This is a genomic window from Pantoea vagans (genome assembly GCF_004792415.1).
Classification (GTDB): domain Bacteria; phylum Pseudomonadota; class Gammaproteobacteria; order Enterobacterales; family Enterobacteriaceae; genus Pantoea; species Pantoea vagans.
In genome coordinates, this window is sequence record NZ_CP038853.1 from 3203279 (window position 1) to 3260615 (window position 57337).

General features: G+C 54.8%; 52 protein-coding genes, 3 tRNA genes and 3 rRNA genes (2 of these 58 cut by a window edge). 21 read left to right on the forward strand and 37 right to left on the reverse strand.

All coding sequences use genetic code 11. From position 1 onward, the window contains the following. The 4 genes in view from EGO56_RS15200 to hpxZ are tightly spaced (at most 12 nt apart) and all read left to right on the forward strand, a layout consistent with a single transcriptional unit that may run on beyond the window. A protein-coding gene (locus EGO56_RS15200; RefSeq protein ID WP_135909997.1) for a gamma-glutamyltransferase family protein crosses the window boundary here: on the forward strand, positions 1-159 show its end. The gene continues 1428 nt to the left of window position 1, outside the view; 159 of the gene's 1587 nt are visible here — the last part of the coding sequence; the start codon falls outside the window, past its left edge; its stop codon occupies positions 157-159. 12 nt (positions 160-171) lie between these two features. Next, positions 172-354, forward strand: coding sequence for an oxalurate catabolism protein HpxX (hpxX, locus tag EGO56_RS15205; protein ID WP_003852562.1), 183 nt, complete (start codon positions 172-174; stop codon positions 352-354). Next, a complete protein-coding gene (locus tag EGO56_RS15210) occupies positions 351-1748 on the forward strand; it encodes an AtzE family amidohydrolase (RefSeq protein WP_135909999.1) in 1398 nt (465 codons plus the stop codon). Before hpxX ends, EGO56_RS15210 begins: the two co-directional genes overlap by 4 nt. Continuing rightward, positions 1748-2128: an oxalurate catabolism protein HpxZ gene (gene hpxZ, locus EGO56_RS15215; protein WP_110331408.1), complete on the forward strand. Its 381-nt coding sequence runs from the start codon at positions 1748-1750 to the stop codon at positions 2126-2128. Before EGO56_RS15210 ends, hpxZ begins: the two co-directional genes overlap by 1 nt. A 50-nt stretch (positions 2129-2178) precedes the next feature. On the opposite strand, the gene puuE is transcribed toward hpxZ, so the two are convergent. From puuE to EGO56_RS15230, 3 genes are read right to left on the reverse strand one after another with little or no spacing between them, the layout of a single operon-like run. Continuing rightward, a complete protein-coding gene (gene puuE / locus EGO56_RS15220) occupies positions 2179-3132 on the reverse strand; it encodes an allantoinase PuuE (protein ID WP_013356874.1) in 954 nt (317 codons plus the stop codon). A 34-nt stretch (positions 3133-3166) separates the two neighbouring features. Further along, complete coding sequence (gene hpxA, locus EGO56_RS15225; RefSeq protein ID WP_110331407.1) at positions 3167-3898, reverse strand: allantoin racemase; 732 nt, start codon at positions 3896-3898, stop codon at positions 3167-3169. After that, positions 3895-4617 carry a GntR family transcriptional regulator gene (locus tag EGO56_RS15230; protein WP_135910000.1) on the reverse strand — a complete coding sequence of 241 codons (723 nt, stop codon included), beginning with the start codon at positions 4615-4617 and terminating at the stop codon, positions 3895-3897. Before EGO56_RS15230 ends, hpxA begins: the two co-directional genes overlap by 4 nt. Before the next feature lie 143 nt (positions 4618-4760). Between EGO56_RS15230 and EGO56_RS15235 the strand changes: the two genes are divergently transcribed. Then, positions 4761-6269, forward strand: a complete 1509-nt coding sequence (locus EGO56_RS15235; RefSeq protein WP_135910002.1) for an NCS1 family nucleobase:cation symporter-1 — start codon at positions 4761-4763, stop codon at positions 6267-6269. 49 nt (positions 6270-6318) lie between these two features. Here EGO56_RS15235 and EGO56_RS15240 read toward each other — a convergent pair. Continuing rightward, positions 6319-6395, reverse strand: a tRNA-Asp gene (locus EGO56_RS15240). A gap of 134 nt (positions 6396-6529) precedes the next feature. Then, the gene (gene dnaQ / locus EGO56_RS15245) at positions 6530-7261 is read right to left on the reverse strand and encodes a DNA polymerase III subunit epsilon (protein WP_013356870.1); all 732 of its coding nucleotides are present in this window, start codon (positions 7259-7261) and stop codon (positions 6530-6532) included. Between the two features lie 51 nt (positions 7262-7312). On the opposite strand from dnaQ, the gene rnhA reads away from it, so the two are divergent. After that, positions 7313-7780 carry a ribonuclease HI gene (gene rnhA / locus EGO56_RS15250; protein ID WP_013356869.1) on the forward strand — a complete coding sequence of 156 codons (468 nt, stop codon included), beginning with the start codon at positions 7313-7315 and terminating at the stop codon, positions 7778-7780. Here rnhA and EGO56_RS15255 read toward each other — a convergent pair. Beyond that, positions 7762-8499, reverse strand: a complete 738-nt coding sequence (locus EGO56_RS15255) for a class I SAM-dependent methyltransferase (RefSeq protein WP_013356868.1) — start codon at positions 8497-8499, stop codon at positions 7762-7764. The genes rnhA and EGO56_RS15255 overlap by 19 nt on opposite strands. 42 nt (positions 8500-8541) lie before the next feature. Here EGO56_RS15255 and gloB point away from each other — a divergent pair, with 42 nt between their 5' ends. Further along, entirely contained in the window at positions 8542-9297 is a 756-nt protein-coding gene (gene gloB / locus EGO56_RS15260) for a hydroxyacylglutathione hydrolase (protein ID WP_135910590.1), read from the forward strand. A 71-nt stretch (positions 9298-9368) separates the two neighbouring features. Further along, the gene (gene mltD, locus EGO56_RS15265; RefSeq protein ID WP_013356866.1) at positions 9369-10745 is read left to right on the forward strand and encodes a murein transglycosylase D; all 1377 of its coding nucleotides are present in this window, start codon (positions 9369-9371) and stop codon (positions 10743-10745) included. 108 nt (positions 10746-10853) lie between these two features. Here the strand turns inward: mltD and EGO56_RS15270 are convergent, their stop codons facing one another. Beyond that, positions 10854-11645, reverse strand: coding sequence for an endonuclease/exonuclease/phosphatase family protein (locus EGO56_RS15270; RefSeq protein WP_033732016.1), 792 nt, complete (start codon positions 11643-11645; stop codon positions 10854-10856). A 262-nt stretch (positions 11646-11907) separates the two neighbouring features. On the opposite strand from EGO56_RS15270, the gene yafC reads away from it, so the two are divergent. Next, positions 11908-12810, forward strand: a complete 903-nt coding sequence (gene yafC, locus EGO56_RS15275; protein WP_135910004.1) for a DNA-binding transcriptional regulator YafC — start codon at positions 11908-11910, stop codon at positions 12808-12810. A gap of 71 nt (positions 12811-12881) precedes the next feature. Here the strand turns inward: yafC and EGO56_RS15280 are convergent. The 6 genes from EGO56_RS15280 to gmhB all read right to left on the reverse strand — a co-directional run bounded on the left by EGO56_RS15280 (position 12882) and on the right by gmhB (position 19168). Further along, a tRNA-Asp gene (locus tag EGO56_RS15280) sits at positions 12882-12958 on the reverse strand. Positions 12959-13045: 87 nt separating this feature from the next. Then, positions 13046-13161: ribosomal RNA gene (gene rrf, locus EGO56_RS15285) — 5S ribosomal RNA — on the reverse strand. Positions 13162-13358: 197 nt separating this feature from the next. After that, positions 13359-16265, reverse strand: a 23S ribosomal RNA gene (locus EGO56_RS15290). Between the two features lie 230 nt (positions 16266-16495). Beyond that, positions 16496-16570: transfer RNA gene (locus EGO56_RS15295), tRNA-Glu, on the reverse strand. Between the two features lie 88 nt (positions 16571-16658). After that, positions 16659-18201: ribosomal RNA gene (locus EGO56_RS15300) — 16S ribosomal RNA — on the reverse strand. Together the 16S, 23S and 5S rRNA genes with 2 tRNA genes alongside form the textbook arrangement of a ribosomal RNA operon. Before the next feature lie 406 nt (positions 18202-18607). Further along, positions 18608-19168, reverse strand: a complete 561-nt coding sequence (gene gmhB, locus EGO56_RS15305) for a D-glycero-beta-D-manno-heptose 1,7-bisphosphate 7-phosphatase (RefSeq protein ID WP_135910006.1) — start codon at positions 19166-19168, stop codon at positions 18608-18610. Positions 19169-19357: 189 nt separating this feature from the next. On the opposite strand from gmhB, the gene metN reads away from it, so the two are divergent. The 6 genes from metN (at position 19358) to proS (ending at position 24921) form a co-directional block, all read left to right on the forward strand. Next, complete coding sequence (gene metN / locus EGO56_RS15310; protein ID WP_135910008.1) at positions 19358-20389, forward strand: methionine ABC transporter ATP-binding protein MetN; 1032 nt, start codon at positions 19358-19360, stop codon at positions 20387-20389. Further along, complete coding sequence (locus EGO56_RS15315) at positions 20382-21035, forward strand: methionine ABC transporter permease MetI (protein WP_009091958.1); 654 nt, start codon at positions 20382-20384, stop codon at positions 21033-21035. The genes metN and EGO56_RS15315 overlap by 8 nt, the downstream gene beginning before the upstream one ends. Positions 21036-21069: 34 nt before the next feature. Further along, positions 21070-21885 carry a MetQ/NlpA family lipoprotein gene (locus tag EGO56_RS15320; RefSeq protein ID WP_013356861.1) on the forward strand — a complete coding sequence of 272 codons (816 nt, stop codon included), beginning with the start codon at positions 21070-21072 and terminating at the stop codon, positions 21883-21885. 128 nt (positions 21886-22013) lie between these two features. Further along, positions 22014-22412 carry an Rcs stress response system protein RcsF gene (gene rcsF / locus EGO56_RS15325; protein ID WP_013356860.1) on the forward strand — a complete coding sequence of 133 codons (399 nt, stop codon included), beginning with the start codon at positions 22014-22016 and terminating at the stop codon, positions 22410-22412. After that, entirely contained in the window at positions 22409-23113 is a 705-nt protein-coding gene (gene tsaA / locus EGO56_RS15330; RefSeq protein WP_033781942.1) for a tRNA (N6-threonylcarbamoyladenosine(37)-N6)-methyltransferase TrmO, read from the forward strand. Before rcsF ends, tsaA begins: the two co-directional genes overlap by 4 nt. 89 nt (positions 23114-23202) lie before the next feature. After that, positions 23203-24921 (forward strand): proline--tRNA ligase, encoded by a 1719-nt coding sequence (gene proS, locus EGO56_RS15335; RefSeq protein ID WP_135910010.1) that lies wholly within the window; start codon positions 23203-23205, stop codon positions 24919-24921. Between the two features lie 354 nt (positions 24922-25275). On the opposite strand, the gene arfB is transcribed toward proS, so the two are convergent. Next, entirely contained in the window at positions 25276-25686 is a 411-nt protein-coding gene (gene arfB, locus EGO56_RS15340) for an alternative ribosome rescue aminoacyl-tRNA hydrolase ArfB (RefSeq protein WP_095707659.1), read from the reverse strand. A gap of 217 nt (positions 25687-25903) precedes the next feature. Between arfB and EGO56_RS15345 the strand changes: the two genes are divergently transcribed. Both EGO56_RS15345 and rof read left to right on the forward strand, forming a co-directional pair. Beyond that, positions 25904-26104 carry a YaeP family protein gene (locus EGO56_RS15345; protein WP_003852623.1) on the forward strand — a complete coding sequence of 67 codons (201 nt, stop codon included), beginning with the start codon at positions 25904-25906 and terminating at the stop codon, positions 26102-26104. Continuing rightward, a complete protein-coding gene (gene rof / locus EGO56_RS15350) occupies positions 26091-26351 on the forward strand; it encodes a Rho-binding antiterminator (RefSeq protein WP_013356856.1) in 261 nt (86 codons plus the stop codon). Before EGO56_RS15345 ends, rof begins: the two co-directional genes overlap by 14 nt. A 40-nt stretch (positions 26352-26391) precedes the next feature. On the opposite strand, the gene EGO56_RS15355 is transcribed toward rof, so the two are convergent. From EGO56_RS15355 to rpsB, 21 genes are all read right to left on the reverse strand, one after another. Then, positions 26392-26700: a c-type cytochrome gene (locus EGO56_RS15355; protein WP_135910012.1), complete on the reverse strand. Its 309-nt coding sequence runs from the start codon at positions 26698-26700 to the stop codon at positions 26392-26394. Positions 26701-26711: 11 nt separating this feature from the next. Then, positions 26712-28019: a tRNA lysidine(34) synthetase TilS gene (tilS, locus tag EGO56_RS15360; protein ID WP_135910014.1), complete on the reverse strand. Its 1308-nt coding sequence runs from the start codon at positions 28017-28019 to the stop codon at positions 26712-26714. 52 nt (positions 28020-28071) lie between these two features. Beyond that, positions 28072-28461 carry a VOC family protein gene (locus tag EGO56_RS15365; protein ID WP_033731641.1) on the reverse strand — a complete coding sequence of 130 codons (390 nt, stop codon included), beginning with the start codon at positions 28459-28461 and terminating at the stop codon, positions 28072-28074. A 64-nt stretch (positions 28462-28525) separates the two neighbouring features. Beyond that, on the reverse strand, positions 28526-30676 hold the full coding sequence (locus EGO56_RS15370; RefSeq protein WP_033731640.1) for a lysine decarboxylase LdcC: 2151 nt from the start codon (positions 30674-30676) through the stop codon (positions 28526-28528). A gap of 169 nt (positions 30677-30845) precedes the next feature. Further along, positions 30846-31802, reverse strand: coding sequence for an acetyl-CoA carboxylase carboxyl transferase subunit alpha (accA, locus tag EGO56_RS15375; RefSeq protein WP_013356851.1), 957 nt, complete (start codon positions 31800-31802; stop codon positions 30846-30848). A 12-nt stretch (positions 31803-31814) separates the two neighbouring features. Further along, the gene (gene dnaE, locus EGO56_RS15380; protein ID WP_135910016.1) at positions 31815-35297 is read right to left on the reverse strand and encodes a DNA polymerase III subunit alpha; all 3483 of its coding nucleotides are present in this window, start codon (positions 35295-35297) and stop codon (positions 31815-31817) included. Positions 35298-35328: 31 nt separating this feature from the next. Further along, the gene (rnhB, locus tag EGO56_RS15385) at positions 35329-35955 is read right to left on the reverse strand and encodes a ribonuclease HII (protein WP_033731638.1); all 627 of its coding nucleotides are present in this window, start codon (positions 35953-35955) and stop codon (positions 35329-35331) included. Continuing rightward, entirely contained in the window at positions 35948-37096 is a 1149-nt protein-coding gene (gene lpxB / locus EGO56_RS15390; protein WP_135910017.1) for a lipid-A-disaccharide synthase, read from the reverse strand. Before lpxB ends, rnhB begins: the two co-directional genes overlap by 8 nt. Before the next feature lie 3 nt (positions 37097-37099). Then, on the reverse strand, positions 37100-37888 hold the full coding sequence (lpxA, locus tag EGO56_RS15395; RefSeq protein ID WP_013356847.1) for an acyl-ACP--UDP-N-acetylglucosamine O-acyltransferase: 789 nt from the start codon (positions 37886-37888) through the stop codon (positions 37100-37102). Between the two features lie 3 nt (positions 37889-37891). Further along, the gene (gene fabZ / locus EGO56_RS15400) at positions 37892-38347 is read right to left on the reverse strand and encodes a 3-hydroxyacyl-ACP dehydratase FabZ (RefSeq protein WP_003852639.1); all 456 of its coding nucleotides are present in this window, start codon (positions 38345-38347) and stop codon (positions 37892-37894) included. A 152-nt stretch (positions 38348-38499) separates the two neighbouring features. Further along, entirely contained in the window at positions 38500-39525 is a 1026-nt protein-coding gene (gene lpxD / locus EGO56_RS15405; protein WP_013356846.1) for a UDP-3-O-(3-hydroxymyristoyl)glucosamine N-acyltransferase, read from the reverse strand. Between the two features lie 3 nt (positions 39526-39528). After that, a complete protein-coding gene (skp, locus tag EGO56_RS15410; RefSeq protein WP_003852644.1) occupies positions 39529-40026 on the reverse strand; it encodes a molecular chaperone Skp in 498 nt (165 codons plus the stop codon). A gap of 110 nt (positions 40027-40136) precedes the next feature. Then, a complete protein-coding gene (gene bamA / locus EGO56_RS15415; protein ID WP_135910019.1) occupies positions 40137-42548 on the reverse strand; it encodes an outer membrane protein assembly factor BamA in 2412 nt (803 codons plus the stop codon). A 51-nt stretch (positions 42549-42599) separates the two neighbouring features. Beyond that, entirely contained in the window at positions 42600-43946 is a 1347-nt protein-coding gene (gene rseP, locus EGO56_RS15420) for a sigma E protease regulator RseP (protein WP_061061656.1), read from the reverse strand. Positions 43947-43958: 12 nt separating this feature from the next. Next, positions 43959-44816, reverse strand: a complete 858-nt coding sequence (gene cdsA / locus EGO56_RS15425; protein WP_013356843.1) for a phosphatidate cytidylyltransferase — start codon at positions 44814-44816, stop codon at positions 43959-43961. A gap of 18 nt (positions 44817-44834) precedes the next feature. Continuing rightward, entirely contained in the window at positions 44835-45587 is a 753-nt protein-coding gene (ispU, locus tag EGO56_RS15430; protein ID WP_009091989.1) for a (2E,6E)-farnesyl-diphosphate-specific ditrans,polycis-undecaprenyl-diphosphate synthase, read from the reverse strand. 181 nt (positions 45588-45768) lie between these two features. Continuing rightward, positions 45769-46965, reverse strand: a complete 1197-nt coding sequence (ispC, locus tag EGO56_RS15435; RefSeq protein ID WP_033731633.1) for a 1-deoxy-D-xylulose-5-phosphate reductoisomerase — start codon at positions 46963-46965, stop codon at positions 45769-45771. Between the two features lie 111 nt (positions 46966-47076). Next, the gene (gene frr, locus EGO56_RS15440) at positions 47077-47634 is read right to left on the reverse strand and encodes a ribosome recycling factor (protein ID WP_033731632.1); all 558 of its coding nucleotides are present in this window, start codon (positions 47632-47634) and stop codon (positions 47077-47079) included. Between the two features lie 143 nt (positions 47635-47777). Further along, positions 47778-48503, reverse strand: a complete 726-nt coding sequence (pyrH, locus tag EGO56_RS15445; protein ID WP_013356840.1) for a UMP kinase — start codon at positions 48501-48503, stop codon at positions 47778-47780. A gap of 157 nt (positions 48504-48660) precedes the next feature. Next, positions 48661-49512, reverse strand: coding sequence for a translation elongation factor Ts (gene tsf, locus EGO56_RS15450; RefSeq protein ID WP_013356839.1), 852 nt, complete (start codon positions 49510-49512; stop codon positions 48661-48663). Between the two features lie 181 nt (positions 49513-49693). Then, entirely contained in the window at positions 49694-50419 is a 726-nt protein-coding gene (rpsB, locus tag EGO56_RS15455; RefSeq protein WP_031375276.1) for a 30S ribosomal protein S2, read from the reverse strand. A 318-nt stretch (positions 50420-50737) separates the two neighbouring features. On the opposite strand from rpsB, the gene map reads away from it, so the two are divergent. The 4 genes from map to EGO56_RS15475 all read left to right on the forward strand — a co-directional run bounded on the left by map (position 50738) and on the right by EGO56_RS15475 (position 55778). After that, positions 50738-51532: a type I methionyl aminopeptidase gene (map, locus tag EGO56_RS15460; protein WP_135910021.1), complete on the forward strand. Its 795-nt coding sequence runs from the start codon at positions 50738-50740 to the stop codon at positions 51530-51532. A 66-nt stretch (positions 51533-51598) separates the two neighbouring features. After that, the gene (glnD, locus tag EGO56_RS15465) at positions 51599-54253 is read left to right on the forward strand and encodes a bifunctional uridylyltransferase/uridylyl-removing protein GlnD (protein WP_135910023.1); all 2655 of its coding nucleotides are present in this window, start codon (positions 51599-51601) and stop codon (positions 54251-54253) included. Between the two features lie 83 nt (positions 54254-54336). Continuing rightward, the gene (gene dapD / locus EGO56_RS15470) at positions 54337-55161 is read left to right on the forward strand and encodes a 2,3,4,5-tetrahydropyridine-2,6-dicarboxylate N-succinyltransferase (RefSeq protein ID WP_013356835.1); all 825 of its coding nucleotides are present in this window, start codon (positions 54337-54339) and stop codon (positions 55159-55161) included. Between the two features lie 224 nt (positions 55162-55385). Further along, on the forward strand, positions 55386-55778 hold the full coding sequence (locus tag EGO56_RS15475) for a DUF3461 family protein (protein ID WP_033731626.1): 393 nt from the start codon (positions 55386-55388) through the stop codon (positions 55776-55778). Between the two features lie 60 nt (positions 55779-55838). Here EGO56_RS15475 and EGO56_RS15480 read toward each other — a convergent pair whose 3' ends face one another. Both EGO56_RS15480 and degP read right to left on the reverse strand, forming a co-directional pair. Further along, the gene (locus tag EGO56_RS15480; RefSeq protein WP_013356833.1) at positions 55839-56996 is read right to left on the reverse strand and encodes a CdaR family transcriptional regulator; all 1158 of its coding nucleotides are present in this window, start codon (positions 56994-56996) and stop codon (positions 55839-55841) included. A gap of 184 nt (positions 56997-57180) precedes the next feature. Next, positions 57181-57337: the 3' end of a serine endoprotease DegP gene (gene degP / locus EGO56_RS15485; RefSeq protein WP_135910025.1), read on the reverse strand. The gene runs 1289 nt beyond the window's last position; the window shows 157 of its 1446 coding nt (coding positions 1290-1446); the start codon falls outside the window, past its right edge; the stop codon is at positions 57181-57183.

The following is a 57337-nucleotide window of genomic DNA, read 5'->3' on the forward strand; positions in this document are numbered from 1 at the left end:
GAAACGGTATTGATGCTGCGCCTGTGGGGACATGAGGTTGAACGACTGCCGGACTTCAGCGAATCCGTAGGCCATGCGGGCGCGATTGTGCGTCACAGCAATGGCATGTTTGAGGGCGCAAGCGATCCGCGCAGTAATGGCAGCGCCGCCGGTTTTTAACAGGAGCGAATCATGAATCAACACGACTGGGCCAGCTACATCGGCCATATGGAGCAGATCCTGCAACTGGAACTGGATGACGCCCGCCGCGCTGAACTGCTGATCCAGCTGTCGCGTATCGCGGAGATGGCCGCGCCGCTGATGGCGTTTCCGCTGGATGACCGGCTGGAAGTGGCAGGAGTATATCAGGCATGAGATTAGGTGATGTTTCAATTCAGACGCTGCAACGGGCGATTCAGCAGGGTGAGATCAGCGCACTGGAGGTGGCGAAGCACACGCTGCAGGCGGTTGAGCAGCACAACCCGGCGCTGAATGCCTGGACGGAAGTCACCGGGCCACGCATGTTAAAAGAGGCCAGCGCCATTGATGCGCAGCGGCAGCGCGGCGAAACGCTGCCACCGCTGGCGGGCATTCCTTATGCGGTGAAAAATCTGTTTGATGTGGCGGGTCACAGCACGCTGGCCGGTGCCAGCCTGTTCCGCGATCGCCCTGCGGCACAGGCAGATGCGTTTGCCGTTGATAAGCTGCGTCATGCCGGTGCGCTGCTGTCGGGTATGCTGAACATGGATGCCTACGCTTATGGTTTTACTACCGAAAACAGCCACTATGGTGCGACCCACAATCCGCGCGATCTCAGCCGCGTGGCGGGCGGCTCGTCAGGCGGTTCGGCTGCCGCCGTGGCCGCCGGGCTGGTTCACTTTTCGCTGGGGACCGACACCAATGGATCGATTCGGGTGCCCGCGTCGCTGTGCGGTATTTTTGGTCTTAAGCCCACCTTTGGCCGCCTGTCACGCAGCGGCAGCCATCCGTTTGTCGCCAGCCTTGACCACATCGGTCCACTGGCACGGCGGGCTGAAGACCTGGCGCTGGTATATGATCTGTTGCAGGGCGCAGACCACGCCGATGCGTTTCAGGCCGATCGTCCGCTTGCCGCGACGCTGCCAGAGCTGTCACGGGGCAGCGAAGGCTTACGCTGCGGCGTGCTGGGCGGCTTTTTTGCCCGCTGGTGTGATGATGACGCGCGCGCTGCCGTCGCGGTGGTTGCGGCAGCGCTGGAGGCACAGGAAGAGGTGCTGATGCCGGAGGCAGAGCTGGCTCGTTCAGCCGCGTTTATCATGACTGCTGCAGAAGGCGGCAATCACTATCTGCCCGCCCTGCGCCAGATGCCGGAGCAGTTTGAACCGAACTCACGCGAGCGTTTGCTGGCCGGGGCCATGATGCCAGGCGCCTGGTATGTGCAGGCGCAGCGCTTCCGTCGTCATTTCCAGCAGCAGGTGTTACCGCTGTTTGATCATTTCGATGTGCTGATCGCCCCGGCAACCCCCTGCAGCGCGATCACGATCGGCCAGCAGACGCTGTCGATTCAGGGTGAATCCCTGCCCGCTAAAGCGAGCATGGGGATGCTGACGCAGCCGATCTCCTTCCTGGGATTGCCGGTCTGTACCGTGCCGCTGGCGACCCGGAGCGGCCTGCCGATTGGCTTACAGCTTATCGCCCGTCCGTTTAACGAAGAGGCAGTGCTACGCGCCGCCTGGGCACTGGAACAGCAGGGCATTACGATACCGCAAATCAATATGGCAGGAGCCTGATGAACAGAGAGATTAATTTACCGCAGGTGCTCAGCGAGGTGACGGCGCAGTTTTACCGCTACGAGCAGGCGCTGGTCAGCAATGATGTGGACGAACTGGATGCGTTGTTCTGGCACGACCCGCGAACCGTGCGCCTCGGCGCGGGTGAGAATCTGTATGGCATTGATGAGATTCGGGCCTTCCGTGCCGCGCGTCCGTCAGCCGGGCTGGACCGGACGCTGCGCAACACCGTGATTACCACCTTTGGTGAGGATTATGCGGTCTGCAGCACCGAATTTACCCGCACCGGCAGCGATAAAATTGGCCGCCAGCAGCAGACCTGGGTGCGCATGCCCCACGGCTGGTGCATCGTGGCGGCGCAGGTCAGTCTGATGAGCTGACGGCCTCCGGCGCTTCGCCCAATCAGTACGGGGCAAGCGCCGGACCCGGCTTACGGAGCCGGGTGCGTGGTGATCCAGTGGTCAGCGATCTGCTGACGGGTACAAATCCAGACGTCATCGTGCTGCTGAATGTGATCGAGGAAGTTCTGCAGCGCGCGGAATTTGCCAGGACGCCCCAGCAGGCGGCAATGCATGCCGATCGACATCATCTTCGGCGCGGTTTCCCCCTCTTCATACAGCACATCGAAGGTGTCCCGCAGATAGGTGAAGAACTGTTCGGCGGTGTTAAACCCCTGCGGCGAGGCAAAGCGCATGTCATTGCACTCCAGGGTGTAAGGAATAATCAGGTGCGGTTTCACCGTGCCATCCTGACAGGTGACCTGGGTCCAGAACGGCAGATCGTCGCCGTAGTAGTCACTGTCGTAGCTGAAACCACCCTGCTCCACCACCAGCCGGCGGGTATTCGGGCTGTCGCGGCCGGTGTACCAGCCGGTCGGTGCTTTACCAAACAGATCCACCAGCACATCAACCGCCTGCTGCATATGCTGACGTTCGGTTTTTGCATCCATGCCCTGATAGTGGATCCAGCGCCAGCCGTGGCTGACCACATCGTAGTCCGCCTGTTTAATCGCCTCGACGACTTCCGGGTGACGCGCCAGCGCCATCGCCACACCAAAGACGGTTAGCGGCAGACCGCGCTTCTGAAACTCATTGTGAATGCGCCAGAAACCGGCGCGGGAGCCATATTCATACAGCGACTCCATCGACATGTGACGATCGGCATAGCTCGCTGCACCGATGATGTCCGAAAGGAATTGCTCTGAGCCCGCATCGCCGTGCAGCACGCTGTTTTCTGCGCCCTCTTCATAGTTCAGAACAAACTGCACCGCCACGCGGGCGTTGTTGGGCCAGGCGGCGTGCGGCGGATTAGCGCCATAACCGATTAAATCGCGCGGATAGTTTTTGTTAAAGCTGTACTCTTTCTTCTCTGCAGCGTCAGTCATCACTCGCTTCCTGTCTGAATTCGGGAAAGTTCCGTTAGTTTAGATGCTGAAACGCACCTGAGAGAGGTTTCTGCAAAGGCCAGGCCAGATCGCCATGTTTGCTGGTGCCAAAGCCCAGCGCCACCAGCGACTCCACCATTTTCACCGCCGCGCTGACGCCGTCGATCACCGGCAGGCCCAGCTCCTGGGTCAGTGAAGCAGCCAGCGTGGCCATTCCGCCACAGCCCAGCACAATCGCCCCGCTGCCATCTTCCCGTTTCGCCTGAATACAGCGTTCACGCACTTTCTCCTGCGCCAGGCCGCTGCCATCTTCCAGCGCCAGGACCGGCAGATCGATGGCGTGTAACGCGGCACAGTGATGGGTAAAGCCATACTGCTGCAGCAGATGACGTGCAATCACCAGGGTGCGTGGCAGCGTGGTAACAATGGAGAAACGCGTCGCCAGCAGCGTGGCGGTATGCATCGCCGCTTCCGCAATGCCGATCACCGGTCCGCTGGCCAGCTCGCGTGCCGCCAGCAGACCCGGATCGCCAAAGCAGGCGATGACATGGCCGCTGACGCCCTGCTCCCTGCCGAGTTTGATCTGCTCCAGCACGCCGATGGCGGCGATCGCCTCATCGAAGTGGCCTTCAATCGAGGGCACGCCCTGCGACGGTGAGACCGCCAGAATTTCGGTGCCCGGTGCGGCGACCGCACGGGCGGCCTGGCCGATGGTTTCAGTCATCGCCAGGCTGGTGTTGGGATTAATGACCTGAATCACGCTCATGAGGCAACTCCAGAGCCTGCGGCAAACAGCCGGGAGAAGTCGGGCAGGGTTTCTCCGCTGCGCTCAAAATGCAGGCTGGAAACGATGTGCTCAAAGTGATGCTGTAGCGCCTGCGTCAGCGGTTCCAGCGCACGCGCGCGCAGTAACTTCAGCAGATTCGCGTGATCGTCACAGCGGCAGCCGCGCTGCCACGGCGCGCCATAAGCGGCAATCACCAGCGACGAGCGCTGCGTCAGGCTGGTCACCATGCCGGTGAGCACCTGATTGCCGGAGATCGCCTGTAGCTGGATATGAAATGCCGCAGAGAGCCGGATCGCTGCCGGACCATCCTGATCGGCAAGGGCCTGATTCTCCTGCGCGATGAGCTGCTCCAGCGCCACCAGATGAGGCGGCTGCAGATGCGCCAGTACCGCGGACAGATTAGCGCACTCCATCAAACTGCGGGTGGAGAAGATGTCCCGCGCTTCTTCAACACCGGGTGTCGCCACCTGCGCACCACGTTTGGGCGTCAGCGTCACCATCTGCACCGCCGCGAGGCGCTGCAACACTTTGCGGATGCCGGTGCGGCTCACGCCAAATACTCCGGAAAGGGCCTCTTCCGGCAATTTACTGCCCGGCGGCAGCTGATGCTCAACAATGGCGTTCATTAGCGCCTGGTAGATCCCTTCATCCTTATCCTGCAGCCTAGTGGCGTCTCGCTGGCCTGTTTTACTCGTCATTACCTGCTCCGGTCGCTCGCTGTGTGCCACTATCGTATACGTGAAAATTAAAAATTGTATACAAGAAAAGAGATCTGGCCTGAATCCTGCACTACCGTTTTACCAGATTATTCATTTCACTCTCGGGTAAAGGAGCAGGTTTCATGCCAAATCAATCAACGGTGGCCAGCACGGCCTCTGAAGCCAGTGCCCGTTACAGCCCACGGCTCTGTAACGAAGACCTGGCACCGACACGCGATCAGAACTGGTCGTGGTACAACATTTTTTCCTTCTGGATGTCCGATGTGCACAGCATGGGTGGCTATGTGGTGGCCGCCAGCTTCTTCACGCTGGGATTAGCCAGCTGGCAGGTGCTGCTCTGTCTGCTGGCCGGGATCTGCATCGTGCAGATCTGTGCGAATCTGGTGGCGAAACCGAGCCAGATGGCTGGCGTACCTTATGCGGTGATTTGCCGCCAGGCATTTGGCGTGTTTGGCGCCAATATTCCGGCAGTGATCCGCGGGCTGATCGCGTTCGCGTGGTATGGCATCCAGACCTACCTGGCGGCGAACGCCCTGATGCTGGTGCTGCTGAAGTTCGCGCCGTCGCTGACGTCGATGACCGTACCGCACTGGCTGGGTCTGTCGCTGCTGGGCTGGTGCTGTTTCGGGGTAATGTGGTTACTGCAGGCGATGGTGTTCTGGCACGGCATGAACGCGATTAAACGCTTTATCGACGTTGCAGGTCCGGCCGTCTATGTGGTGATGGTGGCGCTGGCGGGCTGGATTGTATACAAGACCGGCTTCGATGGGATCTCCTTTACCCTTGCCAGCAAATCACTGACTGCAGGTGAGCAGACGTGGCAGATGATTACGGCCACGGCGCTGGTGGTCTCCTACTTCTCCGGTCCATTGCTGAACTTCGGTGACTTTTCACGCTACGGCAAAAACATGTCCGAGATTCGCCGTGGCAACCGCTGGGGCCTGCCTTTCAACTTCCTGCTGTTCTCTGTGGTGACGGTGGTGATTGTGTCAGGCACGCAGTCGCTGTTTGGCAAGATGATTACCGATCCGATTGAAACCGTGAGTATGGTCGGCAACGATCTGGCGGTGGCGATTGGCCTGCTGACCATGATTACTGCCACCATCGGCATCAATATCGTGGCGAACTTCGTTTCACCTGCTTTTGACTTCTCCAACTGTTCACCGCAGAAAATCAGCTTCCGCACCGGGGGCATGATCGCTGCCGTGGGTTCCGTGCTGTTAACGCCGTGGAACCTGTTCCAGTCCCCTGAGCTGATTCATTACACGCTGGATGTGCTGGGATCGTTCATCGGACCACTGTTCGGCATTCTGCTGACCGATTTCTACCTGATTAAACGTGGACGTATCTCGGTCGATGACCTGTTTAACGATACGCCAGCAGGCCGTTACTGGTATCGCGGAGGCTTTAACCCCAAAGCGATTGGCGCGCTGCTGCCGTCGGTAGCGATTTGCCTGGTGATTAGCTTTATCCCTTCCCTGCATCAGGTGGCGAACTTCAGCTGGTTTATTGGTGCCGGTCTGGCGGCAGGCTGCTATCGCTTTATCGCCCGTGAAGATCGCAAGACGGAGGATGTGACCCGCTGGCATAGCGAAGGAATGGCGCAGAAGAAGCAAGCCGCCGCTGAATAGCAGACAGCAAAAAGCCGATTCATTTCTGAATCGGCTTTTTTAAAGAGATTGGCGGAACGGACGGGGCTCGAACCCGCGACCCCCTGCGTGACAGGCAGGTATTCTAACCAACTGAACTACCGCTCCGCGCTTTGTTCCCCGTCGGGAACGAGGCGCATAGTAATGGCAGGCCGTTACGGCGTCAACGCTTTTTCCAGGTGAATGAATCGTTTGCTGTTTTTTTCAGCTTGACGCTGATTTTATCCACAAAAACAGGCCCTTCAGCCGCGCCACAGGCAGCTGCCGCCTTTTTTCATGACCAGATCCAGACGGGACTCATGAGCAACAACCTCTTCTTCGCTGGCCGTCACCACACGCAGTGCAGAAGCGGGACGCACGATGCGCTGAATGCTCTCTCCCTGTGCCTGCCGGGCGCTTTCACTCTCCGATAAGAAGGAGAGTGACGTCTGCCCGCCGGTCATGGTCAGGAACACTTCAGCCAGAATCTCGGCATCGAGTAGTGCGCCGTGCAGGGTTCGTTTGGTGTTGTCTATTTCGTAACGCGAGCAGAGCGCATCAAGGCTGTTACGCTTGCCGGGAAACATTCGACGCGCCAGTGCCAGGCTGTCGGTAATTTTGCAGAAGGTTTCGGTTTTCTCAATGCCGCGGTTCAGCTTTGAAAATTCGTAATCCATAAAGCCGATATCAAACGGCGCGTTATGGATGACTAACTCGGCACCGCGAATGTAGTCGAGAAACTCATCGGCGATTTCGCTGAAGGCGGGCTTGTCGGCCAGGAACTCATCGGCAATACCGTGGACGCCAAAGGCTTCGGGATCGACCAGCCGATCGGGCTTGAGATACATATGGAAATTGTTACCGGTCAGGCGACGGTTAATCACCTCTACCGCACCAATCTCAATGATGCGGTGCCCCTCATAATGTACCCCGATCATGTTCATGCCGGTGGTTTCAGTATCGAGAACGATCTGGCGGTTATTTGCAGTGCTCATAAGACCCGTTTTATGTCAGACTTGGCGCTTTTGAGAGGAAGTCTACCAGAGATGCGCAAACAGGTAGAAATATTCACCGATGGATCCTGTCTTGGAAATCCCGGTCCCGGCGGTTACGGTGCGATTTTACGCTACGGTCAGCATGAGAAAACCTTCAGCGCGGGCTATTACCTTACCACTAACAACCGGATGGAGCTGATGGCGGCGATTGTCTCGCTTGAAGCGCTGACCCAGCCATGCGATGTGGTGCTCAGCACCGACAGTCAGTATGTGCGTCAGGGCATTACCAGTTGGATCCATAACTGGAAAAAGCGTGGCTGGAAAACCGCCGATAAAAAGCCGGTGAAAAATGTTGATCTCTGGCAGCGTCTCGACTTAGCCCTCAGCACCCATAAGATTCAGTGGGAGTGGGTTAAAGGACATGCCGGACACCCGGAAAACGAGCGCTGCGACGTGCTGGCCCGCAGCGCGGCGGAAAACCCTGCCTTTGAGGATATCGGTTATAAAGCCGAGTCCTGATCCTCTGCCTTGCGGAACTGACGCGTGGCATTGACCGTCTGGCGGATCTTGCTGGTGCTCAGGCTCTTTTTTGCCCGGGTCGGCAGCAGCGGGAAGGTTCGCTTACGTGCCACCACAATATTCAGACAGCCCAGCGCCGGTAAGTGGGCGCTGATCAGTTTTCCGCCCTGCCGGTGCCACGGCAGCACCTGAAAGCGGGTGCGGTAGACCACCTCATAATTCAGTAGTCCCAGCCAGTCGAGCAATCGCATCTGGCTGAACATCCGCCCGCTCCAGGGTGCTTTGCGGGTTAATCCCGGTACCATTTTACTCACACCTAGCAGGCTGAAGGGATTGAAGCCGCTGATGATCATCCAGCCATCATCGATTAACACCCTGTCCACTTCGCGTAGCACCCGGTGAGGATCCTGACTCCAGGCGAGCGTATGGGCCAGCAAACAGGCATCAATCGACTTCGACTCAAACGGCAACTGCATCGGGTCAGCCCGCACCTGTAACAGCTCGCCTTCACTGCCCACATTGACCTGATGTGAAATAGCACAGTTTTCAGTGTTGATTTCTGCGCTGAGGTTGCCAAGCTTAAGCATATGAAAGCCATAAAGCTTTCCAAGGTAAGGCTGAAGCTGCTGCGTTAGCGCGTCGCGGAAATAATCTCCCCACGGCATATTGCGCCAGGACAACGGTGCGTTCAGAACCTGGCGTGATTTAGCGGGCTTCATGCTTTACGCTCTTCCTTTTCCTACGACCTGCGAGAGGTGATGATGAATCTTACCAGTATTCCTGCGTTGCAGGACAACTACATCTGGACGCTGAATGATGATGAGGGTAAATGCCTGATCGTTGATCCCGGCGAAGCTCAGCCAGTGTTAGAAAAAATGGCGTCAAACGGCTGGCAGCCAGTCGCGATTCTGTTGACTCACCACCATAACGACCATACGGGCGGCGTGAAAACATTATGTGAACACTTCCCTCACCTTGAGGTTTATGGTCCTCAGGAAACCGAAGCGAAAGGTGCCAGGACGATAGTCAGCGAAGGGGATAAAGTCACCGTACTGGGCCTGACCTTTGAAGTGATCCATACCCCTGGTCACACTTTAGGACATATCTCATATTACAGCTCACCTTATCTTTTCTGTGGTGACACTCTCTTTTCAGGCGGTTGCGGACGCCTTTTTGAGGGCACACCAGAGCAGATGTATGATTCGTTTCAAAAGCTTAATCAGCTTCCAGGAGAAACCTTAGTCTGCTGTGCGCATGAATATACTTTATCCAATCTGAAGTTTGCTGCGGCTATTCTGCCCCATGACCCGCAAATAACGGCCGAATACCAGAAAATTAAGGACTTACGTGCCGAAAATGGCATTAGTCTGCCAACAAAACTGGCGCACGAACGGTCAATAAATTTATTTCTGCGTACGCAAGATATTGATTTGCAAAGGGCATTAAACGTTAACGTTACTGATGAACCGGTATGGCGGACATTTGCCGTTCTACGCGAGAAGAAAGACGCTTTTTGATTTTTCGGGTTGTGTTGTGAAAAGTCGTCACGTATAGTTGCTCGTCTTTTAAGCGAACTATTGACACACACATGAAGGCTAAAGCGATCTTACTCGCCTCAGTCTTGCTGGTAGGATGTCAGGCTTCCAGGAACGATGCCAATATCCCCGAACAGCATGCACAGAGTCTGTCTTCAGCTGGTCAAGGTGAAAATGGAAAGTACGGAGACGAGTTTTTGTCGCCGCGATGGCAGGAAGATGGAACTGGCCTCGCAGCAGACGCAGATCTCTGGAGTTTCATTAGTGACGAGTTGAAGATGGGGATTCCGGAAAACCCGGCAATCCGCGAACAAAAAAGTAAATTTTTAAAAAATAAGAGCTATCTCCACGATGTAACATTACGGGCAGAGCCGTACATGTACTGGATAGTCGAGCAGATACAGAAACGTAAAATGCCGATGGAACTGGTACTGCTACCCATAGTGGAGAGCGCTTTTGACCCTCGCGCAACCTCATCCGCCAATGCCGCTGGTATCTGGCAGATTGTTGCAGCTACGGGTCGAAACTATGGTTTGAAACAAAACCAGTATTACGATGGGCGACGTGATGTAGTCGCATCCACGAAAGTTGCGCTGGATATGATGCAGCGTCTTAACACCATGTTTGACGGTGACTGGTTACTGACCATCGCTGCTTACAACAGTGGTGAAGGACGGGTGCTCAAAGCGATTAAGCAGAATAAGGCGCGCGGTAAGCCGACTGACTTCTGGCATTTATCGCTGCCACGCGAAACGACCGTGTATGTGCCTAAAATGTTAGCTCTGAGTGAACTGCTCAAAAATAACAAGCGTTACGGTATCAAACTGCCGACACCTAATGAAAGTCGTGCTCTGGCACGAGTGGAAGTGGGTCAGCAGATACAGCTGACGCAGGCTGCCGAAATGGCAGGTATGTCGCTCACGAAACTTAAGAGCTTCAATACCGGCTACAAAGGCGGTGCAACAGCGCCAAACGGCCCGCACTATATTATGGTGCCGAAGTCGAACGTCGCGAAATTGCGAAACTCACTGGCTTCCGGTGACATCGCAGCGGTACAGCCTGTGCAGCTTGCGAAAGCCAGCGCGAGTGGCGGGTACAAAGTGCGACGGGGTGATACGCTTTCTGGTATCGCCGCTAAACTTGGCGTTAGCGTCTCGACACTGAAGCAGGAAAACAACCTGCGCGGTGCTGATATCCGACCGGGTCAGACGCTGACCATCGGTTCGAACGGCACCCGACTGGCTGATAACGGCAACAGCATCACCTATCGTGTTCGTAAGGGTGATTCTCTTGACAGTATTGCCCGTCATCACGGCGTCAATATCAAAGACGTGATGCGCTGGAACAGTGTGCTGGACAGTGCGAAAGATATTCAACCCGGCGATAACTTAACGCTGTTTGTGAATAATAACGCAACACCGGATACCTGATACGTTGAAAAGGCTGACATTTGTCAGCCTTTTTCTTTTATTCATCTGCCGCCGTTTACTCATCCCCCGACGTCCCTCCCCTGCTTCAGGCTTCTTCGTCGCGCAGGATTAGCCGCCTGAACTGAACTCCACCAGTAACGGATTATGATCGGAAGCGCGCGTCACCAATACGGATGCCTCACTCACTCTGAGATCGCGATAGAAGACGAAATCCAGCGGGCGACCAAACGCTTTGCGGCGGTGATCGGCCGTAAACATCACCTCTTCCAGCTTCATCCGCTGTGCAAACCGGTAGAGCGCATTGATGCGCTGACGGCTCCAGGCATTGAAATCCCCCGCCATGATTACCGGTCCCTGATGATGCATGATCTGTTCGCCGATGGGTCCCAGCTGTTTACTGTAGACGTCGACACCCAGGCTGAAGTTAACCGCATGGATGTTAACCACCATCAGCATTTCTCCCGCTGGCAGCGGATACGCCGTAACCAGCGCCGATTTTGACAGCCTCAGCAGAGGCTCACGCTCGCGTAATGGGCAACAATAGACCGGATGGGCAGAAGCGAGTGTCATCACGCCAGAGGGATGCTGAGGCAGCACAAAGGCAGGCACCTGATCGGCAGCCAGATAATTACTGGTGGCAAACTGCACCAGTTCGGGTGTGGTCTGCGCTTCCTGCAGTAATACCAGGTGCGCATCCTTACCAAATCCTTCCAGCACTGACATCCAGTCTGCACGCTGCTGCTTGAAAATATTCCATACCAGAACTTTAAGGTTTGGATGCGCGGGCAACGGTGCGCCGGGTGGCAGTGCCTGGCCGAGATGGAGCATCGCGCCAGGTGGAAAAATCTGTTCCACTGGTTGTCCTGCTACATATCGCATTGCATAAGTTTTTTTGCGCACTTTCCCGCCTGGCTGATAATTCAAAAATACAGTTAACACCTGTCTGTTATAGGGATTCTAGACCGGGGTTTCAATGGATGCAGGTGAATGTCAGAATTCATCACGCTTTTCCAGAATAAAGGCGTTAGTTTAAGCTCGCTAAGCTAAACGAGGCAGAACCAGGCCACATCAACGGTGTCATCATTGAGGACGGCTGTACTGGTTATGCCAGTATAATCGTTCATAAAGTAGCTAAATATCTACGACACGACAGGGCGGAAAAATGAAGGCATCTTCTGACGAACTCAAAGTGTTTGTCAGTGTAGTAGAGAGTGGAAGTTTCAGCCGTGCTGCTGAGCAATTGCAGATGGCAAACTCTGCCGTCAGCAGAACCATAAAAAAACTGGAAAACAAGCTGGGCATTGCTCTGCTGACCCGTACCACGCGACAACTGGCACTGACGCAGGAAGGCGAACGCTATTTCCGCCATGTTCAGCGCTTTTTGCAGGAGATGACTACCGCAGAAAGCGATTTGATAGAAAGCTTACATGAGCCCAAAGGGCTATTGCGCGTTGATGCCGCGACACCGGTTATTCTGCATTTGCTGATGCCGATGGTTAAGCCCTTTCGCCAGCGCTATCCCGGGGTGACGCTTTCGTTGATCTCCTCAGAGAGTTTTATCAATCTGATTGAACGGAAAGTGGATATTGCAATTCGTGCCGGCAATCTCACGGACTCAACGCTACGCGCCAGATTACTGTTCAACAGTTTTCGCAAGGTTGTCGCGTCACCAGCCTATCTCCGTGAGTACGGTGTACCACAAAAGGTGACCGATCTGGATAACCATCATTGTCTTGGCTTCGAAGAATCCCCGAGGCTCAATCGCTGGCCCATCGCACGTGAAAGCGGCGAACTCTATGACATCGACTGGGCTATCTCTTCCAATAGCGGAGAGACAATTAAGCAACTCTGTCTTACCGGCAATGGTATTGCCTGTCTGTCAGACTATATGATCGATCGTGAGGTGGCGGAGGGAACACTGGTGGAGGTGCTGGCCGATCAACGTCTGCCGGTCGAGATGCCCTTCAATGCGGTCTACTACAGCGATATCGGTGTGAGCCAGCGTGTGCGGGCTTTTATCGATTTTCTCAGTGAGTGGACAGCTGAGCAGCCGTGGCGCACATGAGGTCTTTTGCACTGGCTTATTTGCTGAAATGGAAAAAGCCCTGACCGTTAAGTCAGGGCTTTCCAATTAAGTGGCGGAACGGACGGGGCTCGAACCCGCGACCCCCTGCGTGACAGGCAGGTATTCTAACCAACTGAACTACCGCTCCACCGATTCTTTCACGCTTATCAGCAACCAGCTGATAACCGTCTGTTCCCGTTATTTTCCCTGTCAGAGGAAAAGGAACAAATTTGATGCCTGGCAGTTCCCTACTCTCGCATGGGGAGGCCCCACACTACCATCGGCGCTACGGCGTTTCACTTCTGAGTTCGGCATGGGGTCAGGTGGGACCACCGCGCTACAGCCGCCAGGCAAATCTTGGTGCACGAAACGAACCTTTTACGCCATGACCGTGTTGCCATCGCTCAGCCACACCGGTCACATACCTCAGTATGCTCCCGCTGATGTCTTCGCTCTGCGCCTTGTCACGCCGCAAAATCTTTCGTTTCCGCTAATTTTATCCGGAATAAGCTGAAAATCGTGTCTCTCAAAAACGCCTCTGGCGTTGTAAGGTTAAGCCTCACGGGTCATTAGTACCGGTTAGCTCAACGCATCGCTGCGCTTACACACCCGGCCTATCAACGTCGTAGTCTTCAACGTCCCTTCAGGACCCTCAAGGGGTCAGGGAGAACTCATCTCGGGGCAAGTTTCGTGCTTAGATGCTTTCAGCACTTATCTTTTCCGCACTTAGCTACCGGGCAATGCCATTGGCATGACAACCCGAACACCAGTGGTGCGTTCACTCCGGTCCTCTCGTACTAGGAGCAACCCCCCTCAATTCTCCAGCGCCCACGGCAGATAGGGACCGAACTGTCTCACGACGTTCTAAACCCAGCTCGCGTACCACTTTAAACGGCGAACAGCCGTACCCTTGGGACCTACTTCAGCCCCAGGATGTGATGAGCCGACATCGAGGTGCCAAACACCGCCGTCGATATGAACTCTTGGGCGGTATCAGCCTGTTATCCCCGGAGTACCTTTTATCCGTTGAGCGATGGCCCTTCCATTCAGAACCACCGGATCACTATGACCTGCTTTCGCACCTGCTCGAGCCGTCACTCTCGCAGTCAAGCCAGCTTATGCCATTGCACTAACCTCACGATGTCCGACCGTGATTAGCTGACCTTCGTGCTCCTCCGTTACTCTTTAGGAGGAGACCGCCCCAGTCAAACTACCCACCAGACACTGTCCGCAGCCCGGATTACGGGCCTACGTTAGAACATCAAACATTAAAGGGTGGTATTTCAAGGTTGGCTCCACGCAGACTGGCGTCCGCGCTTCAAAGCCTCCCACCTATCCTACACATCAAGGCTCAATGTTCAGTGTCAAGCTGTAGTAAAGGTTCACGGGGTCTTTCCGTCTTGCCGCGGGTACACTGCATCTTCACAGCGAGTTCAATTTCACTGAGTCTCGGGTGGAGACAGCCTGGCCATCATTACGCCATTCGTGCAGGTCGGAACTTACCCGACAAGGAATTTCGCTACCTTAGGACCGTTATAGTTACGGCCGCCGTTTACCGGGGCTTCGATCAAGAGCTTCTCCTTGCGGATAACCCCATCAATTAACCTTCCGGCACCGGGCAGGCGTCACACCGTATACGTCCACTTTCGTGTTTGCACAGTGCTGTGTTTTTAATAAACAGTTGCAGCCAGCTGGTATCTTCGACTGGCTTCGGCTCGGGGAGCAAGTCCCTCCACCTACGCGCCAGCGTGCCTTCTCCCGAAGTTACGGCACCATTTTGCCTAGTTCCTTCACCCGAGTTCTCTCAAGCGCCTTGGTATTCTCTACCTGACCACCTGTGTCGGTTTGGGGTACGATTCTGTGTTACCTGATGCTTAGAGGCTTTTCCGGAAGCTGGGCATTTATCACTTCAGCACCGTAGTGCCTCGTCGTCACGCCTCAGCGTTGATAAGGGACCGGATTTACCGGACCCTCCGCCTACACGCTTAAACCGGGACAACCGTCGCCCGGCTGATATAGCCTTCTCCGTCCCCCCTTCGCAGTAACACCGAGTACAGGAATATTAACCTGTTTCCCATCGACTACGCCTTTCGGCCTCGCCTTAGGGGTCGACTCACCCTGCTCCGATTAACGTTGAACAGGAACCCTTGGTCTTCCGGCGAGCGGGCTTTTCACCCGCTTTATCGTTACTTATGTCAGCATTCGCACTTCTGATACCTCCAGCATGCCTCACAGCACACCTTCGACGGCTTACAGAACGCTCCCCTACCCAACAACGCATAAGCGTCGCTGCCGCAGCTTCGGTGCATGGTTTAGCCCCGTTACATCTTCCGCGCAGGCCGACTCGACCAGTGAGCTATTACGCTTTCTTTAAATGATGGCTGCTTCTAAGCCAACATCACGGCTGTCTGTGCCTTCCCACATCGTTTCCCACTTAACCATGACTTTGGGACCTTAGCTGGCGGTCTGGGTTGTTTCCCTCTTCACGACGGACGTTAGCACCCGCCGTGTGTCTCCCGTGATAACATTCCTCGGTATTCGCAGTTTGCATCGGGTTGGTAAGCCGGGATGGCCCCCTAGCCGAAACAGTGCTCTACCCCCGAGGATGAGTTCACGAGGCGCTACCTAAATAGCTTTCGGGGAGAACCAGCTATCTCCCGGTTTGATTGGCCTTTCACCCCCAGCCACAGGTCATCCGCTAATTTTTCAACATTAGTCGGTTCGGTCCTCCAGTTAGTGTTACCCAACCTTCAACCTGCCCATGGCTAGATCACCGGGTTTCGGGTCTATACCCTGCAACTTAACGCCCAGTTAAGACTCGGTTTCCCTGCGGCTCCCCTATACGGTTAACCTTGCTACAGAATATAAGTCGCTGACCCATTATACAAAAGGTACGCAGTCACCCCCATAAAGAAGGCTCCCACTGCTTGTACGTACACGGTTTCAGGTTCTGTTTCACTCCCCTCGCCGGGGTTCTTTTCGCCTTTCCCTCACGGTACTGGTTCACTATCGGTCAGTCAGGAGTATTTAGCCTTGGAGGATGGTCCCCCCATATTCAGACAGGATACCACGTGTCCCGCCTTACTCATCGAGCTCACAGCACATGCGCTTTTGTGTACGGGAGTATCACCCTGTACCCTGCGACTTTCCAGACGCTTCCACTAACACACATGCTGATTCAGGCTCTGGGCTGCTCCCCGTTCGCTCGCCGCTACTGGGGGAATCTCGGTTGATTTCTTTTCCTCGGGGTACTTAGATGTTTCAGTTCCCCCGGTTCGCCTTGCAGCACTATGTATTCATGCTGCAATGATGCACAGAGTGCACCGGGTTTCCCCATTCGGACATCGACGGCTGTAGCGGTTCATATCACCTTACCGTCGCTTTACGCAGATTAGCACGTCCTTCATCGCCTCTGACTGCCTGGGCATCCACCGTGTACGCTTAGTCGCTTAACCTCACAACCCACAGGCGTTTTTCAACGCTGCGAGCTGCAAGCATTTGAGAGACTCGAACATGTCGTATTTTTCATTCTTATTACGGAGAATGAAAACGACACGTCGTTTCAATTTTCAGCTTGTTCCGGATTGTTAAAGAGCAAATATCTCAAACGCGGCCCGGCTGCTTACGCAACCAGAACGGTTTTGAGATACTGTATGGAGACACCTTTCACCTGTCACCAAGCAGGTGGCGTCCCCTAGGGGATTCGAACCCCTGTTGCCGCCGTGAAAGGGCGGAGTCCTAACCGCTAGACGAAGGGGACACGATAGTGTCACGACTTCGCAGCCGTCCTGCTCATTACTTTTTATCAGACAATCTGTGTGAGCACTGCGCCGGAAGGTATCTTCAGGTAAGGAGGTGATCCAACCGCAGGTTCCCCTACGGTTACCTTGTTACGACTTCACCCCAGTCATGAATCACAAAGTGGTAAGCGCCCTCCCGAAGGTTAAGCTACCTACTTCTTTTGCAACCCACTCCCATGGTGTGACGGGCGGTGTGTACAAGGCCCGGGAACGTATTCACCGTGGCATTCTGATCCACGATTACTAGCGATTCCGACTTCACGGAGTCGAGTTGCAGACTCCGATCCGGACTACGACGCACTTTGTGAGGTCCGCTTGCTCTCGCGAGGTCGCTTCTCTTTGTATGCGCCATTGTAGCACGTGTGTAGCCCTACTCGTAAGGGCCATGATGACTTGACGTCATCCCCACCTTCCTCCGGTTTATCACCGGCAGTCTCCTTTGAGTTCCCGACCGAATCGCTGGCAACAAAGGATAAGGGTTGCGCTCGTTGCGGGACTTAACCCAACATTTCACAACACGAGCTGACGACAGCCATGCAGCACCTGTCTCAGAGTTCCCGAAGGCACCAAAGCATCTCTGCTAAGTTCTCTGGATGTCAAGAGTAGGTAAGGTTCTTCGCGTTGCATCGAATTAAACCACATGCTCCACCGCTTGTGCGGGCCCCCGTCAATTCATTTGAGTTTTAACCTTGCGGCCGTACTCCCCAGGCGGTCGACTTAACGCGTTAGCTCCGGAAGCCACTCCTCAGGGGAACAACCTCCAAGTCGACATCGTTTACGGCGTGGACTACCAGGGTATCTAATCCTGTTTGCTCCCCACGCTTTCGCACCTGAGCGTCAGTCTTTGTCCAGGGGGCCGCCTTCGCCACCGGTATTCCTCCAGATCTCTACGCATTTCACCGCTACACCTGGAATTCTACCCCCCCTCTACAAGACTCAAGCCTGCCAGTTTCAAATGCAGTTCCCAGGTTAAGCCCGGGGATTTCACATCTGACTTAACAGACCGCCTGCGTGCGCTTTACGCCCAGTAATTCCGATTAACGCTTGCACCCTCCGTATTACCGCGGCTGCTGGCACGGAGTTAGCCGGTGCTTCTTCTGCGGGTAACGTCAATCGACGTGGTTATTAACCGCATCGCCTTCCTCCCCGCTGAAAGTACTTTACAACCCGAAGGCCTTCTTCATACACGCGGCATGGCTGCATCAGGCTTGCGCCCATTGTGCAATATTCCCCACTGCTGCCTCCCGTAGGAGTCTGGACCGTGTCTCAGTTCCAGTGTGGCTGGTCATCCTCTCAGACCAGCTAGGGATCGTCGCCTAGGTGGGCCATTACCCCGCCTACTAGCTAATCCCATCTGGGTTCATCCGATAGTGAGAGGCCCGAAGGTCCCCCTCTTTGGTCTTGCGACGTTATGCGGTATTAGCCACCGTTTCCAGTGGTTATCCCCCTCTATCGGGCAGATCCCCAGACATTACTCACCCGTCCGCCACTCGTCACCCAAGGAGCAAGCTCCTCTGTGCTACCGTCCGACTTGCATGTGTTAGGCCTGCCGCCAGCGTTCAATCTGAGCCATGATCAAACTCTTCAATTTAAGTTTGATTTGCTTAAACAAGTTAAGCGGTGCTCATCTGTAAAACGTCATAATGAATTTCATTATGTGTTCACTCGTGAGGCTTTGATATTTTGTTGCGTCCTGAGACGCTGATATCAATCCTGCGAGTGCCCACACAGATTGTCTGATAAATTGTTAAAGAGCAGTGCGAACAGTGCGTTAGCGTCCTGTCGCGAGGTGGCGTATATTACGCTTTCCTCCTGCAGAGTCAACCCCTGTTTCAGAAGTTTTTCTCCGGCGGCGCAGTCTCCTGTGCCTCCTAACCCGTTTTCCGTTGCCGGTTTGCCGTGTCAGTGGAGGCGCATTATAGGGAACGGTTCAGATAGCGCAAGTGCAAATTGAGACTTTTTTGCTGTTCGTCTGAAATTTGCACAAAAGCGCCGTTTTAGCCCTGTTTAATGCGTGCTGGCAGCTCTGCGAGGCTATTAATCACCCAGTCTGCTGCAGCTTCACCTTCAGCCGTGACGGGTTTACCGCTACGCACCAGTACTTTGGTGCCAATACCGGCAGCCTTTCCTGCCAGCATATCTTCCAGCTTGTCGCCCACCATATAAGAAGCAGCCATATCAATATTCAGCTCTTCCTGTGCGGTCAGCAGCATGCCGGGCTGTGGCTTACGGCAATCACATTCCTGACGGAACTCTTCTACAGTTGCTTCGGGATGGTGAGGACAGAAATAGATGCCATCAAGATCGACGTCGCGATCGGCCAGCGACCAGTCCATCCACTCTGTCAGACGCATAAAGGTATCTTCGGTAAACATACCGCGCGCTATGCCAGACTGATTGGTCACGACCACCAGCGCATATCCCATTGCCTTCAGTTGCTGCAGCGCTTCAATCGTGCCGTCAATAAACTGGAAGTCATCGATCTCATGAACATAGCCACTGTCGACATTAAGGGTGCCATCACGATCAAGAAAAATAGCGGGGACTTTATTCGCCACGTAGAAACTCCTGCTGTAAAAATTGCCGCTCAGTATCGCATGATTGCTATAAAAGGGAGAATGTCAGATTGAATCACTTCCATTGATTCAGACGTCTGGATGCCTTACCATCCATCCAGCTTTTATAGCGATTAAAAGTGACGAGGCTTCCCACACCACGGACAACGCAACACGATAATTAATAACATAATGATTAAACTAGAAAATATTACTAAGGTGTTTCAGCAGGGCTCGCGGACTATTCCGGCATTAACGGATGTCAGCCTGCACGTGCCTGCCGGACAGATTTATGGCGTTATCGGCGCTTCCGGTGCCGGTAAAAGTACATTGATTCGTTGTGTGAATCTGCTGGAGCGCCCCACTTCAGGCCGCGTACTGGTCGACGGAGCCGATCTGACTGCACTTAATGAGCGTCAGTTAACCCAGGCACGCCGCCAGATTGGCATGATCTTCCAGCACTTTAACCTGATGAACTCCCGCACCGTCGCGGGCAACGTTTCTCTGCCACTGGAACTCGGTAATCTCTCCCGCGCCCAGATCAACGCTCGCGTCACTGAGCTGCTGGAACTGGTGGGATTGTCCGATAAGCATGACGCCTGGCCTGCCAATCTCTCGGGCGGTCAGAAGCAGCGTGTCGCGATTGCGCGTGCGCTGGCCAGTAATCCCAAGGTTCTGCTGTGCGACGAAGCCACCAGCGCACTGGATCCCGCTACAACCCGCTCTATTCTGGAATTGCTGAAAGATATTAACCGCCGCCTTGGGCTGACGATTCTCCTGATCACTCATGAGATGGATGTGGTGAAACGCATCTGCGATCAGGTTGCGGTCATCAGTCAAGGTGAGCTGATCGAGAAAGACAGCGTCAGTGAAGTGTTCTCACACCCTAAGACGCCGCTGGCGCAGCAGTTTATTCAGTCGACTCTGCATCTGGATATTCCGGATGATTACCAGCAGCGTCTTTCAGCCACCGCCGCTGAAGGCACCGTGCCCCTGCTGCGACTGGAGTTCACCGGTAAATCAGTTGATGCGCCGCTGCTTTCCGAAGCAGCCCGCCGTTATAACGTGAATAACAACATTATCAGTGCCCAGATGGATTACGCCGGTGGTGTGAAGTTCGGCATTATGCTGGCCGAAATGCACGGCGCAGAGAGCGATACGCGCGAGGCAATAGCCTGGCTGAAAGAGAATCATGTGAAAGTAGAGGTGCTAGGTTATGTCTGAAGCGATGATGTGGTTGCTGGGACGGGGCGTATGGGAAACGCTGATGATGACCTTCGTCTCAGGCTTTTTCGGTTTTGTACTGGGCCTGCCGGTCGGCGTTTTACTTTATGTCACCCGTCCGGGGCAGATTCTGCAGAATCAGGGGCTGTACCGCGTGCTCTCCGCGCTGGTGAATATCTTCCGCTCCATTCCTTTCATTATCTTACTGGTCTGGATGATTCCTTTTACCCGCGTTATCGTCGGCACCTCAATCGGACTCCAGGCAGCCATCGTGCCGCTGACCGTTGGCGCTGCACCGTTTATTGCGCGTATGGTTGAAAATGCCTTGCTGGAACTGCCTACCGGTCTGATTGAAGCGTCACGTGCCATGGGCGCTACGCCAATGCAGATCGTCCGTAAGGTCCTGCTGCCGGAAGCGATGCCGGGCCTGGTGAATGCAGCCACCATTACCCTGATTACGCTGGTCGGTTACTCCGCCATGGGTGGCGCAGTGGGTGCCGGTGGTCTGGGCCAGATCGGCTATCAGTATGGTTATATCGGATACAACGCCACGGTGATGAATACGGTATTGGTGTTGTTAGTGGTTTTGGTGTATCTCATTCAATTCTGTGGCGACCGCATTGTGCGTGCAGTGTCCCATAAGTAAGCCAGCAATCTCACATTATTAAGAAGGAAAGGATATGTCTTTCAGATTCAAAAAAATTGCCGCTGTGGGTGCACTGATTGGCGCGATTGCGCTGGCAGGATGCGATCAAAAAGAGAAAGACGCTAACCACATTAAAGTGGGCGTCATTGTCGGTGCTGAGCAGCAGGTTGCTGAAGCCGCACAGAAAGTGGCTAAAGAGAAGTATGGTCTGGACGTTGAGCTGGTCACGTTTAACGACTACGTGCTGCCGAATGAAGCGCTGAGCAAAGGCGATATCGACGTTAATGCCTTCCAGCACAAACCGTATCTGGATCAGCAGATCAAAGATCGTGGTTACAAGCTGGTTTCAGTGGGTAACTCTTTCGTCTACCCAATCGCGGGCTATTCGAAGAAGATCAAGTCACTGGATGAGCTGCAGGATGGCGCACAGGTTGCCATTCCGAATGACCCGACCAACCTGGGTCGTACGCTGCTCCTGCTGCAGAAAGTGGGTCTGATCAAACTGAAAGATGGCGTGGGCTTGCTGCCAACCTCACTGGATATCACTGAGAATCCTAAGCATCTGAAAATTGTTGAGCTGGAAGCACCACAGCTGCCGCGCTCATTAGACGATCAGCAGATCGCACTGGCCGTAATCAATACCACTTACGCCAGCCAGATTGGCCTGACCCCAGCTAAAGATGGCATTTTCGTCGAAGACAAAGATTCACCTTACGTGAACCTGATTGTTGCCCGCGAAGATAATAAAGATGCGGAAAACGTGAAGAAGTTCGTTCAGGCTTACCAGTCTGACGAAGTGAACGAAGCCGCTAACAAAGTCTTTAACGGCGGCGCGGTCAAAGGCTGGTAATTCAGCTATTCATCTCCTTAAGGGCGGCGCTATGTCGCCCTTTCTGTTATTGGGTACCCTGCCCGACTTGTTATTTATTCCCGTCCTTGTTTCAATAACGCCACTTTTTGAAACCTGAGGATGTTGCCATGCGTTTTTTACCGCTCTGCTTGTTAGCATTGATGCTGACAGGGTGTGTTCATGAGTATCACCCGATAAGCAGCGCACCGTCCCGGCCGCAGCAATCCAGCCAACCGACCCGCAAACCCGTGGTACGACCGGCCCCGGTTAAGCTCTATACCGATGCCGCCGATCTGGTCAGCAAACCGTTCCGCGATCTGGGTGAAGTCTCCGCTGAAGATTGCCAGATCAGTAATCAGAACTCCCCGGCCAACATCGCCACAGCACGTAAACGTCTGCAGATCAAAGCCTCACAGATGAAAGCCAATGCGGTGCTGCTGCATCAGTGTGAAATCGTCACCGGCACGCCGGGCTGCTATCGTCAGGCCGTCTGCCAGGGTTCAGCGCTGAAAGTCAGCAATCAATGAGTGAATTCGCCTTTGCGCAAATTGGGGTAATCCGTTCACCGTGGAAAGAGAAGTTTGCCGTGCCGCGCCAGCCAGGTCTGGTGCAGGATGGTGGCGGCGAACTTCACCTGCTGCCCCCCTACAATCAGCCGGAAGCCGTTCGCGGGCTGGAAGACTTCAGTCACCTCTGGCTGCTGTTTGTCTTCCATCAGACGATGGCGGGCGGCTGGCGTCCTACGGTTCGCCCTCCCCGGCTGGGCGGCAATGCGCGCATGGGTGTTTTTGCGACACGTTCAACGTTCCGTCCCAATCCCATTGGCATGTCGCTGGTTGAACTGAAAGGGATCAGGATTGAAAAACAGCAGGTGATTTTGCAGCTTGGCAGTCTGGATCTGGTCGATGGCACGCCGGTGGTGGATATCAAACCTTATCTGCCCTTTGCCGAAGCGCTGCCTCATGCGCAGGCCGGGTTTGCTCAGGCTGCACCGGCGGCGGATATGCCGGTTCGCTTCTCCGCGCTGGCCCAGCAACAGCTTCAGCAGCAGTCGCGCTACCCCAATCTCGCACGCTTTATCAGTGAGGTGCTGGCACAGGACCCTCGTCCCGCTTACCGTCAGGGTGAAACGCAGGAGCGGGAATATGCGGCCTTGCTGATGGATTTTAATGTACGCTGGCGCATTGACGATGCCGGTACTGAAGTGATCGCTATCGACCCGCGTTAAAACCCGCTTTTGAGCCGGTGATCTCACTGGTACACTAGCCGCCAGCAAAATTCTGTCTGTGACTTTCCGATCAACTGGAACCGTAATCAATGCGTACTACTCAATATCTGCTCTCTACTCAGAAAGAGACGCCTTCCGACGCTGAAGTGATCAGCCACCAGCTGATGCTGCGCGCCGGTATGATCCGCAAACTGGCTTCTGGCTTGTACACCTGGTTACCGACCGGTGTTCGCGTGCTGAAGAAAGTCGAAAATATCGTGCGCGAAGAGATGAACAACGCGGGCGCGGTTGAGATTTTAATGCCGGTTGTGCAGCCCGCCGACCTGTGGCAGGAGAGCGGTCGCTGGGAGGAGTATGGCCCGGAACTGTTACGTATTGCCGATCGCCACGAGCGTCCTTTCGTGCTGGGTCCGACGCATGAAGAAGTAGTCACTGACCTGATCCGCAATGAGCTGAGCTCTTATAAGCAACTGCCGCTCAACCTGTATCAGATTCAGACCAAGTTCCGTGATGAAGTGCGTCCACGCTTTGGCGTGATGCGTTCACGCGAGTTCATCATGAAAGATGCTTACTCGTTCCACGTTTCACAGGAATCACTGCAGGAAACGTATGATGCGATGTATCGCGCCTATAGCCAGATCTTCAGCCGTATGGGCCTGGATTTCCGTGCCGTGCAGGCCGACACCGGCTCTATCGGCGGCAGCGCATCACATGAGTTCCAGGTGCTGGCGCAGAGCGGTGAAGATGATGTGATCTTCTCTACCGATTCTGATTACGCCGCCAACATTGAGCTGGCCGAAGCTGTCGCCCCCGCCGGTGAACGTGCCGCGCCGTCGCAGGAGATGCAGCTGGTTGAGACGCCAGACGCAAAAACCATCGCGGAGCTGGTTGAGCAATTCAGTGTGCCTGTTGAAAAGACAGTGAAAACGCTGATTGTTAAAGGTGCTGAAGAGAGCGGTCATGCACTGGTTGCCCTGCTGGTTCGCGGCGATCATCAGCTGAATGAGATCAAAGCAGAGAAATCAGCTATCGTTGCATCACCGCTGGTGTTTGCGACAGAAGAAGAGATTCGCGCCGCCGTCGGTGCCGGTCCGGGTTCCATTGGACCAGTAGGTCTGCAGATGCCAATCATTGCTGACCGTACCGTGGCGAAGATGAGCGACTTCAGCGCCGGTGCCAACGTCGATGGTAAACACTACTTCGGCATTAACTGGGAGCGCGATCTGCCGCTGGCGAGCGTGGCGGATATCCGTAACGTGGTCGAAGGCGATTTAAGCCCGGATGGCAAAGGTACGCTGCAGATTAAACGCGGCATCGAAGTCGGTCACATCTTCCAGCTCGGCACCAAGTATTCTGACGCGCTGAAAGCCTCCGTTCAGGGTGAAGATGGCCGTAATCAGGTGATGAGCATGGGCTGCTACGGCATCGGCATCACTCGCGTGGTTGCCGCAGCCATTGAGCAGAACCATGACGATCGCGGCATCATCTGGCCAGCCGCACTGGCACCGTTCGAGGTGGCGATTCTGCCGATGAACATGCAGAAATCGTTCCGCGTTAAAGAGCTGGCGGAAGAGCTGTATGCCACCCTGCGTGCCAAAGGCGTTGAAGTTATCCTGGATGACCGTAAAGAGCGTCCGGGCGTGATGTTCGCAGATATGGAACTGATCGGTGTGCCACACACCATCGTCATCGGCGACCGCAATCTCGACAATCAGGAGATTGAATATAAGTCACGTCGCGCCGGTGAGAAGCAGATGATTAAGCAGGATGAAATCGTTGATTTCCTGCTGAAGGCTCTGAATAAGTAAGCTTTGAAGGAACGGTCAGATGCCTCGTTTGCGGGCGTCTGACTGCTGAGAAACTCAACATAGCTTGAATCTGGCAGCAATGGAAAAGCTTAACGCCCAGGGAACAGGGTCAGAAGAGGAAAGCGTCCCGCCGCCCGGCTAAAAACGCCGGGAGCGTTTTTGAACAACGCAAAGCGTTGGCCCGGTTACGGGCGCACCTCAGGGATGAGGCGCGTAATCGCGCGGGCCGAGCGTGCCATGGATGGCGGTTTTTGCGTCTTTCCGATCTGACCCTGTTTCCAGGGCAGGTTCCGACTCACCGCTAGAGGAACCTGACTTTATCGGCACCTAAACGCCCCGTCTGCGGGGCGTTTTTTATTGCACCCTGCCGCGCATCGCTTTCGTTGAACTACGTCGCGCTTTTCCTTCCAGACGCCGCTCTTTCGAGGCGCGGGTCGGGCGCGTGGCGCGCCGGGCTTTTTCGACCGTGCTCAACTCCTGGATCAGATTGACCAGACGCTGCAATGCCGCTTCGCGATTCATTTCCTGACTACGATACTCCTGCGCCTTGATCACCACCACGCCCTCACCGGTAATCAGATGATGACTGGCGGTGAGCAACCGCTCTTTATAAAACGCGGGCAGTGAAGAGGCCGCAATATCGAAACGCAGATGAATGGCGGTACTGGCTTTGTTGACATGTTGTCCGCCCGCACCCTGGGCACGAATCGCCGTCAGCTCGATCTCACTCTCCGGAATCTCAACCGAACGGGATAGCATAATCATTAGCTTGCTCCCCACACCTTAATCACGTTGACCTCCGATAACCTGTTCATCAAATTAACCTTTTGTGCTCTGATTCATTCCGCCTCAGACAGCGGAATCTGTCACTTTAGCAGTGATTCGCGCACTGATCCTGCTTTACGCAGGCTGATTTCCTCTAAATGGCTATGATATAGTCGCCAGTTAACCAGAGTATTTACGCTCTGCTGAGGAAGGCCACGTGCAAAATTATTGTGAGTTAGTTCGCCGGAAATATGCCGAAATCGGCAGCGGGGATTTAGGTTACATACCGGATGCGATTGGCTGCGCATTAAAGGCGCTTAATGATATTGCCGCAAATACTGAGCTAAACTCTTCTGTCAGGGAACAGGCGGCTTACGCCGCTGCTAACTTATTGGTGAGCGACTATGTTGATAAATGAAGCGTACCAACCTATCAATTGCGATGATTACGATAATCTGGAGCTCGCCTGCCAGAACCAATGGATGCTGTCGCTGGAAATGAAAGATGGCGAGCAGCTCAAGGCAAAGGCTAAAGAGATCTTCTCACGCAAGAATGTGGAATATCTGGCTATCGATCTTTCCGGTGAGCATCGCGAATTACGTCTCGACCATATCGCCAGCTTTACCCATCCCGAACTGGGTACGGTCGTGGTCAGCGCAGAGTAATCCACGTATTCCGGGCGGGACCTTCCCGCCCTGTTAAACGTCAGGGCTGTAACGAACCGTAGTATGCCGCCAGATCCGCCATATCGTCGTCACTCAATCCCGCCACAAACGCCTTCATAACCTCAGCCTGACCGCCACTGCGTTCGCCCTTTTTGTACGCCTGCAGCGCATGCTCCAGATAAGGGGCGTGTTGTCCTGCCAGGTTTGGGTAGAGCGGCACCGCCGCTTTGCCCGCTGCGCCATGACACGCCATGCAACTGGCCGCTTTTTCTGCGCCGCGCTGCGTATCACCCGCCGCCCATGCCGGTAATACGGCGGCCACTAAACAGACGATAAGCCATTGCTTCATTGTTATTGCTCTCATGAGCGGGATGCCCTGTCCCAGACTATCTGCCAGCCCTGCTGATCACTGGTCGCGCCCGCGTGTGTGACAAAGAGATTCGGCACACAGACCAGCGTCTGGTTATAAAAAATTAACGGCAGCCGTTCTCGCTGCCACGGCGGTATCTGTAACTCCTGCCACAGCTTTTTCATTTCTCTTCCGCCATTGCGGCCCACCAGATGGACGTGACCCTGCGCATGGAACCGCACGCTGATCTGCTCATCCGGCAGAGGATAGCGCAACAGGCTCTGCGACATGCTGGCATGCAGCGTGCCGAGGTTCTGCGGTAACGACAGCGGCTGGCGGATATCGGGCCATGCCAGCTCGGTGTCGCGCAGTGATGTGAATAACGGCAGCCAGAAGAGTTGCTGACGGAAACGACGCAATTCAGCCTGGCCGAAGCGTAGCCGGGGCTGTGCATCTTCCCGGCTCGCCATCACTTCATCGCGAATACGCTTCAGCGCATCCCGCGATGGCATCGCGCCACCCTGTCCGGCGATCCAGCGGCGCAATAACGCGTTAGCGCGCAGCGTGCTCATGTTCATTAAAGGTGGAAAATAGAGGCTGCCGTCAGGCTGGATCAGCTCGGCCAGTTGCCCGGCGAGCAGCTCATCCAGTAACTGCTCCTGCTCACTGCACAATGCCGCACTTCGGGCCGTTGCCTCAGCAAAATGGGGCCAGCGCTGATTAAGCTCAGGCAGCAGCCGCTGGCGGAGGAAGTTACGATCGTAGCGAAGATCCTGATTACTTTCGTCGTCTATCCACACCAGCTGATGGACGTCGGCATAAGCTTCCAGCGACTGTCGCGACTGATTCAGCAGCGGCCGCACCAGCTGATGCGTACCCAGCATGCGCGATGAAGGCATCGCAGCCAGCCCGGCCGGCCCACTGCCACGCTTCAGCGCCAGCAGAAAAGTTTCACACTGATCGTCGAGGTGCTGCGCGGTAAGCAATATCTCGCCCGGCTTGAGCGCGGCGCTCAGCGTCTGATAACGGGCGGTGCGGGCGGCTGCTTCAATCCCGTTTTCCCTGCCATCCACCGTCACGCGTAGCACGTCACATCTCAGCTGCCACTGTTCGCATATCGTCTGGCAATGGGCGGCCCATGCATCGGCATTCGGGCTGAGACCATGATGCACATGCAACGCCCGCAGGCGAGATTCGGGATGCTGCAGATGCCAGTCACGAAGCTGATGCAACAACACGGTTGAATCAAGTCCGCCGCTGAACGCAACCACCAGCGCGGCATCGGGTTGCAACAGGGCGTCAAAAGCGGGCAAAGACATGGCAGAATCCGGATAATCGGGCCACCGAATGTCGCCCGCTGAGCGCGCTATTTTACGCCTGATAAAGCTCCAGCGGCAAACCATCCGGATCGGCAAAGAACGTACACTGTTTCCCGGTCAGTTCATCGATGCGAATCGGCTCGCAGACCACGCCTTTATCAGCCAGCGTCGCAACGGCAGCGGCCACATCCGGCACGGTAAAGGCCAGATGGCGCAGGCCACACGCTTCGGGATGACTGACGCGTGCTGGCGGCTCGGGAAAAGAGAACAGCTCAATGGTATAGCGATTCTGTAAGGCCAGATCCCCTTTCCAGGAGTCGCGCGCCTCGCGGTAAACTTCGCCCATCAGTCGAAAGCCCAGTACGTCGCAATAGAACGCTTTGCTGCGCTGATAGTCGGAGGCGATGATGGCGATGTGGTGAATAGCGGTTAACTGCAACATAGTGAATGTCCTGATTGGGGCAGGCTGTCCGCAGACCGCCTGCCGCTGATAGTGATTTAAAGGGTTACGCGAGGTCGTTTTTCAGTACGCGGACGCGATACTCGCCCTCTTCCGTCAGGCTGGCACCGTGAATATCGGTTTCGAAGCCCGGGTAGTGCCGGCCAATGCTGCACAGCATCAGCAGGAAATCGAGCACGGCACGGCTTTTTTCGGTAATCATCTCGCCCGGCATCACCAGCGGAACGCCTGGCGGATAAGGCAGGATCATGTTGGCCGACACCCGCCCGACCAGTTCGCTGAGGTCCACCGTTTCGATGTTGCCCTTCACCTGCTGCTGAAACGCCTGATGCGGCGTCATCTTCATTTCGGGCAGGACATCAAACGCCTGCAGCATCAGACGCGGCAGATCGTGATGGCGGATCAGCTGATGGATCCCCTGCGCCAGCGTCTGAATGCGCATATTGCGATAGAAGTCAGGATCTTCAGCGTAGAGATCCGGCAGCATGTTTTTCACCCGCAGGTTGAGATCGTAGGCGCGTTTGAACTCGGTCAGACCGCGCAGCACGCTCATCGCTTTGGTTTTGTCGATGCCGATACTGAACAGGAACAGCAGGTTATAGGGGCCGGTTTTCTCCACTACAATGCCGCGCTCATCGAGAAACTTCGCCACCAGCGCGGCCGGGATCCCCTCTTCCGCCATTTCACCTAGCTCACTCATGCCTGGCGTCAGGATGGTGACTTTGATCGGATCGAGGTACATGTGATCGCGATCGGCCTGCGTAAATCCATGCCACTCTTCTTCGCCGGGCTGGATCGCCCAGCATTGCGCTTCATCGATCTGTTCCGGCTGCCAGATATCGAAGAACCAGCTGTCAGACTCTTCGCGCAGGCGCTGGATTTCCCGACGGAAGTGCAAGGCGCGTTCCACCGAACGATTGATTAACCGCTTACCGGGGTTACCGCGCAGCATCGCCGCAGCGGTTTCTATTGAGGAGACGATGGCGTAATTGGGCGAGGTAGTGGTGTGCATCATGTAGGCTTCGTTAAACGTCTGTTCGTCGTAGTCGCCTTTAATGTGAATCATGGAGGCCTGCGAGAACGCTGCCAGCAGTTTGTGGGTCGACTGCGTCTCGTATACCACCTTGCCCGGAATACGATCGCCACTCATGCCGCTTTTACCGGCATAAATCGGATGGAAATTGGTATATGGCACCCAGGCCGAATCGAAATGAATCGACGGCACATCCAGCGTCTCTTTGATGTACTGGGTGTTGTAGAGCAGCCCATCGTAGGTGGAGTTGGTGATCACCGCATGCACCGGCCAGGTCGCGCGATCGGTGGTCGCGACCTTCTGCGTAATGCTCTCGCGGGTGAACTCGTGCTTCGGGATACCGCCGAGAATCCCCAGCGCATTGCGGGTCGGCTTCAGCCAGATCGGGATCAGATCGCTCATCATCAGCAGATGAGTCAGAGACTTGTGGCAGTTGCGATCGATCAATACGGTGCTGCCCGCCGGTGCCGCATACATGCCGACAATTTTATTCGAGGTCGAGGTGCCATTGGTCACCATGTAACTCTGCTCGGCGCCAAACGTGCGAGCGATGTACTCTTCCGCTTCAAGGTGCGGGCCGGTGTGATCCAGCAGCGAACCCAGCTCGGTCACTGAAATAGAGATGTCCGATTTCAGTGTATTGGCTCCGAAGAAGTCGTAGAACAAACAGCCTACCGGGCTCTTCTGAAATGCGGTGCCCGCCATATGGCCTGGCGTGCAGAAGGTGTACTTGCCCTCTTTCACATAGGTGAAAAGTGCTTTGGTCAGCGGTGGGGTAATGTGGTCGAGATAGTCATCGGTATACTGCCGGATATGCAGCGCGATATCGTCGGCGGCATTCAGCGCATACTCAAAAAAGTGCAGTGGCATGCGCATCTCATTGATGCTGATGTCCATCTGCGAGTGGGTATTGATAAAGGCATACAGCGGCAGGTATTCATTGAGCTGATTAATCTCGCCGCACAGTTCCGGACTGTTGTGCGCGTCCCAGTCGAAGATCACGCCACTGATACGCGGATTGTGTTCGATCAGCTTCAGCAGATCGTCACTGTTTTTCGGGTAAAGCAGCTGGAAGCCTTGCAGATTTAACGCCGCGTCGAGTTCGCGTAACGGTTCATCTTTATAAAACACGCCGTGCGCGCCCATGATCGCCAGAATATTCAATGCCCCTCTCCCTGATTGTTGTGGAACCGGACAAGCATAACCGCTAACTCCGGGAAGGTGTAGCAAGGGGACGATCAGATGAAGCTGAAAGACGTCAGACCGCGTGCGGGGGGTGATCTGGCGGCATAAAAAAAGCGGACCGGAGTCCGCTTTTGTGGATGAGCTAAAATCAGGCGTAGCCGTAGCTCATCAGACGCTGATAACGACGATCCAGCAGCTCTTCGGTGGTTAATCCATCGAGGTCGGCCAGGTCAGCCAGCAGCTGCTGCTTGAGTGACTGCGCCATATCCACCGGACGGCGATGTGCGCCACCCAGCGGCTCAGGGATCACGGAGTCAATCAGCTTCAGCTCTTTCAGACGATGTGCGGTAATGCCCATCGCTTCGGCGGCCAGCGGCGCTTTGTCAGCACTTTTCCACAGAATGGAGGCACAGCCTTCCGGCGAGATGACTGAATAGGTGCTGTACTGCAGCATATTCACTTTATCACCCACGCCAATCGCCAGCGCGCCACCTGAACCGCCTTCACCGATGACCGTACAGATTACCGGTACTTTCAGGCCAGACATTTCACGCAGGTTGCGGGCAATCGCTTCAGACTGCCCACGCTCTTCCGCGCCCACGCCCGGATAAGCACCCGGTGTGTCGATGAAGGTAATGATTGGCATTTTGAAACGTTCAGCCATCTCCATCAGGCGCAGCGCTTTGCGATAGCCTTCCGGTGCAGGCATGCCGAAGTTACGGCGAATCTTCTCTTTGGTTTCACGGCCTTTCTGGTGCCCGATGATCATCACCGGACGTCCATCAAGACGCGCAATCCCGCCGACAATCGCTTTGTCATCCGCATAAGCACGGTCGCCCGCCAGCTCATCGAAATCGTCGAAAGCGTTGCGAACGTAGTCAAAGGTGTAAGGACGTAAAGGATGGCGTGCCAGTTGGGCAATCTGCCATGCGCCCAGATCGGCGAAGATTTTACGGGTCAGCTCAACGCTTTTTTCACGCAGACGCTGAACTTCTTCATCCAGATTAACGTGTTTATCATCCTGACGACCAATTGAGGTCAGCGAATCAATCTTCGCTTCAAGTTCTGCAATTGGCTGTTCAAAATCCAGGTAATTAAGACTCATAATGTTCCTGTTCTAGTCAAACTCCAGTTCCACCTGCTCCGATCCAATCAACGAGCGCAGATCGTTAAGTAAACGATCGCTGGGCGAAATACGCCACGCTGCACCAAAGCGCAGCTTCGCTCGCGCGTCGGCTCTCTGATAGTAGAGATGCACCGGAATAGTCCCTGATCGATGGGGTTCCAGGGACTGACGGAGTCGGTTTAATAGCTGGTCATCAATTTGCCTGTCCGTCAGCGAGATAGCAAGTCCGCGCGCGTATTTTTCGCGAGCTTCGTCGATGTCCATGACTTCACGCGCGGTCATTTTAAGCCCACCACTGAAGTCATCAAAGCTGACCTGTCCGCTGACGATCAGGATTCGGTCTTTCTCCAGCAACTGCTGGTATTTATCTAACGCATCGGTAAATAACATCACCTCAAGACGACCGGAGCGATCGTCCAGAGTACAGATACCAATTCGGTTGCCGCGTTTGGTCACCATTACCCGCGCGGCCATCACCAGACCGGCCGCCACGGTAATTTTACCCCGATCGGTAGGATGCATATCTTTAAGCCGCACCCCGCCAACGTACCGCTCAATTTCTTTCAGATACTGATTAATCGGGTGGCCGGTCAGGTATAACCCCAGCGTTTCCCGTTCACCATCCAGCTGCACCTGCTCAGGCCACGGCGTGACGCTGGCGTATGATTTCTCCACCTGCTCTGGCTCTTCTGCCAGCACGCCAAACATATCCGCCTGACCAATCGCTTCCGCTTTCGCGTGCTGATCGGCCGCTTTCAGCGCGTCGCTGAGTGCACTCATCAACGCGGCGCGATGCGGTCCGAGGCGATCAAAGGCCCCGGACATGATCAGTTTCTCCATCACCCGACGGTTGATCTTTTTGGTATCGGTACGGGCGCAGAGATCAAACAGCTCGCGGAAATAGCCGCCTTCGTTACGGGCGTCGATGATCGCTTCGATCGGACCTTCGCCCACGCCTTTGATCGCGCCTATGCCGTACACGATCTCGCCCGCTTCGTTAACGTGGAACGGATAGAGACCGGAGTTAATATCGGGCGGCAGGACCTTCAGCCCCATTCGCCAGCACTCATCGACCAGGCCGACCACTTTCTCGGTGTTATCCATATCGGCGGTCATCACCGCCGCCATAAACTCAGCCGGATAGTGCGCTTTCAGCCACAGCGTCTGATAAGAGACCAGTGCGTAGGCCGCAGAGTGTGACTTGTTAAAGCCATAACCTGCAAATTTTTCCACCAGATCGAAGATCTTCATCGACAGTTCGCCGTCGATGCCCATACTTTCGGCACCGTCGCGGAAAACTGAACGCTGCTTAGCCATCTCCTCGGGTTTCTTTTTACCCATGGCGCGACGCAGCATATCTGCACCGCCCAGGGTGTAACCGGACAGGACCTGGGCGATCTGCATCACCTGTTCCTGATAGAGGATGATGCCGTACGTTGGCTCCAGCACTGGCTTCAGGCTTTCATGCTGCCACTGGATATCGGGATAGGAGATCGCTTCACGGCCATGCTTACGGTCGATGAAGTTATCTACCATGCCGGACTGCAGAGGGCCAGGACGGAACAGCGCCACCAGTGCGATCATATCTTCGAAGCAGTCGGGCTTAAGACGCTTAATCAGATCTTTCATGCCGCGCGATTCAAGCTGGAATACCGCGGTGGTTTCCGAGCGCTGCAGCATATCGAAGCTTTTCTTATCATCCAGCGGGATCGCGGCGATATCGATCGGCTCCAGTCCCTCTTTTTCCCGGCGCGGGTTGATCATCTTCAGTGCCCAGTCGATGATGGTCAGCGTTCGCAGCCCCAGGAAGTCGAACTTCACCAGGCCGGCATATTCCACATCATTTTTATCGAACTGGGTGACCGGGAACTGGCCGTGCTCATCGCAATAGAGCGGCGCAAAATCGGTGATCTTCGTTGGCGCAATGACCACGCCACCCGCATGCTTACCGGCGTTACGCGTAACCCCTTCCAGCTTGCGCGCCATGTCGATCAGCGCTTTAACCTCTTCATCTGCGTCATACATCGCAGGAAGTTGTGGTTCAGCAATAAACGCTTTTTCCAGCGTCATGCCGGGATCGGGCGGGATCAGTTTTGAAATGCGGTCAACGAAGCCGTAAGGATGACCCAGCACGCGGCCCACATCGCGGATAACCGCTTTCGCCGCCATGGTACCGAAGGTAATAATCTGCGAAACCGCTTCACGTCCGTACATATCGGCGACGTGTTCGATCACCTGATCGCGCTTCTCCATGCAGAAGTCAACGTCAAAGTCGGGCATCGAAACACGTTCCGGGTTCAGGAAGCGTTCGAACAGCAGGTCGAACTCCAGCGGATCGATATCGGTGATTTTCAGCGCATAGGCCACCAGCGAACCCGCACCCGAACCACGGCCCGGCCCGACCGGCACGCCGTTATCCTTGGACCACTGGATGAATTCCATGACGATCAGGAAGTAGCCGGGGAAGCCCATCTGGTTGATAACGTTGAGTTCAATTTCCAGACGCTCATCATATTCCGGGCGTTTTTCCGCGCGCTCAGCTTCGTCCGGGAACAGGAATTCCAGACGCTCTTCCAGTCCCTCACGGGACTTCACCACCAGATAATCTTCAGTGGTCATATCGCCGGTCGGGAACTGCGGCAGGAAGTACTCGCCGAGCCGGACCGTCACGTTACAACGCTTAGCAATCTCTACGCTGTTTTCCAGCGCTTCCGGAATGTCCGAGAACAGCTCGCACATCTCCTCTTCGCTGCGCATATATTGCTGAGGACTGTAGTTGCGCGGGCGCTTGGGGTCGTCCAGCGTATAGCCGTCGTGAATGGCAACGCGAATTTCGTGCGCATCGAAATCTTCTGCGTTGATAAAGCAGACTTCATTGGTGGCGACGACCGGAATGCCCTCGGCAATCGCCAGTTCAACGGCGGCATGCAGATAGCTCTCTTCGTCCTGACGACCGGTGCGGATCAGTTCCAGATAGTAGCGATCGGGGAAATGCTGCTGGTAAAACGACAGACACTGCGAAACCAGGGCATTGTTGCCACGCAACAGGCTGCGGCCCACGTCGCCACGTCGTCCGCCCGACAACAGAATTAACCCTTCCTGCAGTTCAATCAGCCAATCGCGATCGATGACCGGTCCGTCCACGCCATAACCACGCTGATAGGCGCGGGAGATCAACAGCGTCAGGTTCTGGTATCCGGTATCACTGGACGCCAGCACGGTCAGCTGGGTCAGCTCATCCCCCATCAGCTCACTGGCAACGTTGAAATCGGCACCAATGACCGGCTTTATCCCTGCGCTGTGTGCGCCACCGTAAAATTTCACCAGACCACACAGGTTAGTGAAGTCGGTAATCGCGATAGCAGGCATGCCTAGGGCAGCCGCCTTCTTGATCAACGGCCCGGTTTTCGCCAGGCCATCAACCATCGAATAGTCACTGTGGACACGCAGATGTATAAAACGGGGTTCAGCCATATCAGTTTCCGGTTAAAACAGCGTCAGGCTATTAAAGCGTAAGGGTCTGGCGGGCAGCCAGTACTTCAGCGTCGAGCAGCGCGTTGCGTACAGGCGCAAAACTGCGACGGTGGTGCGGCGTGGCGCCATATTGCGTCAGTTTTTCCATATGCAGCGCCGTCGGATAACCTTTGTGCTGCGCAAAACCATACTGCGGGAACAGCAGATCCAGCTCGGCCATTTCACGATCGCGCGACACTTTGGCGATGATGGAGGCTGCACTGATTTCGGCCACCAGGCTATCCCCTTTCACCACGGCCTGTGAAGGCACAGGCAACGCCGGACAACGGTTACCATCAATCAGCACATAGTCGGGCTGAATACTCAGGCCAGCAACGGCGCGCTGCATCGCCAGCATAGTGGCGTGCAGAATGTTGAGCTGATCAATCTCTTCCGGCTCTGCGCGGCCCAGACTCCAGGCCAGCGCCTTCTCTTTGATTTCGTCATACAACGACAGGCGGCGCTTTTCCGACAGTTTCTTAGAGTCAGCCAGGCCGGTAATCGGATTAGCCGGGTCGAGGATGACTGCAGCAGTGACCACCGCGCCGACCAGCGGACCGCGCCCCACTTCGTCCACACCGGCAATCAGTCTGGCGACAGGATAGATAAAATCAGGCATTCACCAGCTCCAGTACCGCATCCGCTGCCTGCTCATCGGCGTTCCAGCGGATCTGTTGATGTAATTCATGAAACGTCTGCAGCAGGGTTTCGCGCTCAGGCCCGGCATGCAGCAGCGGATCTAATGCCGCAGCCAGGGCTTCTGGCTGACACTCATCCTGCAGTAACTCTTTGACCAGCTCACGCCCGGCCAGCAGATTCGGCAGAGAGACATAAGGCGTTTTTACCAGCCGTTTCGCCAGCCAGAACGTGGCCGGCTTCATGCGATAACCGACGACCATAGGGCATTTTGCCAGCATGCACTCCAGTGCAGCAGTACCTGACGCCAGGAGTGCGGCATCGCTCGCAATCATCGCCTCACGTCCCTGACCATCCAGCAGATGCATCGGCAGCTCAGGAGCGACGTCAGCTTTAATTTTTTCAAACTGTTCGCGGCGACGGGCATTAACCAGTGGCACCACGATTTCCAGTGTCGGATAGTGACGACGCAACAATTGCGCTGTTTTCAGGAAATCAGCGCTGAGCATTTCTACTTCTGCGCCCCGGCTGCCGGGCAGCAAAGCCAGACAGAGTGCATCATCGGCAATACCGAGATGACGTCGCGCAGCCTGCTTATCAGGTTGCATCGGCATGGCATCCGCCATGGTGTGGCCGATAAAGCGACAGGGAACGTTATAGCGATCGTAGAAGGCTTTTTCAAACGGCAGGAAGGCCAGCACCAGATTGGTGTTACGACCAATCTTAAACACGCGCTTTTGCCGCCATGCCCACACCGAAGGGCTGACATAGTGGATAGTGCGAATGTCCGTGCGTTTAAGGTTGCCTTCCAGCGTGATATTGAAATCGGGCGCATCAATCCCGACAAAGACATCGGGTCTGAGTTCGGTAAAACGCCGGGTGAGATCGCGGCGGATTGTCAGCAGACGTCGCAGGCGGCCCAGCACCTCAACAATGCCCATCACCGCCAGCTCTTCCATCTCATACCAGGCTTCACACCCTTCCGCCTGCATCAAGGGACCCGCCACGCCGACAAAGCGTGCATCAGGATGACGGGTTTTCAGGGCACGAATCAGACCTGCACCAAGAATATCGCCGGAGGTTTCTCCGGCGACCAGGGCAATCGTTAAAGGACGCGCTGACATGGATTAACGAATTAACCCACGGGTTGAACGGGTGAAGAAGTCGTAGAAAGGCTGCACTTCGCTGTGCTGCTGCGCGATGGCTTCGATTTCTGGCTTCACTTCTTCCAGCGTTCTGCCGCTGCGGTAGAGCAGCTTGTAGGCGTTGCGAATCGCGTGCAACGACTCTTTGCTGAAGCCACGGCGTTTAAGACCTTCGATATTGATCCCGAACGGCGTCGCGTGGTTGCCCTGCGCAATAACGTAAGGCGGCACATCCTGCGCCACGCCGGAACAGCCACCTACCATCACGTGAGCACCGATGATGCACCACTGATGTACCGCTGTCATGCCGCCAATAATGGCGAAATCATCGACCGTCACGTGACCACCCAGGGTGGCGTTGTTGGCGAAGATACAGCGGTTGCCAATCACGCAGTCATGCGCAATATGGACATTCACCATCAGCAGATTATCGCTGCCCACCGTGGTGACATGGCCACCCTGCGTGGTGCCGCGATGAATCGTCACGCTTTCACGGATGCGGTTGCGATCGCCGATCTCAACCCGTGTTGGCTCACCGGCATATTTCAGATCCTGATTCACTTCACCAATCGAGGCAAACTGATAGATCTGATTATCTTTACCGATACGCGTGTGGCCGTTCACCACAACGTGTGACTTCAGTACCGTTCCTTCACCGATTTCAACATTCGCGCCAATAAAGCAAAACGGGCCAATGTGAACGCGGGCGCCAATAACAGCGCCCTCTTCGATGACAGAACTGGGATGGATAGTGGCGGTTGGATCAATCACGAATTATGCCTCCCGGCTGCGGGCACACATCATGGTCGCTTCACAAACGATTTTACCATCGACAGTCGCCACGCCTTTAAAGCGGGTCAGACCACGGCGGGTTTTCTCGAAAGTGACTTCCATGATCATCTGGTCGCCTGGTACCACAGGGCGCTTGAAGCGGGCACTGTCGATACCGGCAAAGTAATAGAGTTCACCTGGTTCCAGTTTACCTACGCTTTTAAACGCCAGAATACCGGTGGCCTGCGCCATCGCTTCCAGGATCAGAACGCCAGGAAAAATCGGTTTACCAGGGAAATGCCCCTGGAAAAACGGTTCATTAACAGAAACGTTCTTCACTGCACGCAGGTATTTGTGCTCTTCAAATTCCAGCACGCGGTCTACCAGCAGAAACGGATAGCGGTGCGGCAGCAGCTCTAAAATCTCTTCAATTTTCAGAGTATGAGTTTCAGTAGTCAAAATACTCTTCCTGTCCTAAAAATCTGATGACATCAATAACACGGCCTGCACAGATCAAAATGATCTTCCGCAGGCCGCAAATAGGTTCTGTGGCGCCGGGCTTCCCTGCTTAACATTTTTATTATGAAAGCCGGTCAGTTTTGGGATGGCGGTTAGTCGTCTTTGCCGACCTTGCGCTCGATGGCTTTTAAGCGTTTGCTCATGTCATCGATGTTCATCACCAGCGCTGCAGTTTTGCGCCAGGTTTTGTTGGGTTGCAGCGGAATGCCTGACGAATAGACACCAGGCTCTGTGATAGGACGCATGACCATACCCATACCGGTCACCGTTACTTTGTCACAGATTTCCATATGGCCGTTAATGACGCTGGCACCGCCAATCATACAGTAACGCCCAATTTTCAAACTACCCGCCATGATCACACCGCCTGCAACCGCAGTATTGTCGCCAATAACTACGTTGTGAGCGATCTGGCACTGGTTGTCTATGATAACACCATTGCCGATCAGAGTGTTATCAAGCGCACCGCGATCGATGGTGGTGCAGGCACCTATTTCGACGCGATCGCCGATAATTACCGCGCCTAACTGCGGGATTTTCACCCAGTTACCGCGATCATTGGCATAGCCGAAACCATCAGAACCAATGACGGTACCTGACTGAATCAGACAATCCTGGCCGATTTCGATCTCGTGATACACAGAGACGTTGGCCCAGAGGCGGGTTCCGCTACCGATACGGGTTTTTTTGCCCACAAAGCATCCCGCACCAATGACTACGTTATCACCCAGCTCAACGTCCGCTTCGATCACCGCATTGGCACCAATGGCAACGTTATTGCCAAGTCGCGCTGAGGGATCGATGACTGCGCTGGGGGCGATATTCTGCGCCGGCTGTGGCGTGGTATCGAGTATTTGTGCCATACGCGCATAGGTCAGGTAGGGATTTTTGACTACCAGCGCTGCGGTTTTGCACCACTCCAGATCCGCTTCCGTCAGCACCACGGCTGAGGCCTTTATCAGGGCGAGTTGCTCGCGGTAACGGCTGTTTGCAAGAAAAGTGATTTGGCCAGTTGTGGCGGATTGCATAGAAGCAATGCCGGAGATGACGATATCGCCATCTCCGTGCAATTCTGCATCCAACTGCTGGGCTAAATCAGCCAGTCGAATAGATGACATGAATTATTTAACCTGTTTCAGCACGTCAGCAGTGATGTCTTTTGCGTTTGATGCATAAGCCACCGCGTTAGCGTCGATCACGACGTCGTAACCATCGCTGTCAGCGACTTTCTTCACGGCATCCTGAATACGGCTCAGCAGCTTGTTACGCTCTTCCATCTGACGACGGCGATTATCCTGCTCAAAAGCCTGCGCTTTTGAAGAGAAAGCTTCACGCTGTGACATGACATCTTTTTCCATACGGCTGCGTTCGCTGGCCTTCATGGTAGAACCGTCACGCTGCAGACGCTGCATTTTGGTTTGCAGATCGCGCTCCTGGCTCTGCAACTCAGTTGCACGGCCTTTGAACTCGTTTTCCAGCTGTTTAGCAACAGTCGCACGTTGCGGTAACTGTTGGAAAATGCTGGACACGTTTACCACTGCAATTTTGTCAGCAGCCTGAACACCAGCGGAGACCGCTAAAGCAAGACCCAGACCTGCGGCACACAACAACTTTTTCACTATAAACTCCTTACCATCAACGTTTGTGTCAGCGACACAGTGTTTGCCCCGGAACAGCAACAGGTGCTGCCCGGCAGCAAGACTTCAGCTATGCATCCATGCTCAGAACATTACCAGGTTTTACCAATGTTAAACTGGAACTGCTCTGACTTGTCTCCATCGACTTTCTTAATCGGCTGGGCATACGAGAACACCAGCGGGCCGAGCGGTGACATCCACTGCAGCGCCACACCGCTTGATACGCGGATATGGTTTGGATCGCTGTAGTCAGGAATACCCGCAGCACGTGTTTCAGCGGTGTTTTCCCAGTGGGTATCCCACGCGGTACCGGTATCGACAAACACCGAGGTACGCACCGAATTAGCATACTTCTCGCTCAGGAACGGCGTTGGCGTAATCAGCTCAAGGCTGGCAATCGCCATGGCGTTACCGCCCACCGCATCGTCAGACTTACAGACGCCATTTGGATCGGCAATGCGGCAGTTCGACGAGTTGTTATTGTAGTAAGCCGCTTTCGGTCCAATGGTGTTGGACTGGAAGCCACGCACGGTGCTTGAACCACCGGCGTAGAAGTTCTCATAGAACGGCATCTCTTTGCCGCCGAGACCATCGCCATAGCCGACACGACCACGGCCCAGCAGCACCCAGGTGCGATCCTGGTTAATCGGCACATACTGCTGGGTGTCCAGCGTGGCCTTATAGAAGCTGTTATCTGAGCCTGGAATCGTGACCTTACCGTTCAGGTTGGTACGGTTACCGGATGTGGGGAAGAAGCCGCGGTCCAGCGTGTTGTACGTCCAGCCGTAGTTAAAGGTGAAGTCATCGGCTGAGAATTCGCCTTTGTCATTCAACTGCTGTGGCTTGCCGACTGAATCCAGATAACGCCACATCGCAACCTGCGGCTGCATGTTTGACAGGTCATTGTGGACATAGCCCAGACCGACACGCAGGGTGTTGTTTTCGTTAACCGGGAAGCCAAGCGTGCCATCCAGACCATAACTTCGGTTGGTATAGTCAGAAAGATCCGCATTGTCCGCTTTGAAGTCGTTATAGAACAGACGACCACCCAGACTCACACCATCAACGGTGAAGTAAGGGTCAGTAAGCGAGAATTCAGCATAGGTCTGGTAGTCGTTTTTGGTGCCGCTGATGCCCACGGTATTACCGGTGCCCAGCCAGTTATCCTGCGTGACCCCGACCTGGAAGCTCACACCACTTTCGGTGCCGTAGCCGACGCCGAAGTTAAAGGTACCGGTGTTACGCTCTTTAACCTTGTAGACCACATCAACCTGGTCCGGCGAACCCGGCACACGCTGAGTATCCACATCCACGGTTTCAAAGTAACCGGTACGATTCAGACGCTCTTTACCCTGCTCAACCAGATCGCTGCCCAGCCATGCGCCTTCCATCTGACGCATTTCACGACGTAACACCGAATCTTTAGAGGTGTCGTTACCTTCGAAGCGGACGTTACGCACGTAGTAGCGGTTACCCGCGTCCACGTTGATATGCAGTTTTACGGTTTTATCGGCGTCGTTGATTTCAGGCTGCGTGGCGACACGCGGATAGGCATAGCCGTAACGGCCCAGCAGTTTCTTGATGTCATCTTCCATTTTCGTGACTTTGGCGCCGTTATAAAGCTCGCCTGCCGGAATTTTGGTCAGATGCTCAATTTCTGCTGAATGGCCTGCCATGCTGCCATTGACGATCACACCAGCGATTTTGTACTGGTCACCTTCGGTGATATTCACCGTGATGTAGATGCCTTTTTTATCTGGCGTCAGGCTGACCTGAGTCGAATCGATGTTGAAGCGGGCATAACCGCGATCCAGATAGAAGCTGCGCAGGGTCTCAAGGTCGCCCGCCAGTTTCTGCTTCTGGTATTTACGATCGCCGACCACGTTCCACCATGGCACTTCATCGCGCAGCTGGAAACGGGAGATCAGTTCATCGGAGCTGAAGGCTTTATTACCGACGATGTTGATCTGCTGAATTTTAGCAGAGACACCTTCCGTAAAGACCAGCTTCAGATCAACGCGGTTACGCGGCAGTGGCGTGACCACGGCTTTCACGTTGGCGGTATATTTACCGACGCTGTAATAGAAGTCTTCAAGTCCCTTCTCGATAGAAGAGATGGTAGTACGGTCCAGCGCTTCGCCGACACGGACACCTGAAGCTTCCAGATTTTGTTTGAGCTGATCCTCTTTCACCGCTTTGTTACCGGTGAAGGTAATGCTGGCAATGGTAGGACGTTCTTTGACCTGGACAATCAGCGTTGTACCGTCTCGCAGGACCTGAACATCCTCAAAGTTGCCAGTAGCGAACAGCGAGCGAATGGTATTTCTGACATCATCGTCATTCACCGTATCGCCAACCCGTACTGGCATGCTCAGCAGAGCCGCGCCGACGGCGACTCGCTGCAGCCCTTCGAAATGAATATCCTTCACCACGAAATCGTCTGCACCGTAAACGGTGGCGCTGCTAAACAGCAGCGACGCTATGAGCAACTTTTTCATCGCCATCGTTGTTATGCGTTTTCCTAACACATCCCTCGAATGTTCGCGTTCCAGCGGTTACAAACGTGAGAAATCATTGAAAAGTGCAAGCCCCATTAACAGCACCAGCAGAATTGAGCCGATGCGATAACTAAAGTCCTGAACTCGCTCGGACACCGGTCCACCTTTGATCTTTTCGATCGCCAGGAACAGCAGGTGCCCACCATCTAAAACCGGCAAAGGGAACAGGTTGATAATGCCCAGGTTGACGCTAATCAACGCCAGGAACATCAGGTAGTAAATCAACCCATACTCCGCTGACAACCCTGCACCCTGCGCAATCGAGATTGGCCCGCTCAGGTTGTTCAGCTTCACATCACCGGTTATTAACTTGCCCAGCATGGAAACGGTGAGCTTCATCAGTTGCCAGGTTTTTACACTGGCCTCACCGATAGCCGCAAACGCGCCATACTGCCTTACCGTCTTGTACTCTTCGGGCAGCGGAACAATGCGCGGAATCACACCCGCAAAGCCCGCTGTCGTGCCAGCTTTCGCTTCTGGCGTCATCGTCAGCGCAATTGATTCACCGCCGCGATCCACCTCAAGCGCCATGCTTTTGCCGGGATTGTCCCGGACCTGGGTAACAAATGTCTGCCACTGCGATAATGGCTGACCATCGACTTTAACGATCCTGTCGCCGGCTTGCAAACCGGCTTCACTGGCTGGCGAATTCGCCTGAACTTCTGCCAGTGTGGTCTCAATTTGCGGACCGCGAGGCTGAATGCCTAATGCGACGACCGGATCCTGCTTATCAGGCTCAAACTGCCAGTTACGCAAATCCAGCTGCTTCTGCTGAGTCGCGTCCTCGCCAAATCGTGCCACCGTTAACGTGGTGCTGCTGTCGCCGATTTTACCCACCAGCGCCATACGCACAGCATCCCAGTCAGGCGTTTCGATACCGTCAACGGCCTTAAGTTCCATGCCGGGCGCAATTTGCGCTTCCGCAGCGACCGAACCGTTTAAAATTTCACCGATTACCGGGCGCACACCAGGCACGCCGTGAATAAACACAACCCAGTAGGCAAAGATGGCAAAGAGGAAGTTAGCGACAGGACCTGCCGCGATGATGGAGGCACGTTGCCAGACGGCTTTATTATTAAAAGCCTGATGACGCAGCTCGGCTGGCACGCTTTCGACACGTTCGTCGAGCATTTTCACGTAGCCACCAAGGGGAATCAGCGCGATGACAAATTCCGTGCCGTGGCGGTCACGGCGCTGCCAGAGCGACTTACCAAACCCAATGGAAAAACGCTCAACCTTGACGCCACAGCGACGAGCGACCCAGAAATGGCCAAACTCATGAACGGTAATCAACACGCCCAGCGCAACGATAAAGGCGAAGAAACTCCAGATTATGCTCAACATCTTTGCCTGTCCTTAAAGGGTGCGGAACACCAGCAGCAATAAACAGGCAAACACCGGCACCGCCGCAGTCAGACTATCAATGCGATCAAGAATGCCGCCGTGACCCGGTATCAGATTGCCACTGTCTTTGATACCCGCTTCACGTTTGAACATACTCTCAGTGAGGTCGCCCAGCACGGAGGCCAGCGTTGCGATAACCGCGCAAATCACCAGTGTACCGGTAGAGACCGTCAGCGGCGCCAGCGAGGCAAACAGCAGCGCAATCAGCGCAGAGGAGACCAGACCGCCCAGGAAGCCTTCCCAGGTTTTACCTGGCGACACCTTCGGTGCCAGCTTATGTTTGCCGAACATCTTGCCAAACATATAGGCACCTGAATCCGCCCCCCACACCAGCAGCAACACAAACAGCAGCCACCAGGCACCAGCGAAGTGATCGGTTTCATAGTGATACTGGCGCAGCGCTACCATGCCCCAGAAAAAAGGCACCAGCGTTAACACGCCAAACAGTAAGCGGAGCGGGCGCGAATGACGCCAGAAGGCCGCAGAGGCGGGATAGGAGAGGACCAGCAGCAGTGCAACGACCCACCACACCAGCGACGCCCAAAGCGATGTCGCGACCTGGGGCAGATGCACCGTGTGTTGATAAGGCGGCAGCGTAAACTGCATCAGCGCCAGCAGCAGACCACAAAGTACAGCCAGCCAGACGCGCTGTTGCCGTGATGCCATCCCTGCAAACTGACCCCATTCCCAGGCGGCCAGCATGCAGATAACGATGGTTGTAAGGGCAAAGCCCACAGGTGGTAACCAGAACAGTGCAGCTATTACCAGCGGAATTAATATCAACGCGGTAATCAGACGAGACTTCAGCAAAGGTTACCCCCAGATTGCTCAGGCGCCGCCTGGTGCAGCGCCGCCAAAACGACGCTCCCGCAGAGAGAATGCATTCAGTGCACCTTCAAAAACGTGTTCATCGAAATCCGGCCAGAGCACATCGGTAAAATAGAATTCAGCATAGGCAATCTGCCACAGCAGGAAGTTGCTAATCCGATGCTCTCCCCCGGTCCTTATCACTAAATCCACTGGCGCCAGCTCCTGCATACAGAGCTGCGACGTCAGGCTCTCTTCGGTAATCTGGTCAGGACGCAGTAATCCTTCCTGCACCTGCTCAGCCAGTTTTTTCACGCCTTCGATAATATCCCAACGGCCGCCATAGTTGGCAGCAATGTTGAGCGTCAGGCCACTATTATTTGCGGTCAGCGTCTCAGAACGGCGAATACGTTCCTGAATACGCGGGCTGAAACGGCTGGTATCGCCAATGACGCGTAAGCGAACATTGTGTTTGTGCAGGCTTTTCACTTCGCTGTCGAGCGCCCAGACAAACAGTTCCATTAACGCGGTGACTTCCTGCGCCGGACGGCTCCAGTTTTCACTGCTGAAGGCGTAAAGCGTCAGGGCTTCAAGATTGTTGCTGACCGCAAAGCTGACGGCGCGACGCACCGATTTAACGCCCGCTTTGTGGCCCGAAATACGCAATTTTCCCTGATTTTTGGCCCAGCGACCATTGCCATCCATGATGATAGCGACGTGGCGCGGACCGTTTCCCTGCTGGTCATCAGTGTTGTTGTGATTGTTAGACGACATAACGCTTAACCAATTCCTTTCATCAGAAATGCTGTGGTTTCTGAATACATTGCGCCCGATTCAAATCCCGACACGCTTTTGGTGCCGGGCCACACCGAATTCGGTGACAGACCGTGAAACGCGAGCCAGCGACTATACCATTTTCACCTGAAGCGAACAAATGGCCTCATAACGATCGGCTTCACGACGTGAAGCGCGGCAACATTTCTGCCGCCAGCGCGCGCGCGGAGCGATCAATTTCAAGGACAGCGTCCACCGAATCAGGCTCCGGACACACTTGTGCCGCCATCACTGCGCTATTAAGCGCCGCGATGTCGGTGAAGCGGATCTGGTGATTCAGGAAAGCCGCGACGGCAACCTCGTTGGCTGCATTCAGCGTGGTGGTCGCCGCCTGCCCTGCATCACAGGCATCAATGGCCAGTTTCAGGCAGGGGTAGCGACTAAAATCAGGTTCTGCAAAGCTCAGCGCCGACATGCGGGTAAAATCCAGCGGCGTCACGCCTGCTTTGATGCGCGAAGGCCAGGCCATGCTATGGGCAATGGGCGTACGCATATCGGGAGAACCTAACTGAGCCAGCACGCTGCCATCGCAGTATCGCACCATAGAGTGAATCACCGACTGTGGGTGAAGGATCACTTCCATCTGCGCTGCGCTGGCATTAAACAACCAACGGGCTTCAATGTACTCAAGACCTTTATTCATCATGGTGGCCGAATCGACAGAGATTTTTCTCCCCATCGACCAGTTCGGATGTGCACAGGCCTGATCCGGCGACATGGCGCTGAGATCTGCTAAATCTGTGTCACGAAAAGGACCACCCGATCCCGTAAGGATAATTGACTCAATGCCATTATCCCGCAGGTCAGCGTAACCTAACTGATGCTGGATGGTAGCCGGTAAACTCTGAAAAATGGCGTTATGCTCGCTGTCGACCGGTAGTAACTGCGCGTTATGATGACGCACCGCCTCCATAAACAAACGGCCGCATGTGACAAGCGATTCTTTGTTGGCCAGCAGTACCGTTTTACCGGCGCGAATGGCGGCCAGCGTTGGCAGCAAACCTGACGCACCGACAATGGCCGCCATCACCTGATCCACCTCATCCAGCGCGGCCAGCTCACAGGCTGCCTGAACGCCGGAGAGCACTTCAGTATTGACCCTGATTGCTCTCAGTCGCTCACGCAGCGCAGCGGCAGAAGTTTCGTCTGCCATGCAGGCGTAGCGTGGCGTAAAGGCCGCACACTGTTCGGCCATCAGCGCCACGTTATGGCCGGCAACCAGCGCCGTAATCTGATAAAGCTCTGGGTTGGCGCGAACCACCGCCAGCGTACTGGTGCCGATCGAGCCGGTGGATCCCAGCAGAGTTAATCGCTTCATGAGGCTATCCGTGTGAAGTCAGCGTGCCCGCAGGCACAATGTAAAACGCCGCCAGATGTCGCATTCATACGAATACCTCTCTGTACGGCGTTTTGTCCGGCAGTGATGGAATCAGAAATCCATCAGCTCCGTTTCTTTTTCTGACAGTGCAGCATCAACTTTCTTGATGTACGCATCGGTCATTTTTTGCACTTCGTCCTGTGCACGACGTTCGTCGTCTTCGCTGATTTCTTTATCTTTCAGCAGCGCTTTGATTTTATCGTTGGCATCGCGACGGACGTTACGTACCGACACACGGCCCTGCTCGGCTTCGCCGCGCACGATTTTAATCAGATCTTTACGACGCTCTTCTGTCAGCGCTGGCAGCGGAACACGGATGTCAGTACCGGCTGAACTTGGGTTCAGACCGAGATCGGACTTCATGATCGCTTTTTCGACTGCCTGGCTCAGTGAACGATCAAACACGTTGATTTTCAGCGTGCGTGAATCTTCCACAGTGACAGAAGCCAGCTGACGCAGTGGCGTCGGCGTGCCGTAATATTCGACGACGATGCCGTCGAGCAGCGAAGGTGACGCACGACCGGTACGCACTTTGCTGATGGTAGTTTTGAATGCTTCAACGCATTTTTCCATGCGCGTGTCAGCATCTTTTTTGATGTCGTTAATCACGTTGAAACCCTTGGATTCGGTTTGACCTGGCCAGTTCCGGCATAACCGGAAGCGGGATCGATAATCATCGATAATCCTGACTGGTGCGCGATGCATTCTCATCGCGCTGACAGAATATACCTTATTTTATCTCGCCTCGGGTATTAATGCGTAATCAGGGTGCCTTCTTTTTCACCCATCACTACGCGACGCAGTGCGCCAGGTTTATTCATGTTGAAAACACGGATAGGTAATTTGTGGTCACGTGCCAGGGTAAAGGCCGCCAGATCCATCACTTTCAGCTCTTTATCCAGGACTTCGGCATAGGTCAGTTGATCATACAGCGTCGCGTCCGGGCTTTTCACCGGATCGGCAGAGTAAACGCCGTCAACTTTGGTCGCCTTCAGTACCACGTCCGCTTCAATCTCAATGCCGCGCAGACACGCCGCAGAGTCGGTGGTAAAGAACGGGTTGCCGGTACCGGCGGAGAAGATGACGACGCGGTTGTTACGCAGCAGGCTAATCGCTTCTGCCCAGCTGTAGTTGTCACACACGCCATTCAGTGGAATCGCTGACATCAGGCGTGCATTCACATAGGCGCGGTGCAGTGCATCACGCATCGCCAGGCCGTTCATCACGGTCGCCAGCATACCCATGTGGTCACCTACGACGCGGTTCATACCTGCCTGCTGCAGGCTCGCGCCGCGGAACAGGTTCCCTCCGCCAATTACCACGCCAACCTGGATGCCCAGCTCAACCAGCTCTTTTACCTCTTGTGCCATGCGGTCAAGCACACTCGCGTCGATACCAAAACCTTCAGCGCCTTGCAGAGCTTCGCCGCTGAGTTTAAGCAGGATACGTTGATAAACAGGTTTTGCGTTGGTCGCCATGGTCAGTTCTTCCTGGAAGATTGGGTGTAAAGGAGAAGTAAATTCTGATCGATCATCCGCTTACCACAAAGAAAATGCTATTGGGATGAAACTGAAAACGTGTCTGTTGCGATTCACAGACAAAAAAGAACCGCCATCTGGCGGTTCTTTCAGAGCATTAAGACTGTTTGGACATTGCTGCAACTTCTGCAGCGAAGTCTGACTCAACTTTCTCGATGCCTTCACCCACTTCGAAGCGGATGAAGTTGATCACGTCAGCGCCCTGCTCTTTCAGAGCCTGGCCAACGGTTTTGCTTGGGTCGATAACGAAAGCCTGACCCGTCAGAGAGACTTCGCCGGTGAATTTCTTCATACGGCCTTCAACCATCTTCTCTGCGATCTCTTTTGGCTTGCCAGACTGCATCGCGATGTCCAGCTGAACCTGGTACTCTTTATCTACCACGTCAGCAGAAACATCTTCTGGCTTAACGAATTCAGGCTTGCTCGCTGCAACGTGCATCGCGATCTGTTTGATCAGATCTTCGTTAGCGCCTTTCGCTGAAACCAGAACGCCGATACGCGCGCCGTGCAGGTAGCTGCCCAGCTCTGCGCCTTCCAGGATTGCAACGCGACGGATGTTGATGTTCTCACCGATTTTAGCAACCAGTGCAACGCGCTCTTCTTCGAACTGCGCTTTCAGGACTTCAACGTCAGTAACGCGATCAGCGGCAGCCGCATCCAGAACTTTGTCTGCGAACGCCTGGAAACCGCCATCTTTTGCTACGAAGTCAGTCTGGCAGTTAACTTCCAGAATCACGCCGTAGTCGCCAACGATTTTGGTTTTGATTACGCCATCAGCAGCAACGTTGCCTGCTTTTTTCGCTGCTTTGATTGCGCCAGACTTACGCATGTTCTCAATCGCCAGCTCAATGTCGCCGTTCGCTTCAGTCAGCGCTTTTTTGCAATCCATCATGCCAGCGCCAGTACGCTCGCGCAGTTCTTTTACCAATGCAGCGGTAATGTCAGCCATTCCAGAATCCTCGGTTCGTGCCTGTGTACATACGTACATGCAGACACTTATTTGCGGAAAATTTACTCTGTCCCGCCGTCCGGTTGGGGGCGTAACAGACTTAGATAAATAAAGGGGCCACTATAGGCCCCTTACAGATCACATCTGAATGCTAAGGGCTCTTATGCAGAGCAAACCTTAATTAAGCGTTTTCTAAAGACGCTTCTTCAGCTTGCTCAGCCAGGTCCTGAGAGCGGCCTTCGCGAACGGTGGTCGCAACGGCAGTCAGGTACAGGTTTACAGCACGGATCGCATCGTCGTTACCTGGGATAACGAAATCAACGCCATCTGGATCTGAGTTGGTATCAACGATAGCAAATACCGGGATACCCAGGTTGTTTGCTTCTTTGATTGCGATGTGTTCGTGGTCAGCATCAACAACAAACAGCGCGTCTGGCAGACCGCCCATGTCTTTGATACCGCCCAGGCTGTTTTCCAGCTTGGCCAGCTCACGCGCACGCATCAGCGCTTCTTTTTTGGTCAGTTTGTCGAAAGTACCATCCTGAGACTGAGTCTCCAGATCTTTCAGACGTTTGATTGACTGACGCACGGTTTTCCAGTTAGTCAGCATGCCACCTAACCAGCGGTGGTTTACGAAGAACTGGTCGCAGCTCAGTGCAGACTCTTTTACCGCTTCAGCAGCAGCGCGCTTAGTACCTACGATCAGGATCTTACCTTTACGGGAAGCGATCTTGTTCAGTTCAGCCAGAGCTTCGTTGAACATAGGTACAGTTTTTTCCAGGTTGATGATGTGAACCTTGTTACGTGCACCAAAGATGAATGGCTTCATTTTTGGGTTCCAGTAACGGGTCTGGTGACCGAAGTGAACACCAGCCTGGAGCATGTCGCGCATGGAAACAGTTGCCATGATAAAACCTCTAAAGTTTGATTGGGGTTGGGCCTCCATGTATCCCATACGACCGACCTCTTTCAAGGCACCCCGGCGTATGTGTCGATACATGTGTGTTTTAGTACACATAATGAGAGTTATGCGTTTCCTGCTGACCGAAACGGCCATACAGAGAATCGTCGGCGCGCTTTATATCACAACCAGCCCAGTGACGCCAATAAATCATCGCTGACAGAGGCCAGCGCGTTCTCTATTTGGCAGCCCATTTGCTGGCTGCTAACATGACAGCACAGAACTTATTATTGTCGAAAATTTCGACAAATGCGGATTAATTTAATGGCAATTTCAATTAAAACCCCTGAAGAAATCGAAAAAATGCGCGTCGCAGGCCGACTGGCCGCCGAGGTGCTGGAGATGATCGAACCTTACGTGAAACCGGGTGTGACCACCGGTGAGCTGGACCGCATCTGCCACGAGCACATTACTCAAAAGCAACACGCGGTCTCTGCCTGCCTCGGCTATCACGGCTTTCCGAAGTCGGTCTGCATCTCCGTTAACGAAGTGGTGTGCCACGGAATTCCCAGCGATGACCGCCCGTTAAAAGATGGCGATATCGTCAATATCGACGTCACCGTGATTAAAGATGAGTACCACGGCGATACCTCAAAGATGTTTATCGTTGGTAAACCGACCATTCAGGGCGAGCGCCTGTGCCGCGTCACGCAGGAGAGCCTGTATCTTTCCCTGCGTCTGATTAAGCCCGGCATTCGTCTGCGCGAGCTGGGTCGTGCTATCCAGAAGTATGTGGAAGCGAACGACTTCTCTGTTGTGCGCGAATATTGTGGTCACGGCATCGGCAAGGGCTTCCACGAAGAGCCGCAGGTGCTGCATTACGATGCCGATGATAGCGGCGTTGTACTGCAGGCGGGCATGACCTTTACGGTAGAACCGATGGTCAATGCCGGTGATTACCGCATCCGCACCATGAAAGATGGCTGGACGGTAAAAACCAAAGATCGCAGCTTGTCCGCACAGTATGAGCATACTATTGTGGTGACGGAAAACGGCTGTGAGATTTTAACCCTGCGTAAAGATGACACGATCCCTGCCGTGCTCGTTGCTGAAGGGTAATTTTCCTCACACAGATCAAGCCGGCGATGAGCCGGCTTTTTTTTGGCTAAAAAAGAGAAGAGCTGCATGAGCGTGAGTCTGTCGGAAGAGGTAAAAAACGGTCTGGTCGATTCGCCAGCCGAATGGGGTGACGACCAGCTGACCCGCGACATTCTGAAGCCGCGGCTGGAGCAGTTTCAGCAGCATCTGGCTGCCGCATTTGATGCCGGTGAAGCCGTTGAGCCGCTGATAGATGCCCGCACGCTGTTTATCGATCGGCTGCTGCGTCGCCTGTGGCGCTTCTTTGGCTTTGATGCGATGTCCTCAATCGCGCTGGTCGCCGTGGGCGGCTATGGCCGTGCCGAACTGCATCCGCTCTCTGATATTGATGTCCTGATCCTCAGCCGCCAGCCGCTGAATGAACAGGCTGCACAGCGTACCAGCGATCTGCTGACGCTGATGTGGGACCTCAAGCTGGAAGTGGGCCACAGCGTCCGCACGCTGGAAGAGTGCCTGCTGGAAGGACTATCTGACCTGACCGTTGCTACCAACCTGATTGAGTCGCGGATGCTGACCGGCGACGTGGCGCTGTTTCTGGAATTACAGAAAAACATCTTCAGCGACGGCTTCTGGCCATCATCTACCTTCTTTGCCGCCAAAATCGAAGAACAGCAGGAACGCCACAAGCGTTACCACGGCACCAGCTATAACCTTGAGCCGGACATCAAAAGCAGCCCCGGTGGCCTGCGCGACATCCACACGCTGCAGTGGGTTGCCCGACGTCATTTTGGCGCCACGACGCTGGATGAGATGGTTGGCTTTGGTTTCCTCACCGACGCGGAGCGCAGCGAACTCAACGAATGCCAGGAATTTCTCTGGCGCATTCGTTTTGCCCTGCACCTCTCCCTGCCCCGCTACGATAATCGCCTGCTGTTCGATCGCCAGCTCAGCGTGGCGCAGCGCCTGAATTACCAGGGCGAAGGCAATGAGCCGGTCGAGCGGATGATGAAAGATTTCTATCGCGTCACGCGGCGTATCGGCGAACTGAATCAGATGCTGCTGCAGCTGTTTGATGAGGCGATTCTGGCGCTCTCTACCAGCGAAAAACCGAGACCTGTCGATGACGATTTCCAGCTGCGTGGCAATTTGATCGACCTGCGCGACGAAACGCTGTTTACCCGCGAACCGCAGGCAATTCTGCGTATGTTCTATGTCATGGTGCGTAACGACAGCATCAAGGGGATCTACTCCACTACCCTCCGTCATCTGCGCCATGCGCGTCGTCACCTTAAACAGCCGCTGTGTCAGATTCCGGAAGCGCGACGTACCTTTATGTCGATTCTGCGCCATCCCGGCGCGGTCAGCCGGGCACTGGTGCCGATGCACCGTCACAGCGTGTTATGGGCTTACACGCCGCTGTGGGGCCATATTGTCGGGCAGATGCAGTTCGACCTGTTCCACGCCTACACCGTGGATGAGCACACTATCCGCGTGTTGCAGAAGCTGGAAAGCTTCGCCAATGAAACCACCCGTCCGCAGCATCCGCTCTGCGTAGAGTTATGGCCGCGTCTGCCGCAGCAGGAGCTGCTGCTGATGGCAGCACTGCTGCACGACATTGCCAAAGGGCGCGGCGGCGATCACTCTATTCTCGGCGCACAGGATGCGCTCGATTTCGCTGAAATGCATGGCCTGAACTCGCGTGAAACGCAGCTGGTGGCCTGGCTGGTTCGCCATCATCTGTTGATGTCGGTGACGGCGCAACGGCGCGATATTCAGGACCCGACGGTGATCCAGCAGTTCGCTGAGGTGATGCAGAATGAGAACCGGCTGCGTTATCTGGTTTGCCTGACCGTCGCCGATATCTGCGCCACCAATGAAAGTCTGTGGAACAGCTGGAAGCAGAGCCTGTTGCGCGAGCTCTTTTTCGCCACCGAGAAGCAGCTGCGACGCGGCATGGAAAACAGTCCGGACCTGCGTGAGCGGGTGCGTCACCATCGCCTGCAGGCGCTGGCGCTGCTGCGGATGGACAACATCGATGAAGAGCGTCTGCACCAGATCTGGAATCGCTGCCGCGCAGATTATTTCCTGCGCCATACGCCGAATCAGATTGCCTGGCATGCCCGCCACTTACTGGTTCATGACCTGAAGAAACCATTAGTGCTGGTCAGCCCGCAGGCCACACGCGGCGGAACCGAAATTTTTATCTGGAGCCCCGATCGTCCGCACCTGTTTGCCGCCGTCGCCGGAGAACTCGACCGGCGCAATCTCAGCGTCCACGACGCGCAAATCTTTACCAGCCGCGACGGCATGGCCATGGATACCTTTATTGTGCTGGAGCCGGATGGCAGCCCGCTGTCGCCGGATCGCCATCCGATGATCATTCAGGCGCTTGAGCAGGCGATCACCCAGTCTGACTGGGTGCCGCCACGAACCCGCCGTCCGTCGGCCAAACTGCGGCATTTCAGCGTGGATACCGAGGTCAATTTCCTGCCGACGCACACCGACCGTCGCAGCTACCTTGAACTGGTGGCGCTGGATCAGCCTGGCCTGCTGGCGCGCGTGGGTGAAGTCTTTGCCGATCTTGGTGTCTCACTGCACGGCGCACGCATCAGCACCATTGGCGAGCGGGTCGAAGATTTGTTTATTCTGGCCAACAGTGAACGTCAGGCGCTGGACGAAGAAATGCGCAAAGCGTTGCAACAACGGTTGACAGAGGCCCTTAATCCAAACGATAAAGTGTGACCAGACTCGATTTGTAAACATTAATCTCTTTACTTGTGTCGGGTTATTGCCCGGCATCGCACATGACAGATCAGGAAAAAAATATGCAACAGTTACAGAGCGTTATTGAATCCGCCTTCGAACGTCGCGCTGACATCACACCTGCCAGCGTTGACAGCGAAACCCGTGATGCCATTAACCAGGTGATCTCTCTGCTGGACAGCGGTGAGCTGCGCGTTTCTGAGAAGATCGACGGCGAGTGGGTAACGCATCAGTGGCTGAAGAAAGCAGTGCTGCTCTCTTTCCGCATCAATGACAACCAGGTGATGGAAGGTTCGGAAACCCGCTTCTACGACAAAGTGCCGATGAAGTTTGCCGGCTGGGACGAAGCGCGTTTCAAAGCAGCAGGCTTCCGCGTCGTGCCGCCTGCGGCTGTACGTCAGGGTGCCTATATCGCCCGCAATACAGTGCTGATGCCTTCTTACGTCAACATCGGCGCATTCGTGGATGAAGGCACCATGGTAGACACCTGGGCGACCGTCGGCTCCTGCGCGCAGATTGGTAAAAACGTTCACCTCTCTGGCGGCGTGGGTATCGGTGGCGTGCTGGAACCGCTGCAGGCCAACCCGACCATTATCGAAGACAACTGCTTCATTGGCGCACGCTCTGAAATCGTTGAAGGCGTGATTGTTGAAGAAGGCTCAGTGATCTCAATGGGCGTTTACATCGGTCAGAGCACCAAAATTTATGACCGCGAAACAGGCGAAGTACATTATGGTCGTGTGCCTGCCGGCTCCGTCGTGGTCTCAGGTAACCTGCCGTCCAAAGATGGCAGCTACAGCCTCTATTGTGCCGTGATCGTGAAGAAAGTGGATGCGAAAACGCTGGGCAAAACCGGTATTAACGAACTGCTGCGCACCATCGACTGATTTAACTGACGGGCTGGAAACCAGCCCGTCATCTTTTCTTTACAGTCATTATCAAATAACATGCTTCGCGCCGCGAATTAACTGGTGCGTTTAGTTTTTATCCAGGTCATAATCCGCGCCAGTTAAATCCTGTCGCGCAATGTTCATCCCGCTTATTTATGTCTACAGTTGACGGACGTCATGAACAAGTCTGCGCGCTTCTCACTTTTGATGGAAACAACGCTATGTATGACAATCTGAAAAGCTTAGGTATCAGTAACCCGGACGACATTGACCGCTACAGCCTGCGTCAGGAAGCCAATAACGACATTCTGAAGATCTACTTCCGCAAAGATAAAGGCGAGTTTTTCGCGAAGAGCGTTAAATTCAAATATCCGCGCCAGCGCAAAACCGTCGTTGCCGATCACGCGACGCAGGGCTACAAAGAAGTTCAGGAAATCAGCCCGAATCTGCGTTATGTCATCGATGAACTGGACCAGATTTGCCAGCGCGATCAGGTTGAAGTGGATCTGAAACGCAAAATTCTGGATGACCTGCGTCACCTGGAAAGCGTGGTCGCCCACAAGATCTCAGAAATTGAATCGGACCTGGAAAAATTAACCCGTAACAGCCGTTAATGTCCTGTCCGACAAGAGAGGCCAGCTTTGCTGGCCTTTTTTATGCCGCAAATCTGCCGCCTACCCCTGCTCATCCAGTTGCAAAGCCACATAAAGCAACAGCCTGTCGTCAAAATGACCCAGATTCAGTCCCGTCAGTTCAGAAATCCGGTTCAGGCGGTACTCCAGCGTATTGCGATGAATGAACAGCGCACGTGCGGTAGCGCTCGGCTGGACGTTATGGGTGAACCACGCGATCAGCGTGCGGCGCAGCAAACCGTTGTTATCCATGCTCTTGAGCTTCGCCAGCGGCCGGGCGAGCTCATTGGCCTGCCAGCCGCCGCGCAGACTGTCGAGCAGCACCGGCAGCACCAGATCCTGATAAAAATAGCTGCGCACTTCAGGCATACGCTGCTTGCCCACCATCATAGTGGTGCGCGCCGTCCGGTAAGAACGTGCAATGCTGCCCGGCCCGGTAAAGAAGTTACCCAGCGCGATACGCATCCGAAGATGACCACTCTCTTTCATCCGCTGCAGCAACTGCTCAACGCGGCGGCGATGATCATCCTGATCGTAACGTCCATGCCCGTTCAGGGCCGGTTTCAGCACCACCATTTCGGTCAGTGAGACAATGGCGATCAAATTATCGCGCTCCGGTGTGGTCAGCAGCGTTTGCAGCTGCTGTAACTCTGACATCGCGCTGTCGACGCCAAGCTGACCGCTATCCACCTCCAGAACGGCCACCACACGCGGTTGGTTGAGATCGATGCCGAGCCGCTGAGCCCATTCGGTCAGCTGTGGCGACAGGGTATCGCTGCGGATGAGATTCAGCACCAGCTCTTCACGCAGACGGCTGTCCTGTGCCAGCATATGCAGAAGCCGCGCCTGCTCCAGCATCATCTCTGCGGTCATGCAGACCAGCTCGCCGTAGTGCCGCAATGCCAGCGGCTCGCCGGTCAGGCCAATCACCCCGACGATGTCACCATCAATGCGCAGCGGCAGGTTAATGCCGGGCCGTACGCCATGAAGATGTTTAGCCACCGCTTCATCAATGTCGACTACGCGACCCTGCGAAAGCACCAGCAGCGCACCTTCGTGCAACTCCCCAATGCGTTCCCGGTCACCGCTGCCGATAATGCGGCCCCGCGCATCCATCACATTGACATTGCTGTCAATAATTTTCATGGTGCGCGCCACGATATCCTGTGCCAGCCGGGCATCAAGGTGATAGGTAGCCATCCATTACTCCTGAAAAAGAGGGGGAGAAACAGAATACGCATGGAAAGCAGGCAGAACATTGTGCATTTGCACAGAGCCAGGCGGTCATTTGCCGAATTTGCGGTGAGCATCACACTCTGCCAGGGCAAATGCCGGACATAAAAAAGGCGGACCGCAGTCCGCCTCTTCATCAGTGGTCGTTCCGTTACTGCATCAGCAGGTAGATGCTGCTATCGCCGCGCTTCACATTCAGCGCCAGAACGGCTGGCTTGGTATCAAGGACTTTGCGCAACTCGCCAAGGTTGGTTACCGGCTGCTGGTTAACGCCCTGAATCACGTCACCCTTCTTCAGGCCGATACGC

What these genes read in the sequence shown, in the direction of transcription:
- lpxB (WP_135910017.1), bottom strand. Translation starts at nt 37,096, where the DNA reads ATGTCAGCGCGTCCTTTAACGATTGCCCTGGTCGCCGGAGAAACCTCC.
- EGO56_RS15230 (WP_135910000.1), bottom strand. Translation starts at nt 4,617, where the DNA reads ATGACGAGTAAAACAGGCCAGCGAGACGCCACTAGGCTGCAGGATAAG.
- lpxD (WP_013356846.1), bottom strand. Translation starts at nt 39,525, where the DNA reads ATGTCATCTATTCGACTGGCTGATTTAGCCCAGCAGTTGGATGCAGAA.
- tsaA (WP_033781942.1), top strand. Translation starts at nt 22,409, where the DNA reads ATGAGTGAATTCGCCTTTGCGCAAATTGGGGTAATCCGTTCACCGTGG.
- dnaE (WP_135910016.1), bottom strand. Translation starts at nt 35,297, where the DNA reads ATGGCTGAACCCCGTTTTATACATCTGCGTGTCCACAGTGACTATTCG.
- ispC (WP_033731633.1), bottom strand. Translation starts at nt 46,965, where the DNA reads ATGAAGCGATTAACTCTGCTGGGATCCACCGGCTCGATCGGCACCAGT.
- map (WP_135910021.1), top strand. Translation starts at nt 50,738, where the DNA reads ATGGCAATTTCAATTAAAACCCCTGAAGAAATCGAAAAAATGCGCGTC.
- EGO56_RS15315 (WP_009091958.1), top strand. Translation starts at nt 20,382, where the DNA reads ATGTCTGAAGCGATGATGTGGTTGCTGGGACGGGGCGTATGGGAAACG.
- EGO56_RS15365 (WP_033731641.1), bottom strand. Translation starts at nt 28,461, where the DNA reads ATGTTGCAGTTAACCGCTATTCACCACATCGCCATCATCGCCTCCGAC.
- EGO56_RS15255 (WP_013356868.1), bottom strand. Translation starts at nt 8,499, where the DNA reads ATGAAGCCCGCTAAATCACGCCAGGTTCTGAACGCACCGTTGTCCTGG.
- EGO56_RS15480 (WP_013356833.1), bottom strand. Translation starts at nt 56,996, where the DNA reads ATGGCTACCTATCACCTTGATGCCCGGCTGGCACAGGATATCGTGGCG.
- gloB (WP_135910590.1), top strand. Translation starts at nt 8,542, where the DNA reads ATGAATCTTACCAGTATTCCTGCGTTGCAGGACAACTACATCTGGACG.
- EGO56_RS15355 (WP_135910012.1), bottom strand. Translation starts at nt 26,700, where the DNA reads ATGAAGCAATGGCTTATCGTCTGTTTAGTGGCCGCCGTATTACCGGCA.
- rpsB (WP_031375276.1), bottom strand. Translation starts at nt 50,419, where the DNA reads ATGGCAACTGTTTCCATGCGCGACATGCTCCAGGCTGGTGTTCACTTC.
- rseP (WP_061061656.1), bottom strand. Translation starts at nt 43,946, where the DNA reads ATGTTGAGCATAATCTGGAGTTTCTTCGCCTTTATCGTTGCGCTGGGC.
- metN (WP_135910008.1), top strand. Translation starts at nt 19,358, where the DNA reads ATGATTAAACTAGAAAATATTACTAAGGTGTTTCAGCAGGGCTCGCGG.
- bamA (WP_135910019.1), bottom strand. Translation starts at nt 42,548, where the DNA reads ATGGCGATGAAAAAGTTGCTCATAGCGTCGCTGCTGTTTAGCAGCGCC.
- hpxZ (WP_110331408.1), top strand. Translation starts at nt 1,748, where the DNA reads ATGAACAGAGAGATTAATTTACCGCAGGTGCTCAGCGAGGTGACGGCG.
- EGO56_RS15475 (WP_033731626.1), top strand. Translation starts at nt 55,386, where the DNA reads ATGTATGACAATCTGAAAAGCTTAGGTATCAGTAACCCGGACGACATT.
- proS (WP_135910010.1), top strand. Translation starts at nt 23,203, where the DNA reads ATGCGTACTACTCAATATCTGCTCTCTACTCAGAAAGAGACGCCTTCC.
- hpxA (WP_110331407.1), bottom strand. Translation starts at nt 3,898, where the DNA reads ATGAGCGTGATTCAGGTCATTAATCCCAACACCAGCCTGGCGATGACT.
- yafC (WP_135910004.1), top strand. Translation starts at nt 11,908, where the DNA reads ATGAAGGCATCTTCTGACGAACTCAAAGTGTTTGTCAGTGTAGTAGAG.
- tsf (WP_013356839.1), bottom strand. Translation starts at nt 49,512, where the DNA reads ATGGCTGACATTACCGCTGCATTGGTAAAAGAACTGCGCGAGCGTACT.
- EGO56_RS15235 (WP_135910002.1), top strand. Translation starts at nt 4,761, where the DNA reads ATGCCAAATCAATCAACGGTGGCCAGCACGGCCTCTGAAGCCAGTGCC.
- glnD (WP_135910023.1), top strand. Translation starts at nt 51,599, where the DNA reads ATGAGCGTGAGTCTGTCGGAAGAGGTAAAAAACGGTCTGGTCGATTCG.
- dapD (WP_013356835.1), top strand. Translation starts at nt 54,337, where the DNA reads ATGCAACAGTTACAGAGCGTTATTGAATCCGCCTTCGAACGTCGCGCT.
- puuE (WP_013356874.1), bottom strand. Translation starts at nt 3,132, where the DNA reads ATGACTGACGCTGCAGAGAAGAAAGAGTACAGCTTTAACAAAAACTAT.
- tilS (WP_135910014.1), bottom strand. Translation starts at nt 28,019, where the DNA reads ATGTCTTTGCCCGCTTTTGACGCCCTGTTGCAACCCGATGCCGCGCTG.
- rnhB (WP_033731638.1), bottom strand. Translation starts at nt 35,955, where the DNA reads ATGCCTGATTTTATCTATCCTGTCGCCAGACTGATTGCCGGTGTGGAC.
- EGO56_RS15320 (WP_013356861.1), top strand. Translation starts at nt 21,070, where the DNA reads ATGTCTTTCAGATTCAAAAAAATTGCCGCTGTGGGTGCACTGATTGGC.
- rof (WP_013356856.1), top strand. Translation starts at nt 26,091, where the DNA reads ATGTTGATAAATGAAGCGTACCAACCTATCAATTGCGATGATTACGAT.
- arfB (WP_095707659.1), bottom strand. Translation starts at nt 25,686, where the DNA reads ATGATTATGCTATCCCGTTCGGTTGAGATTCCGGAGAGTGAGATCGAG.
- EGO56_RS15210 (WP_135909999.1), top strand. Translation starts at nt 351, where the DNA reads ATGAGATTAGGTGATGTTTCAATTCAGACGCTGCAACGGGCGATTCAG.
- mltD (WP_013356866.1), top strand. Translation starts at nt 9,369, where the DNA reads ATGAAGGCTAAAGCGATCTTACTCGCCTCAGTCTTGCTGGTAGGATGT.
- pyrH (WP_013356840.1), bottom strand. Translation starts at nt 48,503, where the DNA reads ATGGCGACCAACGCAAAACCTGTTTATCAACGTATCCTGCTTAAACTC.
- rnhA (WP_013356869.1), top strand. Translation starts at nt 7,313, where the DNA reads ATGCGCAAACAGGTAGAAATATTCACCGATGGATCCTGTCTTGGAAAT.
- rcsF (WP_013356860.1), top strand. Translation starts at nt 22,014, where the DNA reads ATGCGTTTTTTACCGCTCTGCTTGTTAGCATTGATGCTGACAGGGTGT.
- ispU (WP_009091989.1), bottom strand. Translation starts at nt 45,587, where the DNA reads ATGTCGTCTAACAATCACAACAACACTGATGACCAGCAGGGAAACGGT.
- dnaQ (WP_013356870.1), bottom strand. Translation starts at nt 7,261, where the DNA reads ATGAGCACTGCAAATAACCGCCAGATCGTTCTCGATACTGAAACCACC.
- accA (WP_013356851.1), bottom strand. Translation starts at nt 31,802, where the DNA reads ATGAGTCTTAATTACCTGGATTTTGAACAGCCAATTGCAGAACTTGAA.
- hpxX (WP_003852562.1), top strand. Translation starts at nt 172, where the DNA reads ATGAATCAACACGACTGGGCCAGCTACATCGGCCATATGGAGCAGATC.